Consider the following 56874-nt stretch of genomic DNA (forward strand, 5'->3'; position numbering starts at 1 on the left):
TGGTGGCGACGGTGGTGCCCATCTTCACCACCTCGACCGTGTCGGGCGGGATCGGCTGGCCGGGCTTCAGGCCGAGCAGCTCGCGGATGCCCTGGACGGCGGCGTCGGCATAACGCTCCGGATTGTCCGACAGCAGCTTGTGGGTCGCGACCGACCCGTCGGGTCGGCGGCCGACGATGTCGGTGAAGGTGCCGCCGCGATCCACCCAGAACTGCCACCGGGCCGGCTTGGCTTCCGCCCCTACGGTCACCGCTCCTTTGGTCACCGCCGAGTTTCCCGTCTCACCCATCGTCGCACCCGCCGAATTCCATGCGCGGCAACCGCACCGCGCGTGGGCCGGAGTTTCGCGATCCGGCAGCGAATTTCAACAGCTTGAGTGGCAAGCCACCATCAGAAGAGACGGACGCGGCGGAAAGAACACAGGATCACCGACGACCGGCCCGGCGAATGCCGCCGGAAGCGATCTTCAGGCGGCCAGCCGCTGCTGCTGGGTGGACAGGCGGGTCAGGATGGCGTTGCCCGACAGGATGCTGTTGAAGGCGCCGGTGCCGTCCTCCAGCGCTTCCAGCGCGAGCGAGAACTGGTTGGGTGGCGGCAGCTCGAACATCGAGGTGATCTCGCCGCCGTCCAGCGCCAGCAGGCCGCCGAACCGGCGGGCCAGCGCGCGCATGCGGATATTCTCGGGCAGGCACATCATGTGGACGTGGCGGATGCCGCGGTTGCGGGCGACGGTCAGGACGCGGCGGACCAGCGTGCTGCCGACGCCCTTGCCCTGCAATGTCGATTCGATGCTGATGCCGAATTCCGCCTGCTCCGGCCAGAGCATGCGGTCGCCGCACAGTTCGATGGCGCCACGCAGCACCCCATCCTCGAAAGCGCCGAGAATGACGGTCCGGCCCCAGTCGATGGCCGCACAATGACGCTCCACCGCCTCGTCCGACAGGGTGCCAGTGAAACGGGCATAGCGGTCCGCATGGTCGAGGCGGAGAAGATGCGCCCGGTACTGGGGCAACTCGGTCGGCATGATCTTGCGGATGACAGGCATGGCTCTGCTCACGGTTCTCGAAATCCGAAAACGCATTCATGCAGAACGTTTTCCCCAGACCCAGGCGGCGCCGTCGGCAGCCACCGTCTTTATCAAGGTCGGCGCTCTCTCCGGCGCCCTTTGTTGCATTGCAACATGGCGTGCCCCGCGGGATTCGCAAGCGCTTATTAGAACTTCGCGATACGAACAATGCTGGCCTGTTGCCGCCCCGCCACAGTTGGCCCGCTCCCTCCCGGTCGCTATGCTGCACTCGCGGGTGGGGGCCTCGCGGATGAAAAGGGCGTGACATGAGCATTTGGGGCAAGATCCTGGGCGGCGCGGCCGGCCTGTTCACCGGCGGGCCGCTCGGCGCCCTGCTGGGCGGTCTGGCCGGGCATGCGGTCGACCTGTGGTCGCCCTGCGGCGCGGGCGATCAGCCGCGCCGCGGCATGAGCGACGCCGACGCCGACGCCGCCAAGCAGTCCGTCGCCTTCACCATCGGCGTCATCGCGCTGGCCGCCAAGATGGCGCGGGCCGACGGCGTGGTGAAGCGGGTGGAGGTCGATACCTTCAAGCGGCTGTTCCGCGTCCCGCCGGAGGAGTTGGACAATGTCGGCCGCGTCTTCGACCTCGCCCGCCGCGACACCCGTGGATTCGAGGAGTATGCCCGCCAGATCGCCAAGCTGTTCGAGGACAGACATGCGGTGCTGGAGGAACTGCTCGACAGCCTGCTGATGATCGCCGAGGCCGATGACGAGCTGCACGAAACCGAGGTGGAGTATCTGCGCGCCGTCGCCGTGATCTTCGGCTTCGACGAGGCCGATTTCCGTCGCATCGTCGCCGGGCACCATCTGGCCGGCACCCCGACGGAGACCGATCCCTATGCCGTGCTGGGCGTTCCGCGTCAGGCCGGTGACGACACGGTTAAGGCGGCACACCGGGCGCTGGTGCGTGAACACCACCCCGACCGGTTGATCGCCCAGGGAATGCCGCAGGAATTCATCGATCTGGCAACCCACAAACTCTCACTGATCAACGCCGCCTACGACCGCATCCGCCGCGAACGGCAGGGAACCGCCGCCCTGTCCTGACCTGTTGCGATTCGTCACCGCTTTTGCTGATTTGAAATTGTTTTGGCGTATTGTTTATCCCGTTTCCTGACGTATCGTCCCTGATGGGGCGGGCGGCCGGTTGCCCGCGTGCTTTGGGGGGGGGGCGACAGGACGATGCGACGCACGATCATCCGGACGATCTTCGCTGCGGTATTGGGAACAACGCTTGCCGCAGGTTGCGGCGCACAGGCGCAAGTCGGGGCGCAGATGATGACCGGCGACACCGCAGTGATGCTGGGCCAACCGCTGACGCTGAACCTGGGGACGCCACCGGCCGGCACCGACTGCACCACCCAGGCGACGGCCCTGAATGCGCAAGGGCTGGTGCTGGTCGCCAACGGCCAGACGATTCCGGGGGCGAACGCCAGCTTCGGCTGCTCCGCCAAGGGCGAACTGGTCGGCACCGCCTCCACCTCCATCGCCGGCAACGGCGACGATGCGGCAAGACGGCGCGCCGCCTGGCAGACCGCCTTCAGCGGCTTCTTCAGCCTTGCCGGGACCAAGACCCTGCCGGTCGCCTTCGGCCCGCCGACCGGCGGCATGACCACCGCGCCAAAGATGGTCTCCATCCAGGGCGCCAGCGAGCGCGACCTGGGGCTGGCCGCGCTGTGGTTCACCCTGGTGGCGGTCGTGTTCCTGTTCGCCTTTTTCCGCCATTTCGGGCGCACCGACGCCATTACCCCGATCGCCGGCGTGCCGATGCCGGCCAACTACCGGGCGCCCTACAGCCTCGCCCGCTTCCAGCTTCTGTGGTGGAGCGGGATCGTCACCGCCTCCTACGTCGCCATCCTGACCATCACCGGCTCGATGGACACCATCACCAGCGGCACCATGGCGCTGATGGGGATCGTCGGCGGCACCTCAGTCCTGGCCGCCTTCCAGGACCGCCGGCCGAGCGACGACCAGACCCGCCGCCAGCAGCACGCCGCTCTCTACATCGCCGCCGCGGCGGCCAACCCGCCCGACCAGATGGCGATGGCCGCCAGCCTGGCCGAGGTCTACCCGCCCACCCAGGGGCTGTTGCCCGACCTGCTGAGCGATGCCGCCGGCTACAACATCCACCGCCTGCAACTGCTGGCCTGGACCGGCGTGTTGGGCATCACCTTCCTCTACGAGGTCACACGCACCCTGGGCATGCCGGAGCTGTCGGCCAACCTGCTGGCCCTGACCGGCATCAGCAACGGCACCTATTTCGGCTTCAAGATGCAGGAACAGCAGGTGCCGGCGCCGACCGGCGTCCCGCAAGCGGCCGGTTGAACGCAAGGGGCCTTCCGGCGGGCGCAACCCGCCCAACCGTTTTTCCCGGTCGCGGTGGAGGGGGGCGGCGCGCTATAACCCTCCCCTTCCCTCGATTTTCCGGCGCACGAACGGTCCATGGCTCCTCCCGCACCCATCACGGCGCTCCAGGGCGTCTCCGTCACCTTCGGCGGCCGTCCGCTGTTCGACGGCATCGACCTGTCCATAGGCCGCGGCGACCGCGCCTGTCTGGTCGGGCGCAACGGGTCGGGCAAGTCGACGCTGATGAAGGTGCTGGCCGGGATGATCCTCCCCGACGCCGGCACCGTCTTCGTCCAGCCGGGTGCCCGCCTCGCCTATCTGCCGCAGGAGCCGGACTTCACCGGCTGCGCCACCGTCCATGACTATGTCGTGCAGGGCCTGCCCGCCGACGAGCAGGACGAGGCGCACCGGGTCGACGCCGTGCTCGACCGGCTGCAAGTGGACGGCAACCTCGATCCGCGCACCCTGTCGGGCGGCGAATCGCGCCGCACGGCGCTGGCCCGCACACTGGTCGGCAACCCCGACGTCATGCTGCTGGACGAGCCGACCAACCATCTCGACCTGCCCACCATCGAGTGGCTGGAAGAGGAACTGCTTGCCTTCCGTGGCGGTCTGCTGCTGATCAGCCACGACCGCGCCTTCCTGAACCGGCTGGCCAAGCGCACACTGTGGCTCGACCGCGGCACGGTGCGCGCCACCGACCGCGGCTTCGCCGAGTTCGAGACCTGGCAGGCCGAAGTGTTCGAGGCGGAGGAGGCCGCGGCCCACAAGCTGGACCGCAAGATCGAAAGCGAGATGAAGTGGCTGCGCGAGGGCATCTCCGCCCGGCGCACCCGCAACATGGGGCGCGTCCGCAACCTGCTGGACCTGCGCGCCGGCCGGGCCGAGCAGATCAAGGGCGGCCAGCAGGCCAAGCTCGCCATTGCCGAGGCCGAGCGTGGCGGCCGGCTGGTGATCGAGGCGACCGGCATCTCCAAGGGCTTCGACACGCCCGAGGGCCGCAAGACGATCGTCAGGAACTTCTCCACCCGCATCCTGCGCGGCGACCGCGTGGGCCTGATCGGGCCGAATGGCGCCGGCAAATCCACCCTGCTGAAGATGCTGACCGGCCAGCTCGATCCGGACGAGGGCACGGTGAAACTGGGCACCAGCCTCGACACCGCCTATTTCGACCAGCGGCGCGAAGGGCTGGATCCGGAGGACACCATCCGCAAGGTGCTGTGCCCCTTCGGCGGCGACGCGGTGGTGGTGAACGGCGTGTCGCGCCATGTCGCCGGCTATATGAAGGACTTCCTGTTCGACACAAGGCAGCTGGACAGCCCGGTGAAGGCGCTGTCGGGCGGCGAGCGCAACCGGCTGCTGCTGGCCCGGCTATTCGCCAAGCCCAGCAACCTGATGATCCTCGACGAGCCGACCAACGACCTCGACATGGACACGCTGGATTTGCTGGAAGACGTGCTGGGCGACTATCAGGGCACGCTGCTGCTGGTCAGCCACGACCGCGATTTCCTCGATCGGCTGGTGACCGGCACCATCGCGCTGGAGGGCGACGGCACCGCCACCGAATATGCCGGCGGCTATTCCGACTATCTGGTGCAGCGCCCGGCCAAGGCGGCTCCCGCCGCTGCCGCCGCCAAGCCGAAGCCGGCCGCACAGGCGCCGGCCGCAGCGGCCAAGCCGCGCGGCAAGCTGAGCTACAAGGACCAGCGCGAACTGGACGAGCTGCCGGCTCGCATGGACACGCTGGGCACAGAGATCGCCAAGCTGGAAAAGGCGCTGGCCGACCCCGACCTGTTCAGCCGCGATCCTGCCAAGTTCCAGAAGACCAGCGAGCAGCTGCACGCCAAGCAGGCCGCGCTCGCCGCGGCGGAGGAGCGCTGGCTGGAGCTTGAGGCGATGCGCGAGGAGTTGGAAGGCGGGCGGGCATGAGCTTTGCCCACACGCTCCAGGCTCTGGTGGTGATGGCGCTGTGGGGGCTGAATTTCGTGGTGGCGAAATGGGCGCTGGCTGAATTTCCCCCCCTGTTCGTCATGTTCCTGCGCTTCGCCCTGGTGGCGGTGCTGATCGTCCCCTTCTTCCGCGTGCCGCGCGACAAGCTGTGGAAGATCGCGCTGCTGTCGGTGACGCTGGGCAGCATCCATTTCCCGATGATGTTCAGCGGGCTGAAGGGAATCGATGCCGCCACCGCCTCGCTTGCGGCACAGGTGCAGGTGCCCTTCTCCTCCCTGCTGGCGGCGCTGGTGTTCAAGGACAAGCTGGGCTGGCGCCGCGCCATCGGCATGGCCGCCGCCTTCGCCGGCGTCGCGGTGATCGCCGGAGAGCCACGGCTGGGCGAATCGCTCCATTCGCTGCTGCTGATCCTGGCGGCCAGCTTCGCGTTCGCGGTGGCGAGCGTGCAGATGAAGCTGATCGGCGCGGTGAACGGCTTCGCCGTCAACGGCTGGATGGCGCTGTTCGCGATGCCCCAGCTGCTGGGCCTGTCGCTGCTGACGGAGCATGGGCAGTTGGCGGCGCTGGCCAATTCCACATGGGTCGGCTGGGCGTCCATCGTCTATATGGCGGTCGCGGTCACCATCATCGCGTATGGTCTGTGGTATCCGCTGCTGGGGCGCTATTCCGTCAACCAGACCATGCCCTATCTGCTGACGGTGCCGGTCTTCGGTGTCGCCTCCGGTGTGCTGCTGATGGGTGATCCGGTGACGGTGAACCTCGGCATCGGTGGGCTGCTCACCATCGGTGGCGTCGCGGTGATCGTCCGGCGCGGGCCGAAGGCGGTCAACCAGACGGTCACGAATCCGACCTGACCGCCTGACCTGATAAGATGCCGACATGAGCAGTTTCCGCCGGATCGACCTTCCCTCTCCCAACCACGGCCCGCGGGCAGAGGGCACGCGGGTGGACCTGCTGATCCTGCACTACACCGGCATGCCCACCGCAGCCCACGCCCTGGAGCGGCTGTGCGACCCGGCGGCCCAGGTCAGCGCCCATTACACGGTGGACGAGGACGGCACTATCTACACCCATGTGCCGGAGGAGCGCCGCGCCTGGCATGCCGGCCGGTCGAGCTGGCGCGGGGCGGAGGACATCAACAGCCGCTCCATCGGCGTCGAGATCGTCAACCCCGGCCACGAGTTCGGCTACCGCCCCTTTCCGCCCGCGCAGATGGCGGCGGTGGCCGAACTTTGCCTGGGCATCATGGGCCGCCATGGCATCGCCCCCGCCGACGTGCTGGGTCACAGCGACGTGGCGCCCGCCCGCAAGGAGGATCCGGGCGAACTGTTCGACTGGCCCGGCCTCGCCGCCCAGGGGATCGGGCTGTGGCCCACGCCGTCCCAGACCGACGACGCTCCCTTCACCGACGCGGAGGTCGCCGTCCTGCTGGGACGCCATGGGTACGACCCGGCCGAACCGCGGGCGCTGCTGTCCTTCCAGCGCCATTTCCATCCTGAACGCCTGACCGGCGCCGCCGACCCCGAGACGGTGCGCCGCCTGCGCGCGCTGCTGCGGATGACCGGGCGGTAGGAACCAGAACCCGCGATTTGGGATTTGCCCCCACGCCCACTTCTCTATATGAACGACCGCGCCAGATGGCCGGATGGCCGCCTTCGGTTTCGGCCGGGGGAGGAAAGTCCGGGCTCCACGGAAACACGGTGCCGGCTAACGGCCGGCGGGGGCGACCCTAGGGACAGTGCCACAGAAAGCAAACCGCCGGCGTTTCGACGCAGGTAAGGGTGAAAGGGTGCGGTAAGAGCGCACCGCGGACCCGGCAACGGGGACGGCACGGTAAACCCCACCGGGAGCAAGACCGAATAGGAGCGGCCCGACCACCGTCCCCGCAACGGGACGGGCGTGGGTCAAGCGCGTTTCCGCGCCGCCGCTCGGGTTGGTCGCGCGAGGCGTCCGGGCAACCGGCGTCCCAGACGAATGGCCATCGCCTGCCCTTCGGGGCGGGATACAGAACCCGGCTTACAGGCCATCTGGCGCTTTCCCAGTTCCTTTGCCCATTTCGTCCCAAAACGGATCTCCCCTCGGGGCCCCCGATCCCATGGCGCCCCATGACGGCACCCGTTTGCCCCTGCCCTGCCTCTTTTGACGGGACGGCATGGGACGGCGTGGGCAGCTGACGGACCATACCGGCGTCATCCACAGGGTGGATGCGAACACCGCTCCCCCCGTACCCCGCGGTCTGCCGGGCTTTCTCACGGCCATCCCCAGAATGTGCACGCTCCCTTCCACATTTTCCCCAGACTAATCCACAGCCGGTGGATAACTGTGGGGCGATTTCCCATGCCATCCCATGCCGGACCGGAGTTTCCCACCCAAGGTTCTATGCCGTCCGAGGGGGTCGATTCGACCGTCGGACAAACCATGCATACATAGAATTTTCTTAAAACTTTGGAACGTTCATGGAACGTATGTGGATAACTTTATCCACACGGCGCGAGTCCAGCATAATACTGCGATGATTCAGAAATTTCGTACACCAACTTGCGCCGATGCCACAGCCTGACTCGAAAGTCTTGACACCCCCGTCTGAATACTCGGGGGGCCGTTGACGCCCATGCCGTCCCATGCTATCCCAAGAATGCCCATTTAAGGGGGGCTCTTACCCATTCTGGTTAACACCGGGGGGCACGGGCTGAATGGGCCAAGCGGGGCTAGCGCGGAGCACCCGACCGCGCATGGGGGATAGCAGGGGGGATCGCCGGGCCTATGGCCGTTTTCCTGTCCACATACGTCAACAAAGTTGACAGGAAAGGGCGTGTGTCGATCCCGGCACAGTTCAGGCAGTCGCTTGCCAAAACGTCGGCTCCCAGCACCGTCTATCTCTGGCCCTCGCTGAACCACCAGGCGCTGGAAGGCGCCGACCAGGACTATCTCGACGTCCTCTCCGAAAGCCTCGAATCCCCCGACCTCGATGCAGACGAGCGTGACATGATCGAGACCTTCATCTTCGGCAAGCTGATCCCCGTCTCCTCCGACGCCGAAGGCCGCATCGTCCTGCCCAAGGAACTGGCGGAGTTCGCCGGCATCACCGAGGAGGCCGCCTTCATCGGCCGCCGCAAGACCTTCCAGATTTGGGAACCAGACGCCCTGAAGGCCCACGAGGCCGCACTGCGCGAGCAGGTCGTGCGCAAGGACATCTCGCTGAGCCAGATCGTCGCCAAGGCCTCGCGCGGCGCCGCAAGCCGGAGCGGGGAGGGCGCCTGATGACGGACACCCGCATCCATATTCCCGTCCTGCTGGACGAGGTGATCGCAGCACTTTCCCCGCGCGCGGGCGGTCTCTACGTCGACGGCACCTTCGGCGCTGGCGGCTACAGCCGCGCCCTGCTGGAATCGGCCTCCTGCCGGGTCATCGGCATCGACCGCGATCCCGCCGCGATCGAGCGCGGCCGTGTGCTGGTCCAGGAGTTCCCCGGACGGCTGGAAGTGATCGAGGGCTGTTTCGGCGACATGGACAAGCTGCTGGCCGCCCATGGTGTCGACAAGGTCGACGGCGTGGCGCTCGACGTCGGCGTCTCCTCCCCCCAGATCGACGAGCCGGAGCGCGGCTTCTCCTTCCGCTTCGACGGCCCGCTCGACATGCGGATGGGACGGGATGGGCCGACGGCCGCCGACGTGGTCAACACCGCCGAAGAGGCGGAACTGGCGGACATAATCTATCAGCTTGGCGAGGAACGGATGGCGCGCCGCGTCGCCCGCGCCATCGTCGCCGCCCGCCGCGAGGCGCCGATCGAGCGCACGGCGCGGCTTGCCGACGTCATCCGCTCGGTGGTGCCGAAGGGGAAGGGCGACGGGATAGACCCGGCCACCCGCACCTTCCAGGCCCTGCGCATCCATGTGAACGACGAACTGGGCGAATTGCGGCGCGGCCTGTCCGCCGCCGAGTCGCTGCTGGCGCCCGGCGGGCGTCTCGCCGTCGTCTCCTTCCATTCGCTGGAGGACCGCGAGGTCAAGGCGTTCCTGCGGGAACGCTCCTCGCCGCCGCCCTCCCCGTCCCGCCATACGCCCGTGACCGCGGTCGCGGCGCATCACCCATCCTTCCGCCTGCTCTCCCGGAAACCCGTGGACCCGAGCGAGGCCGAAGCCCGCAACAACCCTCGCGCCCGGTCCGCCCGGCTGCGCGGGGCTGAACGCACCGAGGCGCCCGCGTTTCCGGCGTCCGGCAAGGAGGCAGCATGAAAGGCAAGACCTGGCTGTTCTGGGGCGGCCTGATCGCGGCCGCCGGTGGCGTGCTGTTCCAGACCAGCTACGACGTCCAGGATCTGGAGGAGAAGCTCGCCGGGCTGAACCGCAAGATCGTTCAGGAGCAGGAGTCCATCCAGGTCCTGAAGGCCGAGTGGAGCTATCTGAACGATCCCACCAAGCTGGAACAGATGGCGCAGGCCTATCTGACGCTGAAGCCCACCGAGCCGCGCCAGTATCTCGCGATGGACGTGATCCCGATGCGCCCGGCCGATGCGGTTCCGCCGCCGGCTCCCGCCCTGCCCGGCGTCGCCCCGCTGCCGCCGATGGTGCGTGCGCCCGGAACCGGCAATCCGCAGCTGGCCGCTGCCCGCGCGCCCGCCACCCCCAACAGCACCGCCGCCGGAATCGTTCCGGTCAGCGCGCCGGTGCTGGCGAAGCCGCTGCCGATGGACAAGGCGCTGGAACGCGCGCCGGTCGTCGTGCCCGCGTCCCTGCCCTCCTCCGGTGGCCTGGCCGACCCGTCACGCAGCCGGATCAAGCCGGCTGCCCTGGTTCCCGGCTCCGCCCGCGCGCCGGCCGAGAAGTCCACCGATCGCATCGCCCCGGCTGCGCCGGCCGCCGGCAAACTGGCGCCGAATGCATCGACCGCACGTCCGACCGAACTGGCCGCCCGACCGACCCCGGCTCCGGCATCTGCCAAGGTCGTCGCCGCGGCTCCCGCCGCCCAGCAACCCTCCTATCAGCCCAAGCCGACCGACAGCCTCGGGCTGCTCGTTGCGCGCCTGGGGGCCAATCGATGAACGGTCACGACCACGGCGGGCCGGCCGGCTACGGCCAGCCCGGCGCCAGCATCGGCAGCACCTATGTGCCGCCGCCGGCGCCCTCGCCCTTTCCCCAGCCGGCCCCGCAGCCGTCCGCCAACCCGCGGACCTCGCTGGCGGTTGCGCTGGAACAGAGCCGTTACCGCCTGATGGTGACGGCTGCCGTGGTCACGACCGTCTTCACCGCCATCAGCGTCAAGCTGGCGATGGCCACGTTGCTTGCCGGCGGCGGCGACCCGCGCCAGCATGTGGCGCTGGAAATCGGTGAGACCACCACCAACCGTGCCGACATCACCGACCGCAACGGCAACCTGCTGGCGACATCGCTGGTCACCCAGTCGCTCTACGCCGACCCCAAGCTGGTCTCGCGCCCGGAAGAGGCCGCGCAGAAGCTGGTCAGCGCCCTGCCCGACCTGGATTACAAGGACGTCCTCAACAAGCTGAGCGGCGACCGCCGCTTCGTCTGGCTGAAGCGGAACCTGACGCCCAAACAGCAGGCCGCCGTCCATCGCCTGGGCATCCCCGGAGTCGCGTTCGAGCGGGAGGAGCGCCGCTTCTACCCGGCCGGTCCGCTGACCTCGCACATCGTCGGCTTCACCGGCATCGACAACAACGGCCTCGCCGGCATGGAGCAGGGCTTCAACAAGCGGCTGACCGAGGAACCGGGAACGCCGCTTCAGCTCTCCATCGATCTGCGGCTGCAGCATGTCCTGAAGAAGGAACTGGCCGCCACGGTGCAGGAGTTCAGCGCCATCGGCGCCGCCGGCATCGTCTTCGACGTGCGCAACGGCGAAGTGCTGGCGATGGTCTCGTTGCCCGATTTCGACCCGCAGGACCCGACCGGCCTGAACCCCGACACGCTGTTCAACCGGGCGACGCTCGGCGTGTACGAGATGGGTTCCACCTTCAAGATCTTCAACTCTGCATTGGCCTTCGACACCGGCAAGATCCGGGTATCGGACATGTTCGATGCCGCGCACCCGGTCAAGATCGGCCGCTTCACCATCAACGACTACCACAACCTGCACCGTGCCCTGACCGTGGCGGAAGTGTTCCAGCACTCCTCCAACCTCGGTTCCGTGCGCATGGTGCAGCAGGTCGGCGTGGCGGCACAGAAGGCCTTCATGACCAGGATGGGCTTCACCAAGCCCACCGGGCTGGAGCTGCCGGAAAGCGGCTGGCCGCTGGTGCCCAACCCGTGGCGCGAGGTCAACAGCTACACCATCTCCTTCGGCCACGGCATCTCGGTCAGCCCGATGCACACGGTGGCGGCGGCCGCCTCCGTCATCAACGGCGGCTTCTTCCACAAGCCGACGCTGCTGAAGCGCCAGCCCGACGGCGAGGTTCCGACCGAACAGGTGGTGTCACGCCAGACCTCCGACATGATGCGGCGCATGTTCCGCTTCGTGGTCACCGAAGGCACCGGCAAGTCGGCCGAAGTGAAGGGTTATGTCGTCGGCGGAAAAACCGGAACCGCCGACAAGCAGAAGGGCAAGCATTACCAGAAGAACTCGCGCATGTCGTCGTTCCTCGGCGCCTTCCCGATGAACGATCCGCGCTACATCGTCTATGTTCTGGTCGACGAGCCGCAGGCCACGGCCAAGACATACGGCTACGCCACCGGCGGCTGGGTCGCCGCCCCGGCCGTGGGCCGCATCGTCAAGCAGATCGGCCCATTGCTGAACGTGCCGATCGTCGACGAGAACGCACCCGAGATTCTGAACTCCACCTACCTCAACGCCGCCGGTTCCACCAACTGGCAGCAGTCCATGCCGCCGGTCACCGCCCCACCCCCGCCGAAGGGAAGCACCGTTGCGTCTTTCCCAACTCAGACCAAGCCCCGCTGACGCCACGCTCCGTGTGGCCGACCCCGACATCGCCGGGCTGACCGCCGACAGCCGGGCGGTCAGGCCCGGCTTCGTCTTTGCCGCTCTTCCCGGCGTGAAGGCCGACGGCCGCGCCTTCATTGCCGATGCGCTCGCCAAGGGCGCCGTCGCCGTGCTCGCGGCCGAGGGCACCGAACTGCCTGCCGGCTCGACCGCCGTCCTCCTGACCGATCCGCAGCCCCGCCTCGCCTTCGCGCACATGGCCGCCGCCTTCCATGGCGGGCGCCAGCCGGAAACGGTCGTGGCGGTCACCGGCACCAACGGCAAGACATCCACGGTCCAGTTCGCCGCACAGATCTGGGCCCGCATGGGCCTCTCCGCCGGCAGCCTGGGCACCTTGGGCCTGCTCTGCCCCGGCCTGCACGGCTATGGCGGGATGACGACCCCGGACCCGGTCTCGCTCCACCGCGACCTCGCGGCCGCCGCGGATGCCGGCATCGACCATCTGGCGATGGAAGCGTCCAGCCACGGCCTGGAGCAGTTCAGGCTCGACGGTGTGGCGATCAAAGCCGCCGGCTTCACCAACCTCACGCTCGATCACCTGGACTATCATGGCACAATGGAGGCGTATCGCGACGCCAAGGCGATGCTCTTCCAACGTGTTCTACCGTCAGGATGCACCGCCGTTCTGAACGCGGACAGTGATGACTTTCGTTTTCTTGCCACAATTTGTAACGAACGTGGCCATCGCGTCCTGTCCTATGGTCTGGCCGGCGCCGAGCTTCGGGTGACCGGGGTGGAGCCGCTGGCCCATGGTCAGCGCCTCGCCCTGTCCGTGCTCGGCAGCGATGTGACGGTGGACCTGCCGCTGGCGGGTCGCTTCCAGGCCTGGAACGTGCTCTGCGCACTGGGTCTGGTCATCGGTTCAGGCGGCGACGCCGCACAGGCGCTCGCCACCCTTCCCTCGCTGGAAGGCGTGCCGGGCCGGCTGCAGCATGTCGCGACCCACCCCAACGGGGCGACGGTCTATGTTGATTTCGCCCACACGCCGGACGCGCTGGAAACGGTGCTTCTGGCGCTGCGGTCGCATGCCGCGCGCCATCTGGTGACGGTTTTCGGCTGCGGCGGCGACCGCGACCGCAGCAAGCGGCCGGTGATGGGAGCATTGGCGGCCAGACTGGCCGACCGCGCCATCGTCACCGACGACAACCCGCGCACCGAGGATCCCGCCTTCGTGCGGAGCGAGGTGTTGGCCGGGGCCACCGGGGAACTGGCTGGCCGGCTGGAGGAGATCGGCGACCGGGCCGAGGCGATCCGCACCGCGGTGCGGCAGCTTCAGCCCGGCGACGTGCTGGTCATCGCCGGCAAGGGCCACGAACAGGGACAAACGATCGGCACCGAGGTGCGTCCGTTCGACGACGCGGACGAGGCCCGGAAAGCCGTAGCGGAGGTTGGAGCATGAGCGGGGACAAGACGGAGAAGGCGGTTCTCTGGACCGCGACGGATGCGGCAGCCGCCACCGGCGGGCGTCTGGCCGGCCCATCCGCCTGGACCGCCACCGGCGTCACCATCGACAGCCGCAAGGTTGCGCCGGGCGATCTGTTCGTCGCCATCCGCGGCCCGAATTTCGACGGCCACGCCTTCGTCGGCGCGGCATTCGCCGCCGGAGCCGTCGCCGCGCTGGTCGATCATCTCCCGGACGGGATTCCTGCGGACGCGCCGCTTCTGATCGCCCCGGCCGACACGCTGCAGTCGATGGCGGCGCTGGGTGCGGCGGCCCGGGCGCGCTGCGGTGCCCGCATGGTCGCCGTCACCGGTTCGGTCGGCAAGACCGGCAGCAAGGAGACCCTGCGCCACGTCCTGTCGGCGCAGGGGCCGACCTATGCCACCGAAGGCAGCCTGAACAACCACTGGGGCGTGCCGTTGTCGCTCGCCCGCCTGCCGGCCGACAGCGCCTATGGCGTTTTTGAGCTGGGGATGAACCACGCCGGTGAAATCGGGCCGCTGTCGCGGCAGGTCAAGCCGCATGTCGCCATCATCACGACCATCGAGGCGGTGCATCTGGAATTCTTCTCCGGCGTGGAAGCCATCGCCGACGCCAAGGCGGAGATCTTCGAGGGGATGGAAGCCGATGGCGTCGCCGTGCTGAACCGCGACAATGGGCAGTATGCCCGGCTGGCCGCCGCCGCACGCCGCCATGGCCTGACCAATATCTGGAGCTTCGGCGCCCATGAGGAAGCCGATGCCCGGCTGGTCGACTGCTCACTGCACGCGACGTGCAGTTCGGTGACCGCGGTCATCCGCGGCGAGCGTCTGCACTACAGCCTGTCGCAACCCGGCAAGCATTGGGTGATGAACAGCCTCGCGGTGCTGCTGGCAGTGAAGGCGATGGGTGCCGACGCGGCCGCCGCCGCCAGGTCCCTGTCCAGCCTCCAGCCGGTCAAGGGCCGCGGCACCCGCAAGCGCATACAGCTGCCGCAAGGTGCCTTCACCCTGATCGACGAAAGCTACAACGCCAGCCCGGCGGCGGTGGCGGCGACGCTGGAGGTGCTGGGCAAGATCGACCCCGGCGCCGGCGGCCGGCGCATCGCCGTGCTGGGCGACATGCGGGAACTGGGGGAGCGGGCAGACGCCCTGCATATCGGTTTGGCCGAACCGCTGCGCGCCGCGCAGGTCGATGCCGTCTATGCCTGCGGGCCGCACATGAAGGCGCTGTTCGACCGCCTGCCGGCAGCGATGCGCGGCGCCTGGGCCGAAACCAGCGTGGAGCTGGCCCCCATCGTGACCGGGGCCGTAAAAGGCGGCGACGTTATCATGGTCAAGGGGTCGCTGGGCAGTCGTACAGGTCTGATCGTCGATGCGCTCGCGGCACTCGACAGCGGGCGCGAAAGCGAGGACAAAGCGGCCTCCCGAACCACCAACCAGCCGCAGGCGGCCGCTCAAGGCCAGCAAGGCCCGCGAGGCTGACGGACCCAAATGCTCTATAACCTCCTCTTCGGTCTGGCCGACGTCTTCTCGCCGTTCAACCTGTTCCGGTACCTGACCTTCCGGACCGGCGGCGCCGTGATCACGTCGCTCGTCATCAGCTTCGTCTTCTTCCCCCGCCTGATCGCGTGGCTGAAGCGCAAGCAGGGCGAAGGCCAGCCCATCCGCGCCGACGGCCCCGAAAGCCATTTCAAGAAGAAGGGCACGCCCACCATGGGCGGCCTTATGATCCTGATCGCCATGACGGTCAGCACCGTGCTGTGGGCCGACATCACCAACGCCTATATCTGGATCGTCCTGCTGGTCACGATCGGCTACGGCCTGATCGGCTTCGGCGACGATTACCTGAAGCTGACCAAGCGCAACACCAAGGGGCTGTCCGGCCGCTTCCGCCTGGGCTGGGAGATCACCATCGGACTGGTCGCCTCGGCACTGATCATGTGGGTGTCGGCCCCTCCCCTGTCGGGCGGCGTGGCGGTCCCCTTCGTCAAGGATTTCCTGATCCAGCTGTCCTGGTTCTTCGTGCCGTTCGGCGCCTTCATCATGGTCGGCGCCTCGAACTCGGTGAACCTGACCGATGGGCTGGACGGGCTTGCCATCGTGCCGACGATGATCGCCGCCGGCTGCTTCGGCCTGATCTCCTACCTGTCGGGCAACGCGATCTTCGCCAACTACCTTCAGATCCACCACGTACCGGGCTCCGGCGAACTGGCGGTGTTCTGCGGCGCGCTGGTCGGCGCCGGGTTGGGCTTCCTTTGGTACAACGCCCCGCCCGCCATGGTCTTCATGGGCGACACCGGGTCGCTGTCGCTGGGCGGCGCCCTTGGCGCCGTCAGCGTGGTGACCAAGCACGAGATCGTGCTGGCCATCATCGGCGGCCTGTTCGTGCTGGAGACCGTGTCGGTGATCGTGCAGGTCGCCTCCTTCAAGCTGACCGGCAAGCGGGTGTTCCGCATGGCGCCGCTGCACCATCACTTCGAGAAAAAGGGCTGGGCCGAACCGACGGTGGTGATCCGCTTCTGGATCATCGCCTCGATCCTGGCGCTGGTCGGCCTGTCCACGCTGAAGCTGCGCTGAGGGGGGACCGGCGATGATCGATCTGTTCTACATGCAGGAGCTGCCCGTCGCGGTGATGGGGCTGGGCAAATCCGGCCTCGCCACCGCCCGCGCGCTGCGCGACAGCGGGGCCGAGGTGCGGGTGTGGGACGACAACCCCGCCTCCCGTGCCGCGGCGGAGGCCGAGGGCTTCGCCGTGGTCGATCTCGCCACCGCCGACCTGTCGGACCTGATGACCATCGTCTGGTCGCCCGGCATTCCCCACACCTTCCCCAAGCCGCATCCGGTGGCCGAACGTGCCAAGGCGCTGGGGATCGAACTGATCTGCGACATCGAGCTGCTTGGCCGGGCGGAGCGTGACTGCGCCTTCATCGGCATCACCGGCACCAACGGCAAGTCGACCACCACCACGCTGATCGGCCACATCCTGGCCGCCGCCGGTCGCAAGGCGGCGGTGGGCGGCAACCTCGGCACGCCGGTGCTCACCTTCGACCCCATCGGGTCCGGCGGCACCTGCGTCCTGGAGATGTCGAGCTATCAGCTGGAGCTGACCCACTCCATCACCTTCGACATCGCGGTCCTGCTGAACATCACGCCCGACCATCTCGCCCGCCATGGCGGGATGCAAGGCTACATCGCCGCCAAGAAACTGATCTTCCACCGCCAGACCCGGCCGCGCACCGCGGTGATCGGGGTGGACGACGAGCATTGCCGGAAGATCCACGCCGATCTGGTCGCTGCCGGCGACCAGCGCATCTGGCCGATCTCCGCCCAGGGACCGGTGCCCGGCGGCGTCTATGCCGCCGGGGGCTGGCTGATCGACGACACCGAAGGCGAGGCGGTCCGCGTCGCGGAACTGTCGGCGCTGCCCAGCCTGCTGGGCACCCACAACTGGCAGAACGCCGCCGCCGCCTTTGCCACCTGCAAGGCCGCCGGCCTGCCGGTGCCGGCGATCGTCGCGGCGATGGCGACCTTCCCCGGTCTCGCCCACCGGCAGCAGCTGGTCGGCACGCTGGAGGGGGTGCGCTTCGTCAACGACAGCAAGGCGACCAACGCCGACGCGACGGAAAAGGCGCTGGCGACCTTCGACCCGATCTATTGGATCCTCGGCGGGCAGGCCAAGGACACCGGGCTGAAGGGGCTGGAGGGCTATATGGGGCGCGTCCGGCACGCCTTCCTGATCGGCGAGGCGCAGGAACAATTCGCCGCATGGCTTGACGCACAAGGCGTTGCTTATACACGCTGCGGAACGCTGGATGTTGCGACCGCGAAGGCGGCCGGACTGGCCTTGGCGGAGCGGTTGGACGGCGCTTGCGTGCTGTTGTCCCCAGCTTGCGCATCGTGGGACCAGTTCGCCAATTTCGAGAAGCGTGGCGAGGCCTTCGCCGCCTATGTCGCGGGCGTTATCAGCGCGCATGAGCACACCGGGGACGGCACCAGCGGGGGCGTTGCATGATCACCTTCGACCGCACCGACCAATCGATCTTCGGCCGCTGGTGGTGGACCGTCGACCGCTGGCAGCTGGGCGCCGTCGCCCTGCTGATGTTCCTGGGCACCGTCCTGATCACGGCGGCCAGCCCGCCGGTGGCCGAGCGCATCGGCATCCAGGATACCTTCTATTTCGTCGAACGCCACGTGATGATGCTGATCCCCGCGGTCGTCATCATGATCGGCGTCTCGCTGCTCAGCCCGCGCGGCGTGCGCCGGGTGGCGCTGGGCGTGTTCCTGATCTCGGTGGCGCTGGTCTACGCCACCCTGGTGGTGGGCGTGGAGATCAAGGGTGCGCGCCGCTGGATCCATGTCCCCGGCCTGTCGATCCAGCCGTCGGAGTTTGTGAAGCCGGCCTTCGCCGTGGTGGCGGCGTGGCTGTTCTCGCTGTCGCGCACCAACCCGGGCTTCCCCGGCGCCCTGGTGTCGATGGCGCTCTACGGCATCACCATGGCCGGCCTGATCCTTCAGCCCGATCTGGGCATGACCTTCGTCGTCTCCGCAGTCTGGTTCACCCAGTTCTTCCTGGCCGGGCTGAACCTGGTGCTGGTGATGGGGCTCGGCGGGTTGGGCGTGGTCGGTCTGGTCGGCGCCTATTACACGCTGCCGCACGTCACCAGCCGCATCAACCGCTTCCTCGACCCGCATGCCGGCGACAATTATCAGGTCAACCGCTCGCTGGAGGCCTTCGCCAACGGCGGACTGATGGGCACCGGCCCCGGTCAGGGCACGGTGAAGTTCTATCTGCCCGACAGCCATGCCGACTTCATCTTCGCGGTGGCGGGCGAGGAACTGGGCCTGATCTTCTGCCTTGGGCTGGTGGTGCTGTTCGCCTTCGTCGTGTTGCGCGGATTCGCCCGTGTCTTCAATGACAACAACTACTTCGTCCTGCTTGCCGCCGCCGGTCTTCTGATTCAGTTCGGGCTTCAGGCAGCGATCAACATGGGTTCGTCCTTGCATCTTATGCCGACCAAGGGCATGACCCTGCCGTTCATCTCCTACGGCGGCTCCTCGCTGCTTGCTCTCGGGTTCGGCATGGGTATGGTTCTGGCACTGACACGCAAACGCTTCGGCCCCGCGGAATGAGGAGGCCGACCGACTTGAGCGCAACGGGATTCGATGCGGGCTTCGACGCCGACGCCAACAAGGTGATCGTGCTGGCGGCCGGCGGCACCGGCGGACACATGTTCCCGGCCGAGGCGCTGGCACGCGAGCTGCTGGCCCGCGGCCGTGCGGTGACGCTGGTGACCGACAAGCGCGGCCACGCCTTCGGCGAAAGCCTGCCGGAGGTTGCGGTCCACCGCATTCGCGCCGCATCCCCCGGTGCCGGCATCGTCGGCAAGCTGAAGGCCGCCCTGCAGATGGGTCTCGGCCTGCTGGAGGCGCGGGCGCTGATGCGCCGGCTCGATCCCGCAGCGGTCATCGGCTTCGGCGGCTACCCGTCGGTCCCCACCGTCTATGCCGCCATCCAGTCGAAGCTGCCGACCCTGCTGCACGAACAGAACGCCGTGTTGGGCCGCGCCAACCGGATGCTGATCGCCGGAGCGCGCCGCATCGCCGTCGCCTTCCCCGACATCGAGAAGCTGGGCGAGACGCAGCGCGCCAAGATCGTCCGCACCGGCAATCCGGTCCGCCCGGCGATCGCCGCCCGCCGCCTGTCTCCCTACGAGGCGCCGCAGGCCGGCGGCCCGGTCCGCCTGCTGGTGATGGGCGGCAGCCAGGGCGCCCGCGTCTTCTCCGAGGTGATCCCCGCGGCGCTGGCCCTGCTGCCCGAGGCGATGCGCGCCCGCATCCATCTGGCGCAGCAGTGCCGCCCGGAGGATCTGGAGGCTGCCCGCGACGCCCTGGAACCGCTCGGCCTTGCCCGGCTGGAGCTTCAGACCTTCTTCCGCGATGTGCCGGAACGGCTGGCCGCCTGCCACCTCGCCATCACGCGCGCCGGCGCCTCCACCATCGCCGAGCTGACCTGCGTCGGCCGTCCGGCGATCCTGGTGCCCTACCCGCATGCCACCGACGACCATCAGACCGCCAACGCCCGCCATCTGGCGGGGGCCGGGGCCGCCTGGCTGGTGCCGCAACCCTCCTTCACCGCAAGCGCGCTGGCGGAGCGGCTGTCCACCCTGCTGGCCGATCCGCAGGCGCTCGCCGACGCCGCTCGCGCCGCCCATGACTGGGGCACCGCCGACGCCGCCACCGCGCTGGCCGACGCCGTGCTGGCGATGCTGGGCGGCGGCCCGGCCACTCTTACCCACCACACCCACTCCGACCACGACCAATCCCACCACGCCCGGCGCTCGTCCGCCGGCGCCAGCGCCAAGGGGGCCGCGGAATGATGAAACCCATGCGGAATCTGACCCGGCCGACGCCGCGTCCGCTGCAGGACTGGCCGGCGGACATGACGCGGACCGAGGGTGGCTGGTACAACCGTCCGGGCTGTCCGCTGGTGCCGCGCTTCCTCGCCGAAGGCGGCTTCCTGCGCGACCGCCTGTCGATGATCCACGGATCGCAACCCCTCCCCAACGACCTGTCCGACGGGGCGGTCGACGCCACCCTTCGCCTGATGCTTCGCCGCGGAAAGTAAGCCTGACATGCGCGCCCTCCCCCTCTCGATCGGCACCATCCACTTCGTCGGCATCGGCGGCATCGGCATGAGCGGCATCGCCGAGGTGCTGCGGAACCTGGGCTATACCGTCCAGGGCTCCGACCTTGCCGAGAACGCCAACGTCAAGCGCCTGCGCGAGCTGGGCATCAAGGTGTTCGTCGGCCATCGGGCCGAGAACATCGCCGGCGCGGCCGTCGTCGTCGTCTCCTCCGCCGTCAAGCGCGACAATCCGGAGGTGGTGGCAGCCCGTGCCGCCCTGGTGCCGGTGGTCCGCCGCGCCGAGATGCTGGGCGAGCTGATGCGCCTGAAATGGGCGATCGCCATCGGCGGCACCCATGGCAAGACCACGACCACCTCGATGGTCGGCCATATGCTGGAGCACGCCAACCTCGACCCGACCGTCATCAACGGCGGCATCATCAACGCCTACGGCTCCAACACCCGGCTCGGCACCGGCGACTGGATGGTGGTGGAGGCGGACGAGAGCGACGGCACCTTCGTCAAGCTGCCGGCTTGCATCGCCGTCGTCACCAACATGGATCCGGAGCATCTGGACTTCTACGGCACCTTCGACAACGCGCGGGCGGCCTTCGACAGCTTCGTGCAGAACATCCCCTTCTACGGCTTTGCGGCGCTCTGCATCGACCATCCCGAGGTGCAGGCGATGATCCCGCGCGTGTCGGACCGCCGCATCGTCACCTACGGCTTCTCGCCGCAGGCCGACATCCGCGCGGTCAACGTGGAACTGGGTCCGGACGGCGCCAAGTACGACGTGCTGATCTATGACCGCCACACCGGCGAGAGCCGCGCCATCGCCGGCGTGCGCCTGCCGATGTACGGGCCGCACAACGTCCAGAACTCGCTGGCCTGCTTCGCCGTGGGCAACGAGATGGGCCTGCCCGACGTGGTGATGCGCGACAGCATGGCCAAGTTCCAGGGCGTGAAGCGCCGCTTCACCAAGACCGGCGAGGCCAACGGCATCACCGTCATCGACGATTACGGCCACCATCCGGTGGAGATCGCCGCCGTGCTGAAGGCCGCGCGCACCGCTGGCACAGGCCGCACCATCGCCGTGGTCCAACCCCACCGCTACTCCCGCCTCGCCGCCCTGTTCGAGGAGTTCTGCACCTGCTTCAACGACGCCGACGCCGTGATCGTCGCCGACGTCTATGCCGCCGGCGAGGCTCCGATCGAGGGTGTCAGCCGCGACAGCCTGGTGGAGGGCCTGCGCATGCATGGTCACCGCCATGTCGTGGCCCTGCACACCCAGCAGGAACTGGCCCAGGTGGTGCGCGAGATGGCCAAGCCCGGCGACTTCGTCGTCTGCCTCGGCGCCGGCAACATCACCCAGTGGGCGAACGCCCTGCCGGGCGAGCTGGCCGCCCTCTATGGCGCGACGCGATGACGGCGGCGCCGCGCATGAGCGCCCCTGACGGTCAATTGATCGAGCGGATGCCCGCTGTGCGCGGCCGGCTGACCGCCGATGCCCCGCTGGCGCCGGTGACATGGTTCCGCGTCGGCGGGCCGGCGGAGGTGATGTTCCGCCCGGCCGATGCCGACGATCTCGCCGACTTCCTGGCCGCGCTGCCGGCCGAGGTGCCGGTGACGGTGATCGGCGTCGCCTCGAACCTGCTGGTGCGGGACGGCGGCGTGCCGGGCGTCACCATCCGGCTCGGCCGCGGCTTCACCGACATCGCGGCGAATGGAATGACACTGACCGCCGGTGCCGCGGCGCTCGACCTCAACGTCGCCATGGTCGCCCGCGACGCCGGCATCGCCGGGCTGGAGTTCCTGTCCGGCATTCCCGGCACCATCGGCGGCGCCCTGCGCATGAACGGCGGCGCCTATGGCCGCGAGCTGGCCGACGTGCTGGTGTCGGCCACCGCTGTGGCGCGCGACGGCCGGCGGCTGGCGTTCAGCCATACCGGCATGGGCTTCACCTACCGCCACAGCGCCGCCCCGGAGGATTGCATCTTCACCGGCGCCGTGCTGCGCGGCGAGCCCGGCAATCCGCTGGAGATCGCCCGGCGCATGGCCGAGATCTCCGACAAGCGCGCCGACAGCCAGCCGGTCCGCTCGCGCACAGGCGGCTCGACCTTCAAGAATCCTGAGGGGTTCAAGGCCTGGGAGCTGATCGACAGGGCCGGCTGCCGCGGCCTGTCCATCGGCGATGCCCAGGTGTCGGAAAAGCACTGCAACTTCCTGATCAACAACGGCACGGCCACCGCCGCCCAGCTGGAAGCGCTGGGCGAGGAGGTCCGCCGCCGCGTGTTCGAGACCAGCGGCGTCATGCTGGACTGGGAAATCAAGCGTATCGGCATCCCTGCCGCCGAAGGAAGCACAGCACAATGACCGAAGCCCTGCTCCACGCCCACAAGAAGCATGTCGCCGTCCTGATGGGCGGCTGGTCGGCCGAGCGCGAGGTGTCGCTGGTCAGCGGGGCCGGCGTCGCCAAGGCGCTGGAGGAGGAAGGTTACCGCGTCACCGCCATCGACGTGCAGCGCGACCTGGGCGGACTGATGCACGCCCTGACCAGCCCGCGCCCCGACGTGGTGTTCAACGCCCTGCACGGCCGCGGCGGCGAGGACGGGACGATCCAGGGCGTTCTGGAGTTCCTGGGCCTGCCCTATACCCATTCGGGCGTCCAGGCCGCCGCCGTCGCGATGGACAAGGCGATGACCAAGCGCGTGTTGGACACCGTCGGCATCCGCTCGCCCAAGGGTCTTGTGCTGTCCCGTGGGGAGATCACCGGCGGCGCCCACCCCATGCCGGCGCCCTATATCGTCAAGCCTGTGGACGAAGGCTCGACCGTTGGCGTAACCCTGGTCCGCGAGGGGCAGAACAGCCCGGTCGGCGATGCGTGGACTTTCGGGGAGCGCGCGCTGGTCGAGGAGTTCATCCCCGGTCGCGAACTGACCGTGGGCGTCATGGGTGACCGCGCTTTGGCGGTGACCGAGATCGTCTTCCAGGCTCAGGTCTACGACTACACCGCGAAATACAGTGCCGGCCACGCCGTTCACACCATCCCCGCCGCGATCCCCGAGGCCGTGGCGGAGGAGGCGAAGCGGCTGGCGGTGCTGGCGCACCACACCCTGGGCTGCCGGGGCGTGTCGCGCAGCGACTTCCGCTGGGATGACAGCCGGCCGGGAACGGACGGCCTGTATTTCCTGGAGATCAACAACCAGCCGGGCATGACGCCCCTGTCGCTGGTGCCCGAACAGGCCGCGCATGTGGGGATCACCTACGGCGCGCTGGTCGGCTGGCTGGTGGAGAATGCCGCATGTCAGCTCGCCTGATGGCCAACCCGGACTTCCGCGCCGCCGCCGGTGCGCGCGCCCGGGACGAGATGCCGACCCCGCCGCGCGCCATGGCCGCATCGGCGGAAAAGGGCAAGCGACGCCGTGCCTGGCCGCGCTGGACCCGCTCCGCTGTCAAGGCGGCGCTGCTGCTGGTGCCGGTGCTGGGGTTGACTGCCGCCGCAGGCTCCGCCTGGAAGCGCGGCAATCTGGCAGACACGATCGAGGCGGCGCAGGAAAGCGTCATCCGGCTGACCGGCGACATGGGCTTCCGCCTGTCGGAGATCCTGGTGGTCGGCCGCAGCGAGACCGAACGCGACGTGGTTCTCGACGCGCTGGGCGTGCGCCGGGGCGAGCCGATCCTGTCCATCGACCTCGCCGACGCCAAGCAGCGGCTGGAGGAACTGCCCTGGGTGTCGTCGGCCTCGATCGAGCGGCGGCTGCCCGGCTTCCTCTACATCCGCCTGTCCGAACGCCAACCGATGGCGATCTGGCAACATGACCGCCAGTTCACCGTCATCGACCGCGCCGGCCGGCCGCTGGCCGACGCGGCGGAACTGGCGCGCCGCGGCAACCAGCGGATCGAGACCCTGCCGCAGGTGATCGGCGCCAATGCGCCGCAGCAGGTCCACACCCTGCTGTCGGCGCTGGACGGCGCGCCGACCATCGCGCCGATGCTGTCCTCGGCCAGCTGGATCAGCGACCGCCGCTGGAACCTTCAGCTCAGCAACGGCGTGACGGTGAAGCTGCCGGAAGGCACCGCCGAGATGCGCCGCGCGCTGCGTCAGCTGGAGCAGATGCATACGGCCAGCCATGTGCTGGACCGCGACATCGTCGCCATCGACCTGCGCCTGCCCGACAAGGCGGCGATCCAGACCTCCGCCACCGCCCAGCTTCCGGGCTGGGAGGACGACACGAAGAAGAAGAACGGCAAGAAATCGTAAGGGTGGCCGGCGACAGACTCTTGTGGGGAAGAGCGTATCGACGGACAACAGGAGTAGAGGGAAAGTCTTGGGGGGTATGTTCGGGATGGGATTCAACGGTGCCAAGAAGCCGAAGCGGCCGGCCCGTGGCGGGATCGTCACGGCGCTGGACGTCGGCTCGACGAAGGTGTGCTGCGTCATCGCGCGGATGGAGGAGCCCGGCTCCCTCCGCGTGATCGGCGTCGGCCATCAGATCGCCACGGGCATCCGCGCCGGGACCATCATCGACATGGAGGCGGCGGAGACCTCGATCGGCGCCGCCGTGCATGCCGCCGAACAGATGGCCGGCGAGACGGTGCATGACGTCGTCGTCAACCTGTCGATGGGCCATCCGCGCTCCCACGCCTTCACCGCCACCGTTCCGGTCTCCGGCCAGGAGGTGACGGAGGGCGACATCCGCCGCGCCATGGCCCATGCCCGCACCCTGCAGGCCGGCCCAGATCAGGCGCTGATCCACACCATTCCGCTGGGCTTCAGCCTGGACGGCAGCCGCGGCATCCGCGATCCCAAGGGGATGAGCGGCCATACGCTGGGCGCCCAGCTGCATGTCGTCACCGCCGCGGCCGGCGCCATCCGCACGCTGCACGCCTGCATCGCCCGCTGCCACCTGAACATCGAGTCCATTGTCGTCAGCCCCTTCGCCTCCGGCCTCGCCTGTCTGGTCGAGGACGAGATGGAGATGGGCGCGGCCTGCGTCGATATCGGCGGCGGCGGCACCACCATCTCGATCTTCGCCGAGGGCAATCTGGTGTGGACCGGCTTCGTGCCCCTGGGCGGCCGTCATGTCACCAACGACATCGCGCACGGACTGGCCACGCCGCTGGTCCATGCCGAGCGGCTGAAGGTGCTTTACGGCAGCGCCCGGGTGAACCCGGCCGACGAGCGCGAGATGATCGAGGTTCCGCAGATCGGCGAGGACGAGCGCAGCGGCAGCGGCACCGCCAGCCACCCGCGCTCCTTCCTGGTCAGCATCATCCAGGCGCGGATGGAAGAGATTTTCGAAGAGGTGCGCAGCGCCATCGAGCAGTCGGGCCATTCCCAGCTGGTCGGCCGGCGCGTCGTGCTGACCGGCGGCGCCAGCCAGCTGCCCAACACACGCGAGATGGCCGCCCCCATCCTGGACAAGCAGGTCCGCATCGCCCGCCCGACCCGGATCGCCGGCCTCAACGAAGCGCATGGCGGTCCGGCCTTCTCGACGGTGGCGGGCCTTCTTCTACACGCCGTCCGCAACCCGACGGAGCTGATGGTGACCGGCCAAGAGGCGGTCGCGTCATCCGGACTCCTCGGCCGCGTCGGCCTGTGGCTGCGGGAGAATCTCTAGATGATTCCGCCCGCAGCCATTCACCGATTCCCGAACGGACAGACACCGGACACAACCGGGCGCCGGTCGCGGCATATCAAACATCAAACCCAACGAAAACAGGTTGTGGAGGCCTGCACAGAATGATCAACGTGACCATCCCCCAGATCGAGCCCGAACTGAAGCCGCGCATCACCGTGTTCGGCGTCGGCGGGGCCGGCGGCAACGCCGTCAACAACATGATCAAGTCGAACCTGGAAGGCGTGGACTTCGTCGTCGGCAACACCGACGCGCAGGCGCTGAAGGGTTCCTTGTGCGAGAAGCGCATCCAGCTGGGCACCGGCACCACCCGCGGCCTTGGCGCCGGCTCCAAGCCGGACGTCGGCCGGGCCTCGGCCGAGGAGCAGATCGACGAGATCGTCCAGTATCTCGAAGGCTCCAACATGGTGTTCATCACCGCCGGCATGGGCGGCGGCACCGGCACCGGTGCTGCCCCGGTCATCGCGCGCGCGGCCCGCGAGCGCGGCATCCTGACCGTCGGCGTCGTCACCAAGCCCTTCCATTTCGAGGGCGGTCACCGCATGCGGCTGGCGGAAGGCGGCATCGCCGAGCTTCAGCAGTATGTCGACACCCTCATCATCATCCCGAACCAGAACCTGTTCCGCATCGCCAACGAGAAGACGACCTTCGCGGACGCCTTCAAGATGGCCGACGACGTTCTGCATTCGGGCGTGCGCGGCGTCACCGACCTGATGGTGATGCCCGGCCTGATCAACCTGGATTTCGCCGACATCCGGTCCGTGATGACCGAGATGGGCAAGGCGATGATGGGCACTGGCGAGGCCGGTGGCGAACGCCGTGCCATCGAGGCCGCCGAGGCCGCCATCTCGAACCCGCTGCTGGACGACGTGTCGATGAAGGGTGCCCGCGGCGTCCTCATCAACATCACCGGCGGCTACGACATGACCTTGTTCGAGGTCGACGAGGCGGCCAACCGCGTCCGTGACGAGGTCGATCCCGATGCCAACATCATCTTCGGCTCGACCTTCGACAGCTCGCTGGACGGCGTGATGCGCGTGTCGGTCGTCGCCACCGGCATCGACGCAGCGGCGATGAGCAACCCGCGCACCCTGCACCCGGTCAACCTGTCGCTCGTCCCCGGCGATCGCGCCAAGAAGCCGGCGGCCCCCGGCAACCTGACCGGTGCCCCGGCTCCGGCCGCCGCCCAGGCTTCGGCGATCCCCAGCGCCGCCGCCGGCCTGCGCACGCCGCAGCCGGTCACCGCCGGTGCTGCCGCCATCCAGCACGATCCGGCGCAGCCGGTCCAGCAGCATCAGCCGCATGTCGAAGCGCCGAAGCCCGCCACCGGCCCGCTGCATGGTGAGAATCAGGGGGGCCACTTCTTCGCGCCGAAGCCCGCCGATGCCCCGCGCCAGCCGGTGACCGTCGGCACCGCGCCGCTGTCGACCCCGCAGCAGCCGGCCCACCAGCAGCACGCCCCGCAGGCGCCGCTGATGCAGGGCCACCAGCATCCGCAGCATCAGCCCCAGCACCAGCCGCAGCAGCCGGCTCCGATGGCGCCTCCGCAGCATCACCACCACGCCGCTCCCCAGGCGCATCAGCAGCATCCGGGCGGCCTGTCCGTCGGTCCGGCCCCGGCCCCCGCGCCGGAACCGGCGCCGGCCCGCAAGGGCAATTTCCTGTTCGGTCTGGTGACCGGCCTCGGCCGCAAGTCCGAGCCGGCGCACCCGCCGGCGCCGCAGCCCGTTCCCCAGCCGGCCCCGCAGGCCTACCAGCCGCAGCCGGCCCCGCAGCAGTATCAGCCGGCTCCCCAGGGCTATCCGCAGCAGCCGGCCTACCCGCAGCAGCAGCCGCAGGCTCCGCACCAGGGCTATCCGGCGGGCCATCAGTATCCGGCAGCCCCGCAACAGCCGGTCTATCAGCCGCAGCAGTCCGCCCCGCAGCAGCCGGCGCCGGGCTACCCCACCGCTCCGCAGCCGCAGGCGCCGGCCCCGCGGGCCGATGCCAAGCCGGGTGAGCAGGAGGAACTGGACATCCCGGCCTTCCTGCGCCGTCAGGCCAACTGAGCGGCTGGAACGTCCGGACGTGAACCGATCTCGGCCGCCATACCCGACGCCGCCATACCCGACTTGGTGTCGAGCGACTTCGGGTCAGGCGTGGCGGCCAGCCGATCCCGGCGAAAGCCGGAGATAACCGCCGTCGCCGCAGCCTCCTAATCGCGGCGCCGGCGGCTCCACAACCTGACCGAACCTCTCGGACCCCGGTGATGCCCTCATGCATCGCCGGGGATTTTTTATTGCCGGTTTTTTAGCGGGAGACACTGATTGCTTGCGTCACGAGCCAGTTTTGCCCTGCAACAAACGGTAACAATGAGTGATTTGCCGATTTCCAAGCCCGGGTGTTACCTATCAGCATGGTCGAAAGCGAAAGCCGCCGACGTGATGGTCTTCAAAGACCAAGCGGCGCGGCATCGTTGGAAACCTCTCCTTCACGACCAAGATGGAAAAGACATCGTGGCCAACAATCGCAGCAATGTGGACGGCATGTTCCAGCAGACCCTGAAGAAGTCGGTGACCATCGCCGGCGTCGGGCTGCATTCGGGCGTCATCGTCACGCTGACGATTTCGCCGGCCGATGCGAATTCCGGGATCACCTTCCTGCGCACCGATTGCCATGGCGCTGCCGCCGTCATTCCGGCGCGCTGGGACACGGTGGTGGACACCCGCCTGTGCACCGTGATCGGCAATGAACACGGCACCACCGTCGGCACGATCGAACATCTGATGTCGGCGCTGGCCGGCTGCGGCATCGACAACGCCATCGTGTCGCTGGACGGCATCGAGGTGCCGATCATGGACGGCAGCGCCGCCCCCTTCGTCGCCGCCATCGAGCAGGCCGGCATCGCCGTGCAGAAGTCGCCCCGCCGCTTCATCCGCATCCTGAAGCCGGTCGTCATCGGCGACGGCGTCAAGAGCGCGTCCTTCACCCCCGACGACGCCACCAGCTACAGCTTCGAGATCGACTTCGACAGCGCCGCCATCTCCCGTCAGGCCCGCGCCCTGGAGATCGATCCGGAGAGCTTCAAGGACGAGATCAGCAGCGCGCGCACCTTCGGCTTCCTGCATGAAGTCGAGGGGCTGCGCAAGATGGGCCTCGCCCGTGGCGGTTCGCTGGACAACGCGGTGGTCATCTCCGGCGATACGGTGATGAACGCCGAGGGCCTGCGGTTCAAGGACGAGTTCGTGCGTCACAAGATCCTGGATGCCGTCGGCGACCTGTATCTGGCCGGTGCGCCGATCGTCGGCCATTTCCACGGCGTGCGCTCCGGCCACGCCTTGAACAACCAGTTGCTGCGCGCCCTGTTCGCCGACCGCGGCGCCTGGCGCTACGAGACGGCGGTGTCGCTGCCGGTCACGCGCCGCGGCCTGGAGCATCTGGCGGTCGCCTGATCGTCGTCATTGTCCGGGATGGTCTTTTTTGCGATGTCTGCCCCTGCCCTCCCCCACCGGGGAGGGCTTTTTCTTTGCGCGCGCTCCCCTCCCCCGCCGGCCCGGAGAGTCGCGCAAAGGAAAAAGCGCCCTCCCCTCTCGGAGCGGGCGCCACGCACAAATTCAGACAATTTGCAGTTCTGTGAGTTATTTCAGTATTTTAGATAATTTTCTCCATGCGGAACTTCAAGTGAGCGCGAGAGGGACCATCCCCCCTACTCCGTCACCGCCATCTCCGCCCCGGTGCCGGCATATTCGCCGAAGCGGGTGTCTTCCTTCAGGATATGCTTGCCCAGCCAATCGGAGCAGAACAGGAACACCTCCTCACCGCTGATGCGGCCGCCATTGGCGCGGAACTCGTCGCGGTAGCTTTCGACCTGCTGGGTCAGCCGGTCGTGCAGGGCCTTGTGGGCGGCGAAGGTCGGATAGTTCAGCCGTTCCATCTGCGCCTCCTCTTCCGCGAAATGATGGCGGGTATAGGCGATCAGTTCGCCCAGGATGGCTTCGATCAGCGCGGGGTCCTGGCGGCCGGCCTCATCATACAGCTTGTTGACGATGGCGATCAGAACGCGGTGATCCTCGTCCAGCGCGTCGTTGCCCACGCTCATCCAGCGCGACCACTGAATTGGCTCCATGGCGTTTCCTTCGTTCCCCTTCGTTGGCTGCCGAGCAGGCGGATGCGGGCGTTGACCGCTCGTCGGCACCGTCGCCTTTTCAGGGTCAGGCCGCCTGCCTTGGCATCGTTTCGCTTCTGACTATAAGCCTTGTCTGATCTCACTCCCCCGATCCGCGTCCGTCAATCCGGGCGAACGTGGATGCGACATTTTGGCGAATGTGGCTGTCCGTCCCTGGTCATCCGCCGATCTTGGCCAGCCACTCGTCCTCGGTCAGGATCTCGACGCCCAGCTCCTTGGCCTTTGCCGCCTTGCTGCCGGCATCCGCACCGGCGACCAGATAGTCGGTCTTGCCGGACACCGAACCCGCGACCTTGGCGCCCAGCGATTCGGCACGCGCCTTGGCCTCCGACCGGGTCATCCGCTCCAGCGTGCCGGTGAAGACCACCGTCTTGCCGGCAATTGGGGAGTTGCTGGCCTTCGGCACCTCCGCCTCCAACACGGTCAGCCGCTCCATCAGGCCGCGGACGATGACCAGATTGCGCTCCTCGGCGAAGAAGCCGGCCAGTTCCTCGGCCGCCACCTCGCCGACGTCGGGGGTGGCGACCAAATCGAGCCACGCCCGCCCCGGCGCCTGCCCGACCGCCCGCTCCATCGCCGCCCGCCAACCGGCAAGACTGCCGTAGCGGGTGGCCAGCGCCTGGGCGGCCCGTGTGTTCAGCCGCTTGATGCCGAGCGAACCGATGATGGTCTCCAGCCGCAGCGCGTCGTTCCCGGCATAGAAGTCCAGCTTGGACCCGCTCTCCGGATCGGCGAACCAGGCGAGGATGGTATCGGCGGTGACCGGTCCAACACCGCTCAGCGCGTGCAGGTCGCGCCATTCCTGACCCGGCATCGCCTGTTCGGCCGTCAGCATGCCGTCGACCCAAGCCTCCATCGTCCTGTACTGGCGGGCCAGCGACTTCGCCGTCACCTCGCCGACATGGCGGATGCCCAGCGCGTAGATCACCCGGTGCAGATCGATGCCGGCGCGGCGCTGCTGGATGGCCTTGAACAGATTCTGGACCGACCGCTCCTTCCAGCCCGGCCGGCCGATCAGCTCGACGCGGCCTTCCAGAGTGAAGATGTCGACGGGCGACTTGATGAAGCCCTCGTCCCAGAATTCCTCGATGATCTTCTCGCCCAGCCCTTCGATGTCGAAGGCGTCGCGGGAGACGAAATGGCGCAGCCGTTCCTTGGCCTGGGCGGCGCAGATCAGGCCGCCGGTGCAGCGGCGCACCACCTCGCCCGCCTCGCGGATGGCGAGACTGCCGCAGACCGGGCAACTCTCCACCGGCACATAGGGCACGGAGTCGGCCGGGCGCTGCGACAGCACCACCTCGACCACCTGCGGGATGACGTCGCCGGCGCGCTGGACCACCACGAGATCGCCGACGCGGATGTCCTTGCGGGCGATCTCGTCCTCATTATGCAGGGTGGCGCGGCTGACGACGACGCCGCCGACGGTGATGTCCTCCAGTTCCGCCACCGGGGTCAGTGCACCGGTGCGCCCGACCTGGATGGTGATGGCCTTCAGCCGCGTCTGCGCCTGTTCGGCCGGGAACTTATGGGCGATGGCCCAGCGCGGCGCCCGACTGACGAAGCCCAGACGTTGCTGAAGCTCCAGGCTGTCGACCTTGTAGACGACGCCGTCGATGTCGAAGGGCAGGCCGGCGCGCCGCCGGCCGATGCCCTCGTAATAAGCCAGCAGCTTGTCCTTGCCGTCGCACAGCTCCGCCGGGCGGTTCAGCTGGAAGCCCCAGCCCTTCAGCCGCTCGCGGATGCCCCATTGGGTCTCTGCGATCGGCTCCGACAGCTCACCCAACGCATAGCCGAAGAAGCAGAGCGGCCGGGATGCGGTGATCGAGGAATCGAGCTGCCGCAGGCTGCCGGCCGCCGCGTTGCGCGGGTTGGCGAACAGCGGCTCGCCCTTCTCGGCACGGGCGGCGTTCATCGCCAGGAAGTCGTCGCGGCTCATATAGACTTCGCCGCGGACCTCCAGCACAGCGGGGAAAGGCGCCGGCAGGCGGTGAGGCACATCGCGGATGGTGCGGACGTTGGCGGTGACGTTCTCGCCCTCCGCCCCGTCGCCCCGGGTGGCGGCCAGAACCAGTTCGCCCTTCTCATAGCGCAGCGAGCAGGACAGCCCGTCGATCTTCGGCTCGGCCACGAAGGTCAGCGGCGCATCGTCGGACAGGCCGAGGAAGCGGCGGACGCGGGCGTCGAATTCCGCCACATCGTCGGGCGCGAAGGCATTGCCGAGCGACAGCATCGGGATGGCGTGGCGCACCTTGCCGAAGCCGGCGGCCGGAGCGGCGCCGACGCGCAGGCTCGGCGAATCGGCGCGGCGCAGATCGGGGAAGCGTGTTTCGATGGCGAGGTTGCGGCGGACCAGCGCGTCATAGTCGGCGTCGGAGATCTCCGGCTGGTCCTGCTGGTGATAGAGCCGGTCATGATGGGCGATCTCGGCGGCCAGCGCCGCCAGTTCCGCCGCCGCCAGGTCCGGCGTCAGGGCATCGACGGCGATGCTGCGGGGATTGGGCGGCGTGTCGAACAGATCCTGCATGGCGCGTCTCGTGACGAATCGGGGGCTTCCGCGGAAGCGGCCGCGCAGGATAGCGCCTGGAAACAGGTTTCGGGAGTCTATCGGGATACGGAGCGCATCAGAGCGACGACAGGATCGAGTGCCTATATACTGACGGACACACCCTCCGGAGTCCGCTGGCCTGATGAGCAAAGCCTACCCGCCGGACCTGCGCATCGATGACCGCATGGTCATCGCCGCCGCGCTGGACCGCATCCTCTACGACGACCCCGACCATTTCACGGCGGACGACGCGCGCACGGTGCGCCGCCTGATCCCGCACAGCCGCTCGGCTTGGCTGCGGCTGGGCTTCCGCGCCGAACGGCAGGGACCGTCGATGAAGGGCGAGGCCGCCGGGGTCGGCGACGTGCGGATGGAAGGCGACAGGAAGGTGGTGGAAGGCAGCGTCGGCGAAGCGGCGACCTGGCGCTGCGGCCAGTACAAGATCACCAACCACGGCACCGACCTGGAAATCTGGCAGGTGATGAGCGACGAATACGCGCCCGAACCGAAAGGCGCCCGGCTGGAATTCGACGAACGCGGCGAACCGGAGCGGTTGACCTTTTTTCAGCCGCGGGACATCGAACTGCGCATTCCCTTCACCAGCCTCGCCGTCGGCGTACGGCTGGGCGGCTGGCAGCCTTGGAAACTGGTGACCGAAGGAGTGTGACGTCGGGGGCGGCCGTCGACCGGCGACCGCCCCCGACACACCGTCAGCCCTGCCGGTAGTTCGGCGACTCGTTGGTGATGGTGATGTCGTGGACGTGGCTTTCGCGCAGGCCGGCGTTGGTGATGCGGACGAACTGGCACTTCTCGCGCATCTCGGCGATCGAGGCGCTGCCGGTGTAGCCCATGGCCGCGCGCAGGCCGCCGACCAGCTGGTGGATGACCGCCGACACCGGGCCCTTGTAGGGGACGCGGCCTTCGACGCCTTCCGGCACCAGCTTCATGGTCGAAACCTCCTGCTGGAAGTAACGGTCCGCCGAGCCGCGCGCCATGGCGCCGACCGAACCCATGCCACGGTAGCTCTTGTAGGAACGGCCCTGGAACAGGATGACCTCGCCCGGGCTCTCGTCGGTGCCGGCGAACAGGCTGCCCAGCATGGCGACGCTGGCGCCGCCGGCGATCGCCTTGGCCAGATCGCCCGAATACTTGATGCCGCCGTCGGCGATCACCGGAATGCCGTGCTTCTCGCACTCCTCCACCACATCCATCACCGCGGTCAGTTGCGGCACGCCGACACCGGCGATGATGCGGGTGGTGCAGATGGAGCCGGGGCCGATACCGACCTTGACGGCGTCCGCACCGGCGTCGATCAGCGCCTTGGCCGCTTCGGCGGTGGCGACGTTGCCGGCGATCACCTGGGTGTAGCTGGACATGGCGCGCGCGGCACGGACCTGCTCCAGCACCTTGGCGGAATGGCCGTGCGCGGTGTCGACCACCAGCACGTCGACGCCGGCGTCGAACAGGGCCTCCGCACGGGCGAGACCGTCATTGCCGGTGCCGGTGGCGGCGGCGACGCGCAGGCGGCCCTTGCTGTCCTTGCAGGCGTTCGGATAGGCCTGCGCCTTCTCGATGTCCTTGACGGTGACGAGGCCGATGCAGCGGTAATCCTCGTCGACGACCAGCAGCTTCTCGATACGGTGCTGGTGGAGCAGGCGCTTGCCTTCCTCCTGGCTGACGCCCTCGCGGACGGTCACCAGCTCCTTGGTCATCAGTTCGCTGACCGGCTGTTTGGGATCGGTGGCGAAGCGGACGTCACGGTTGGTCAGCATGCCGACCAGCTTGCCGCTGCCGAGCTGGTCGCGGCTCTCCACCACCGGGATGCCGGAGATGCGGTAGTCGGCCATCAGTTGGAGCGCGTCGGCCAGCGTCGCGTTCGGCGTGATGGTGATCGGGTTGACGACCATGCCCGATTCGAACCGCTTGACCTTGCGGACCTCTTCGGCCTGCTGCTCGATGGTCAGGTTGCGGTGGACGACGCCGATGCCGCCGGCCTGGGCCATGGCGATGGCGAGGCGGCTCTCGGTCACCGTGTCCATCGCCGAGGACATCAGGGGGATGCCCAGCTCGATGGTCTTCGTCAGTCTTGTCCGGGTGTCCACGTCGTTCGGCAGGACCGAGCTTTCGGCCGGAACCAGCAGGACGTCGTCGAAGGTCAGGGCCTCGCGGATTTTGGTGTCGCGCGCCATGTCTCTAATCTCCCGGAAGATAAACGTGGCGCACTTATACACAAGACCATGGGCTTGTGAACCCGTGCGCACACAGCATCTGTTATGCAAGCGCGAAAGGAAACGCCGTCAGCCGTTCACGTTGCCGCCGCGGAAGCCGGTGGCGACGACATAGGTCTCCGACGACTCCGCGCGGCTGGCCGGCGGCTTGGCGTGCTTGACCACGGCGAAGTCGCGCCGCAGACGGTCGAGCAGCGAGCGTTCCGCCCCGCCCTGGAACAGCTTGGCGACGAAGGCGCCGCCAGGGGCCAGCACCTCCTCGGCAAAATCATAGGCGGCCTCGGCCAGGCCCATGATGCGCAGATGGTCGGTCTGCTGGTGGCCGGTGGTGGGGGCGGCCATGTCGCTCAGCACCAGATCGGCCGGGCCGCCCAGCGCGTCCTTCAGCTTATCGGCGGCCCCCTCCTCCAGGAAGTCGGCCTGCATGGTGGTGGCGCCGGGAACCGGGTCCATCGGCAGGATGTCGAGCCCGACGACCTTCCAGCCCTCCTTGGCGGTCTGCACCCGTTCCACCGCGATCTGGGTCCAACCCCCGGGGGCGGCGCCCAGATCGACCACGCGCTTGCCGGGGCCGAGCAGTCGGAACTTCTCGTCCAGCTGCAACAGCTTGAACGCCGCGCGCGAGCGGTAGCCGCGCTTGGTCGCCTCGGCCACATAGGGGTCGTTCAGGTGGCGTTCCAGCCAGCGCTTGGAGGATTCCGTACGCTTGCCGGCGGTCTTCACACGGACCGTGGCACGGCGCCCGCCCGGACGCGTCGACGGAGTCTTTTCGGTCATGATCGCTTACAGTTCCTCGGTCATCCGGCGCAGGCGGGAAACCATCCCCCTGTCCGATCATACTATATCAGTTCGATGGCCATTTCGGGTCGCCGGGCGCGTTCATTCGCCGGCGGCCCCGATCAGGTCCACCAGAATTCCTTCGCGCAAGCCGCGGTCGGCGATGCGCAGCCGTTCAACCGGCCAGACGTCGCACAGCGCATCCAGAACGGCGCAGCCGGCGACCACCAGATCGGCGCGGTCCTGGCCGATGCAGGGATGGCGGGCACGGCCGTCGAAATCCTGGGCGACCAAGTGGTCGATCACCGCGCGGGCATGGTCGACGCGCAGATAGCTGCCGTCCACAGCCCGGCGGTCGTAGCGGCAAAGCCCAAGATGCACGCCGGCCAGCGTCGTTACCGTGCCCGACGTGCCGAGCATCTGCACCTTTCCGGCGGCGACGCGGCTCTGGATGCGGTTGCGCGCCTCGAACGGCGCGATGGCGTCGGCGACAGCCTCCACCATCTGGGTGTAGTTGGCGCGGGTGACGTTGGGGCCGCCATATTCCTCGGTCAGGCCGATGACACCGCAGCGGATGGAGGTCTGGTCGAGCAGGCGCGGCGCCCTGCCCTTCTCCACCTGCAGCCACATCAGCTCGGTCGATCCGCCGCCGATGTCGAAGACGATGGCATAGGGATGGGTCGGCTCCAGCAGGGCGGCACAGCCGGCAAGCGCCAGCCGCCCCTCCTCCTGGCTGGAGATGATTTCAAGCGGGATGCCGGTCTCGCGCTCCACCGTCTCGACGAAGGCGGCGCTGTTGGCGGCGCGGCGGCAGGCTTCGGTCCCGACGGCGCGCACGGCGGTACAGCCGCGGCGTTCGATCTTGGAGCCGCAAACGCGCAGAGCCGCGATGGTGCGCTCCATCGCTGGCTCCGACAGATGATCGTTGCGGCTCAGCCCTTCGCCCAAGCGGACGATGCGGGAGAATGCATCGATGACGCGGAAACCGCCCGGCGCCGACTTGGCGATCAGCAGGCGGCAATTGTTGGTGCCGAGGTCCAGCGCGGCGAAGACCGGGCGCGTCAGCGCCGACGAACGCAACCGTCCGGTGTCGTTCTGCCGCTCGCTTTGCACCTGTAGATCCACGTACCGTCCCCGCAGCACCTAAAGAGCGGAGTGTAACCCGGATCGCGGTCCGGCGGGAACCCCTCTCGACCCGGATTCCGCCGGCGGCGACCCGCAGGTCACGTCTGCGCCAATCACTGGGCTTTGACGAACGGGCACATGCTGGTCTCGATCGGCAGGAAGGCTTCCGATGCAGGAATGCTGCGGACCTGTTTGTAATAGTCCCAGGGCGCCTTGCTCTCCGCCGGGCTTTTCACCTGGTACAGGTCGAGGTCGTACAACACGCGGCCGTCCTTGCGGATGCTGCCGGGGGTGCCGAAATAATCGGTCGGCATCGCCTTCATCGCCGCGGTGACCACCTCGGCATCGGTGGTGCCGGCCGCCTTGACGCCCTTCAGCCAATGCAGGGTGGCGAGATAGGTGTTGGCCTGCTCCTTGGTCGGCATCTTGCCGTGGCGGTCAAAGAAGCGCCTGGCCCAGGCACGCGTCCGGTCGTTCTTGTCCCAATAGAAGCCGCTGGTGACGTACAGCCCCTTGGCGAGGTCGAGACCCAGCGAGTGGATGTCGGTGATGAAGACGATGTAGCCGACCAGCCGCTGGCCGGACTGGGTCAGGCCGAACTCACCCGCCTGCTTGATGGTGCCGATGGTCTCGGCGCCGACATTGGCAAGCGCCACCACCTTGGCGCCGCTGCCCTGGGCGCTGAGCAGGTAGGAGCCGAAATCGCTGGTGCCCATCGGATGGCGCACGCCGCCGACCACGGTACCGCCGGCCTGTTTGATCGCCTCGGTCGCCGCCTTTTCCATCGCGGTGCCGAAGGCGAAGTCGGCGGTGATGAAATACCAGCTGGCGCCGCCCGACTGCACCACTGCCTTGGTCGTGCCGACCGCCAGCGACGCGGTGTCGTCGGCCCAATGGATGCTGTAGGGCGAGCATTGGGCATTGGTCAGCTCGGTCGTCGTCGCGGCGCTGATCATCAGCACCTTCTTCTTCTCGCGTGCCACCGCCTGCACCGCCAGCGCCACGGAGGAGACCGGGATGTCGGTCACCATGTCGACGCCGTCGATGTCGAACCAGCTGCGGACGATGTTGGACGCCACGTCAGGCTTGTTCTGCATGTCGGCCGACAGTACCTCCACCGGCCGACCGAGCACGCTGCCGCCGAAATCCTCCACCGCCATCCGGGTGGCAAGCACCGCCCCCTTGCCACCGATGTCCGAGGCGAATCCGGCCTCGTCCGCCAGCACGCCGATCCGCACCGGCTTGCCGGTCTGTCCCTGAGCGGAAAGCGCCGTCGTGGCGAGCAGAGCCGCCAGCGCCAAAGGCTTGAGCAACCGACCCATGCGATCCTCCCCATCCTCGTTTTTGTGTGGCGGACGCGCGCGCCGAGTGCGGCGTCCTGACGCACCGTTCGGCTCCGTGGATAACGGGATTTTGTTTCATATGCAAACAGTATCGTTTGCAACGTATTCCCGGCAGATTTGACCTCTCCCAGGACGGAAGAAGGAGAGATCCCCGGCAAAACAAAAGCCCTCGCTCCGAGACCGGGCGAGGGCTTTCGCAGTGGGCATCTATGGCCCAGATGAAATCGCCAATCAGGCGAAAGAATTGGAAACTGAAACCTCAGTCATATCGGCCGAAGAGATCGGCATAATCAGGTAAGCGCCGGTGGAGTCATGATCTTACTCACCCTCCCTGGTATCGGTCTCTACTGTTCCGTCCAAGCTATCCGCTTGAACGGTAAGGCGTTTCCGATGCTCGCTCACTTCACCTCGATGTCGATTACTGTAAGACGAAGCCTGCTCCCCTTTCACAGAGCTGTCAAGAAAATCGCATGCTGCACCGCACCGCCTTTTGCGCCCTTCCAAAGGCGGTCTCCGAACGGGCGGGGGCTGGCCTTTTGCCCTGGTCGAACCCACCTTGTGGGCATGCCGGAACACGATGAGAACACATGGGGCGGGCGGGTCGCGCGGTATGCGCGGGTCGGCACCGCCGTTGGCGGGCTGGCCGCGCGGCTGGCGGGCGAGCGCGTGCTGGGAATCCGCGTGGAGCGGGAACGCCACGCGGCGGAACTGCGGGCCGCACTCGGCGGGCTGAAAGGGCCGCTGATGAAGGTGGCGCAGATCCTCTCCACCATCCCCGACGCCCTGCCGAAGGAATACACCCAGGAGTTGGCGCAGCTTCAGGCCGACGCGCCGTCGATGGGCTGGCCCTTCGTCAAGCGGCGGATGGCGAGCGAGCTTGGACCCAACTGGCAATCGCGCTTCCAGAGCTTCGAGCACACCGCCGCCGCCGCCGCGTCGCTGGGGCAGGTCCACAAGGCGATCGGGCCGGACGGGCGGGAGCTCGCCTGCAAGCTGCAATATCCCGACATGGCCTCGGCGGTGGAGGCCGACCTGCGGCAGCTTGGTCTGATCTTCGCGATCTTCGAGCGCACCGACAGCGCCATCTCCACCCGCCAGATCCAGAAGGAGATCGGCGCCCGCCTGCGCGAGGAGCTGGATTACGAGCGCGAGGCGAAACACGCCCGCCTCTACCAGTCGATGCTGGACGGCACGCCCGGTGTCCATGTGCCGGACGTGGTGCCGGAGCTGTCGAGCAAGCGCCTGCTGACCATGGGCTGGGTGCATGGGCGCAAGATCCTGGACTTCGTCGCCGAGCACCCCGAGGCGCGCGACGAGCTGGCGATGAACATGTTCCGGGCCTGGTACGTGCCCTTCTACAATTACGGCGTCATCCACGGCGACCCGCATCTTGGCAACTACACGGTCCGTCCGGACCGCTCGATCAACCTGCTGGATTTCGGCTGCATCCGCGTCTTCAAGCCCAGCTTCGTCAAGGGCGTGATCGACCTCTACAACGCGCTGCGCACCGACAACCGCGAGCAGGCGGTCGAGGCCTACCGCACCTGGGGCTTCGTCAACCCCTCGAACGAGCTGGTCGACGTGCTGAACATCTGGGCGCGTTTCGTCTATGCCCCGATCATGGAGGACCGCCAGCGCAGGATCGAGGAGACCAACGGCGGTCATTACGGCCGCGAGACGGCGGGCAAGGTCCATGCTGAGCTGCGCCGCGTCGGCGGCGTCGAAATCCCGCGCGAGTTCGTCTTCATGGACCGCGCCGCCGTCGGGCTGGGTTCGGTCTTCCTGCATCTGAAAGCCGAACTGAACTGGTACCAGATGTTCCAGGGGCTGATCCGCGACTTCGACGTCGATGCCCTGGCGGCGCGGCAGAGCGCGGCGCTGGCGGCGCAGGGGCTGCCGCAGGCGGAATGAGGAATTGGGGCAAAAGCCGATGCTCCGGCGGGCGACCTGCCCCCAGACCCTTCCCATTCGCCCACACTTCAGTCTATAGCTTGCGCCTCCCATGAAGACCGCCGATTTCGACTTCGACCTGCCGCCCGACCGGATCGCCGAGCATCCCGTCCGGCCGCGTGACGCCGCCCGCCTGCTGGAGGTGGGCTCCTCCTTGCACGACTTCATCGTGCGGGACCTGCCGACACTGTTGCAGCCGGGCGACCTGATGGTCGTCAACGACACCCGCGTCATTCCCGCCCGGCTCGACGGCCGGCGCGGCGAGGTGGCGGTGGAGATCACGCTGCACAAGCGGCTGGGTGAGCGGGAATGGGCGACCTTCTCCAAGCCCGGCAAGCGGCTGAAGCCCGGCGACACCATCGTCATCGCGGATGACTTCAGCGCCGAGGTGATCGGCAAGGACGGCATGGAGGTGCGGCTGCGCTTCTCCGCCGGCGGGGCGGCGCTGATGGAGTCGCTGCACCGCCATGGCCGGATGCCGCTGCCGCCCTACATCCGACGCAAGGCCGACGAGGGCGACAATGCCGACTACCAGACCGTCTTCGCCGCCCGCGAGGGCGCCGTCGCCGCCCCCACCGCCGGACTGCACTTCACGCCGGAGCTGCTGACGGCGCTGGACGAGCGCGGGGTGCGGCGGGTGCCGGTGACGCTGCATGTCGGCGCCGGCACCTTCCTGCCGGTGAAGGTGGACGACATCGCCGACCACAAGATGCACAGCGAATGGGGCGAAATTTCTCCCGAGACCGCCGCCGCAGTGAACGAGACGCGCAAGGCCGGCGGCCGGATCGTCTCGGTCGGCACCACGGCGCTGCGCATCTTGGAGACGGCGGGGCGCGAGGATGGGACGCTGGTCCCGTTCAGCGGCGACACCGACATCTTCATCACCCCCGGCTACCGCTTCCGCATCGTCGATCTGCTGTGGACCAATTTCCACCTGCCGAAATCGACCCTGTTCATGCTGGTCTGCGCCTTCGCCGGCTATGACCGCATGCGGGCGGCCTATCAGCACGCCATCGACAGCAACTATCGCTTCTTCAGCTACGGCGACGCTTCGCTGCTGCACAGGACGGACCCATCATGACCGGCATCGGCTTTGACCTTCTGGCGACCGACGGGCGGGCGCGGCGCGGCCGCGTGATCACCGCCCACGGCACCATCGAGACGCCGGCCTTCATGCCGGTCGGCACCGCGGCGACGGTCAAGGCGATGACCACCGACGCGGTGGCCTCGACCGGTGCTGAAATCCTGCTGGGCAACACCTACCACCTGATGCTGCGCCCGACGGCGGAACGGGTGGCGCAGCTGGGCGGCCTGCACCGCTTCATGAACTGGAACAAGCCGATCCTGACCGACAGCGGCGGCTTCCAGGTGATGAGCCTGTCCGACCTGCGCACCATGTCGGAGGAAGGCGTCACCTTCAAATCGCATCTGGACGGCAGCCGGCACCATCTGACGCCGGAGCGTTCCATCCAGATCCAGCACATGCTGGACAGCAACATCACCATGTGCCTGGACGAGTGCACCCCCTTCCCCGCCACCGAGGCGCAGGCGGAATCCTCCATGCGCCTGTCGATGCGCTGGGCGCGGCGCAGCAAGGACGCCTTCGTCGAGCGCCCCGGCTACGGCCTGTTCGGCATCGTCCAGGGCAGCGTCTATCCGGAGCAGCGGGCGGAGAGCGTCGCCGCCCTGACCGACATCGGCTTCGACGGCTACGCCATCGGCGGGCTGGCGGTCGGCGAGGGCCAGGAGACGATGTTCCGCGTGCTCGACTTCACCGAGCCATTGATGGTCAAGGACCGCCCGCGCTACCTGATGGGCGTCGGCCGTCCGAGCGACCTGATCGGCGCGGTCCGGCGCGGCGTCGACATGTTCGACTGCGTGATGCCGACACGGTCGGGCCGCACCGGTCAGGCCTTCATCCGCAGCGGCACCATCAACATCCGCAATGCCCGCCATGCCCATGACGAGCGTCCGCTCGACGCGGAGTGCGGCTGCCCGGCTTGCCGCAGCTACAGCCGGGGCTATCTGCATCATCTGTTCAAGGCGGACGAGATGCTGGGGCCGATGCTGCTGACCTGGCACAACCTGCATTACTATCAGGACGTGATGCGGACGATGCGGCAGGCCATCCAGGACGGCACCTTCGAGGAGGTCGCCGGCGCTATGGAAGCCCGCCTGAACGACGGCGACATCGAGGCGACCATCGACCCCATCGCCAAGCCCGGCAAGCCGCCGAAGCAAGGCCGCCCACCGAAGAAGGACCGGGTGGCGGAGGAAAAGACCGATGAGTGAGACCATCTATGCCGGCCTGACCCAGCTCGGCGGCTCGACCGTCCAGCCCAAGACCCCGGAAGAGGCGGTGCTGGAGCGGGTGCCGAACCCGAACCCCGGCACCCCCTATTGCGTGCGCTTCACCGCGCCCGAGTTCACCTCGCTTTGCCCGATCACCGGCCAGCCGGACTTCGCCCATCTGGTGATCGACTATGTGCCGGGCGACTGGCTGGTCGAATCGAAGTCGCTGAAGCTGTTCCTGACCAGCTTCCGCAACCATGGCGCCTTCCATGAGGCCTGCACGGTCGGCATCGGCAAGCGGCTGGTTGACGAGTTGTCGCCGGTTTGGCTGCGCATCGGCGGCTACTGGTATCCACGCGGCGGCATCCCCATCGACGTCTTCTTCCAGACCGGCGAGTCGCCGAAGGGCGTCTGGATTCCGTCGCAGGACGTCCCGACCTACCGTGGCCGCGGCTAAGTCCGGCACCCTGCCCTCCGACCCGGCGCGGCTGCGGGACACCATCCGCGACCGTGCCCTGTCGGCGGGATTCGACGCGGTGGGCTTCGCCCCCGCCGCGCTGGGGCCGGAGGTGCGCGAACGTCTGGCGCAGTTCGTTGCCGAAGGCCGGCACGGCGACATGGGCTGGATGGCCGAGCGCAGCGAGCTGCGCAGCCACCCGCAATCCCTGTGGGACGAGGCGCGCACCGTCATCGCGCTCGGCACCAGCTACGCCCCCCACGACGACCCGCGCCGGCTGGCGGAGCATCCCGACCGCGGCATCGTCTCCGTCTATGCCCGCAACCGCGATTACCACGACCTCGTGAAGGGGCGGCTGAAGACCCTGGCTCAATGGCTGGCCCACCAGACCAAGGCCGGGGTGAAGGTGTTCGTCGACACCGCCCCGGTGATGGAAAAGCCACTGGCGGCGCAGGCCGGGCTGGGCTGGCAGGGCAAGCACACCAATCTGGTGTCGCGCGACCATGGCTCGTGGCTGTTCCTGGGCGAGATCTACACGACGCTGGAACTGCCGCCCGACCCGCCGGCGCGCGACCGCTGCGGCTCCTGCGACCGCTGTCAGGTCGCCTGCCCGACCGCGGCCTTCCCGGCGCCCTACCAGATCGATGCCCGGCGCTGCATCAGCTACCTGACCATCGAGCACAAGGGGCCGATCCCCGACGACCTCAAGCCGCTGATGGGCAACCGCATCTATGGCTGCGACGATTGCCTCGCCGCCTGCCCCTGGAACAAGTTTGCCCGCGCGACGAGCGAACCCGCTTTCCTGCCGCGCGCCGAACTGACCGCGCCGCGGCTGGCGGACCTGGCCCAGTTGGACGATGCCGGCTTCAGGCAGGTCTTCAGCGGCTCCCCCATCAAGCGCATCGGCCGGGATCGCTTCGTCCGCAACGTGCTGGTCGCCATCGGCAACAGCGGCGACCCCACCCTGCGCCCGGTGGCGGACGCCCTGCGCGAGGACGCCAGCGAGATGGTGCGCGAAGCCGCCGGATGGGCGGCAAAGCGGTTGAGCGGTACGACGAGTGCCGTCACCTGAGTGACATTTTCTCCACGCAAGCGCATGCTCCGCCAATGCAGTTGCGTTACATTGAACGAGCGGAGGCCAGCCGTCGCCTTTCCCTTGTCACATCCTGACTACGGACCAGCCGATACGGACGAGCTGAGCGCCGTCGCCCGGCTGGCGCGGCTCGGCTTCGGGCTGTCGCGCGATCTGTTCGACCGCTATGCTGATCTGTTCGGCATCGGCAGCATCCGTGTTCTGCGCGTTCCACGGACCACCGGCACGACGCTGGCAGCCTGTGCCGCCTGTTGGATGATGAACCAGTGGTTCGGCGGGCGGCCGGTCCCGGTGCAGGCCATCGCCATGGTGGCCGTCGATCCCGCACTGCGCGGTGCCGGCCATGGCAGTGTGCTGATGCGGGCCCTTTTGCAGGAGGGACGCGACGCGGGAGCGGCGCTGGCGCTTCTCTGCCCGGCAACCCTTCCCTTCTACCGGCGCCTCGGCTTCGGCCGCGGCGGCATCACCTGCCGCTGGAGCGCGCCACCGGCGGCCTTCACGCAATCCGGGACCGGTGCCGGCGGCCTTTGGCCCGCGGACCCGCTCGACGCCGCACCGCTGGCGATGCTCCGCCGCCCTCTGCTGACGGAACAGAACGGCCTGCCGGAACGGACGGAAGCGCTATGGACTCTCGCCCTCTGCCCGGACGGCGAGCCCACCGACCTCTACCGCAACGAAGACGGCTACATCGCGGTGACGCCGCCCCAGGACCGGCGCCTCGGCGTTGCCGATTTCTGCCTGCCCACGGCCCGGGCACTCAAACCGGCCATGGCCCTGCTGGCCGGCTTCCAGGCCCAGGTCGACCGGGTGACATGGCGCGGCGGCCCCGACGATCCGCTGGCCCTGCTGGGCGGTGACGGCGTGACGCTGGAGTGCCGCGAGGAGTGGCTGATCCGTCCGCTCCATGTCGGCAAGGCGCTGGAAGCACGGGGCTATCCTTCCGACCTGGAGGAGCTTGCCACTCTTGAGATACAGGACGAGCTGATCTTCGACAACTGCTCGCCGCACCACCTTCAGGTTGCCAGCTCAGGCGGGATCATCTCCAAAACAGCGCAAGTTCCTGATCCACCCGCCAAGTTGGGTGCCGTCGCCTTCGCCAGTCTGTTCACAGGACATGCAAGCGCTCGCGCATTGTGGCGTGCCGGTATGCTTCATGGTGAAGAAAAGATGATCGAGCGCTTGCAGCGCGTATTTCGCGGCGCACCGAGCTGGATGCCAGACCGCTTCTGAAATAAACGGCTTTCGTGACCTGAATCAAACCGGACATTAACCGACCTGTGCTTCAATCTGCCCAACGATAGGGAGAAGAGCGTCGCCCACAGGCGATGCCATCGGGGAGTTCTTCATCCATGACGATCGGAACGCGGATTGCGCTTGGCTTCGCCGCCGTGCTGCTTCTGACGGTTGGCGTGGCGTTCGTCGGCTGGAACAGCCTGAGCACCTACGCCGAACGTGTCGATCTGGAAGCCCACACCGCCGACCTCGACACCAGGCTGAAGTCGGTGCGGCTGGAGGAGGCGCGTTTCGTCACCGAACGCGACGCGAAGGCGGCGACCAATGTTCCGGGCATGCTGGACGCTCTGCAGGCGGAAGCGCAGCAGACTCGCGCCGCCCTGACCGACGGCGAGGGACGCCGCCTGCTGGACGAGGTGCTGTCGGGCATCGACGGCTATCGTGCCGCCTTCAACAACTTCGTCGCCCAGGACGGCGAGGCGCACGCCCGCACCGCAAGCATGGAAATGCGCGCCCGCGCCCTGCGCGAGATCGCCGAGAAGATCGGCAAGCAGCAGTCGGAGCGCTATGACCTGAACATGGCCAGCAAGCGCGATGCCGATACGGAGTTGCGCCACAGCATGGACACGGCGGAACGTGCCAACCGCGTCATCGAACGGGTGCTGGAGGTGCGGCGCCAGCAGAGCGAACTGCGCCGCAGCCCCGATCAGGCGTTGGCCGACCAGATCGTGGCGGCGCTGGATGAGCTGGTGCAGGTCACCGATACGGTCGCCAAGGATCTCGTCGGCACCAATGACGAGGAGGCCGCCGCGCAGATCGCCGGCGATTCCCGCGCCTACCACGACACCATGCGCGCCCTGCACGGCAAGGGGATCGCCGCGCTGACCGAGGTCGGTGTCGCGGCCGGGCTGGACGAGGCGGCTCGTGGCGTGCAGGAGCGCGCCATGGAGCTGCAGAAAAACCAGGCGATGGTGACCGAGGCGCTGACCGAAGCCTCCAAATACGCCCAGAGCGAGGTGAACGAGGCGGTCATGCTGCGCGGCATGGCGATGCGGCTGGTGCAGGATGCCCAGTCGGCGATGCTCGCCCAGCGCGACTTCCTGCTGACCGGCTCGGCCGACGCCAAGGCCGCAGCCGCAGCCGCGGTGAAGGAAATTCTGGAGATCGCCGGACAGGCCGGCGCCGTCCTGGTCGACCAGGACGGGCGCGCACTGATCGCCGCCATCACCGAGGCCGCTCGCGCCTTCGACTCGGAATTCACCGCGCTGTCCTCCGCCGTCGCCAAGCAGCATGACGCGTCGGCCGCGATGGCCAAGGCATCCGCCGCGGTCAGCGGTCAGGTCGGCCGGCTGGTGACCCTGCAGCGTGAGGACCGCGAGACCGGCCGCGCCAGCGCCGGACTGGTGATTGCTGTCGGTGCGGCGGTGGCGTTGCTGCTCGGCGCGCTGATGGCCTGGATCATCGATCGCGCCATCACCCACCCTCTGCACGCCATGACCGGCGCCATGGGCCGGCTGGCCGAAGGTGATCTCACCGTCGACATCCCCGGCGGCGACCGCAAGGATGAGCTGCGCAACATGGCCGCCGCCATGACCATCTTCAAGGACAACGCCCTGGAGATGCGGCGGATGGAGCGCGAGCGGGAGGAGATGCGCGTCCAGATCGACGCCGACCGCCGCCGCACGATGAATGAGTTCGCCAACGGCTTCGAGCAGGCGGTGTCGGGCGTGGTGACGTCGCTGACCGAATCGGCCAGTTCGCTGGGCCGCGATGCGCAGGAGATGTCGTCGGACGCGGCCCTGACCACGGCGAAATCGACCGCCGTCGCCACCGCCTCGCAGCAGGCGACCGCCAACGTCCAGACCGTCGCCGCGGCGGCGGAGCAGTTGTCGGCGTCCATCGCCGAGATCTCCCGTCAGCTCAACGCCAGTTCCGCCACCGCGTCGGGCGCGGCCGACAAGGCGGTGCAGACCAACAGCATCGTCGAAGGGCTGTCGATGGCCGCCGAGCGGATCGGTCAGGTCGTCGGCCTGATCGGCGAGATCGCCGAGCAGACCAACCTGCTGGCGCTGAACGCCACCATCGAGGCGGCGCGCGCCGGTGAAGCGGGCAAGGGCTTCGCCGTGGTGGCGACGGAGGTGAAGAACCTCGCCGGCCAGACCGCCAAGGCGACCGAGGAGATCTCCGCCCAGGTCGCGGAGATGCAGACCGCGACCACCAGCGCGGTGGAAGCGATCCGCACCATCTCCGAGGCGGTGACCGCCATCAGCGGCACCGTCACCGACATCGCCCACGAGATGGAGCAGCAGGGCAGCGCGACCCGCGAGATCGCCCAGAATGTCCAGCAGGCGGCCGAGGGCACCCAGCAGGTGATGCGCAACATCGCCGAGGTCACCACCGCCGCCACCAAGACCGGCGGCGCCGCCGATGCGGTGCTGAACGCAAGCCGGACGCTCGCCACCCAGGCCGACCGTCTGCGCGGCGAAGTTCAAGGCTTCCTGAACAAGGTGCGGACAGCCTGACTTCCTAGGGGGGCCTGAAGCCCCCCTCAGGCTGCGGCGGCCGACCAGCGCCGGATCGGCGCGCGCGACAGGGCGGAGTTGCCATAGGCACGCAAGGTGGTGACCTCCGCGCCGATCCAGTCCGGCAGCGGAACCTCCTGGTCGGGAGCGTCCAACTCCACCTCGGCGATGACGAGGCCGGCATTTTCGCCGTGGAAGACATCGATTTCCCAGCACAGTCCGTCCTGGCAATGACGGTAGCGGGTCTTTTCGATCATCCGGCCTTCGCAGCCGTGCAGCAGGAGCTGGCGGGCGAAATCCAGCGCCAGCGGTTGTTCCACCTCATCCCGGCAGGCCCCGCGCTTCAGCGATTTGATGGTGAGTGTGGCACGGTCTTCCGCAATGCGGACGCGGACCGTGCTGATGCCGTCGGACGGCAGATATCCCTGGATGATTCGGACGCCATCCCGGCAGAGATGCCGGACATCCTTCCGAACGAGAAAGCGTCGCTCGATTTCCAGTGCCATGGCCGGTCCCTTCGGACGAACTCGCCGACGACCCTAGACCAAAGCTCCCGCCGGCTTCAACCTCGTTGCCCTGTGTACGACGCAACCGAGACCGCATGCACCAGCACTATGACGTGACGATGCGTCGCAAGCGGTGCGGGATTGGTGCTATCGTCGGCCGATGAACGCCGATTCGATGAACGCCGATTTTTCCGCAGCCATCCCCTGGCTGGTCCTGTTCGCCTTTTACGGCCTGCCGCTGCTTCACGTGGTTCTGTCACGCAAGGGCGGCGGCTGGCGCCCGCCGGTCGGGTCGCGATGCCCCTTCGGACCGCGTACCGGATGGCTGGTGATGGTGCTGATGCTGGGGCCGGTCGGATGGCTGATGTTCGTGCTCCGCCGGCCCCGCCGCGCATCAGGTCGATAGACCCGTTGATGGCCCGCGGATCAGATCCGGCCCATCAGCAGCAGAACGATCAGGACGATCAGCAGCACGCCGAGGATGCCACTGGGACCATAGCCCCAGCCGCGGCTGTGTGGCCAGGCCGGGACGGCACCGAGAAGCAACAGAATCAGGATGATGAGCAGAATCGTGCCGAGCATGGCCTTCTCCCTTCTGGTGGAGCGTTTGTGACGGACAAGCGGAACCTCAACGGGACCTCCTGGACTTTGTTCCTGTCCGGTCCGAACGTGACGATTCTCCACCACCAAGGAGGGATGCCGCTCCACCGGCGCCCCCCGAACGCGACGCCGCCGATCTTTCGGCGAGTTGACCCCTGTTGACGGCCCTGTTGACGGCCCTGTTGACGGATGGTGCTCGGCCGCTTAGGCTCCCATCCCATGAACGTGCATCACCTCAACGGCATTCTGCGAATTAGCGGCCCGGTTCTCCTTTGAGAGCCGGGGATTTCGCTCGTCCATTCCGCAGAACCGTCTGAAGGCCAGATCACGCCATGTCCAGCACCGTGAACACCCACACTGTGAACACCGCCCCTGCCTCCACGTCGGATGCGCGGGCCACCGCGCCTGGCCGCCGTGTCGTCTTTTCCCTCATCGCCGATGCCGATCCCGGCACCCTGCCCCGCGTTCTGGAATATGTCGCGAAGCGTGGTCTGGTCCCGCTGGCGCTGCACAGCCGCTTGGTCGATGACATGCTCGACATCGCCATGGAAGTCGGCGACCTGCCCCAGGCGGAAACCGACCATATCGGCCGATGCCTGGGTCAGATCCCGATGGTGGCGCGCGTCGGCGTGTGCGAACTGACCAGCAAGGCTGATCCGGTCGCGGAGTTGGTGGCGGCTGAATAGGGAAAGGGAAGCCGGTCAGACCGGCTTCCGCGTCCCGTCTTCGGAAGTCGCCGTTTCCGGAGATTGCGACTCCGGCTCCCGCGCGTCGGGCGCCTCATCCCCGATCTCCGTGCGCATCAGTTCCGCGGCGCTTTGCAGCTTGCGGAATTGGGCGATGGAGAATGGCAAACTGGCCATATAGGTGATGCCGACGATCGACAGCGTCCACCAGGGCTGGCTGACCATCATCGCCGCCAGCAGGCCGACACCGGCCAGTGCCGGCACCACCCAATGGGCCGGCACCCGGGCGCCCTTGAAGGAGAAGGTCGGCAAGGTGCTGACCATCAGGCCGCCGATCAGCAGCGTCCACGGCACGATCACCGCGGGATGGCCGGGGAATTGCGGCCCGATCTCGAACCCCAGGATCATCGGCAGCAGAACCAGGCCGGCCCCGGCCGGCGCCGGCACCCCGGTGAAATAGTTGTAGGCCCAGGGCGGCAGGTCAACGACACCGAGGCGCGAGTTGAAGCGGGCCAAGCGCAGGGCGCAGCACACGGCATAGGCCATCGCAGCGATCCAGCCCAGACTGCCGGCACCGTTCAGCCCCCACAGATACATCATGAAGGCCGGGGCGACGCCGAAGCTGATGGCGTCCGACAGGCTGTCCAATTCCGCCCCGAACTTGCTCTGCCCGTTCAGCAGGCGGGCGATCCGGCCGTCCAGCGCGTCGAGGATGGCGGCGATGACGATGGCGATGACCGCCGGCTCCCACCGCTCCTGCATGGCGAATCGGATTGCCGTCAGGCCGGAGCAGAGCGCCAGCACCGTCAGCACGTTCGGCAGCAGGTGGTTGATCGACAGCCCTTTCAGCCGAGGGTGCGGCCGGCCGGGACGGCGCGCCCGATGCGGGCGGAAGATCTGCTGGCGGAAGACGGGCGGTCGCTTCATCACCGCACGTCCCCTTGCCGCTGCGGCTCGGCCCCGTTCAGATCGGCCAGGATCGTCTCGCCGCCGATGGCGGTCTGGCCGACACAGACCAGTGGGGCAACACCGTCGGGCAGATAGATGTCGGTGCGGCTGCCGAATCGGATCAGGCCGAACCGCTCGCCAGCCTTCACCTGCTGGCCGGCCTCGACCCACCACAGAATACGGCGCGCCACCAGACCGGCGATCTGGACATAGGCGATCTCGCGCCCATCCGGCAGGCGGTGGCGGAAGGCCATCCGCTCATTCTCGTCGCTCGCCTTGTCCAGCGCGGCGTTGACGAAGGTGCCCTTGTGGTATTCGGCGGCCACGATGGTGCCGTCGGCCGGCACGCGGTTGACGTGGACGTTGAAGACGTTGAGGAAGACGCTGATCCGGGTCAGCGCCTTGTCGCCCATGCCCAGTTCCTTGGGCGGAACAGCCTGGACGATCATGGTCACCCGCCCGTCAGCCGGGCTGACCAGCAGGCCGGGCCGCGTCGGCGTCACCCGGTCGGGATCGCGGAAGAAGTAGGCGCACCATAGGGTGAGCACCAGACCGATCCAGCCGAGCGGCGCCCAGACGGCAAGACCCAGGATCAGGGAGACCACCGCGAATCCGGCGATGAAGGGCCAGCCGGCACGGTGGATGGGGACGACGACGGTATCGATGGCGGACATCGCCTGCTTTCTTCGTATTTTCAGACCACAGCGAACAGCCATTCTAGCCGTGCGTTGCAAGCCTTTACAGAATTTTAGCGGCCGGAGCCCATGCTGTCCTCTCCGTCGCCCCAGAAGCCGAGCGTACCGCCTTGTCCGTTCCCGATCTGAAGACCATTCAATCGCTGGCCGAAGTGCCGGACGGTGCCCTGCCGATCAATCCCGGCTCGATCGAAGTGACGCCGGAAGGCGTACTCGGCATCGCCAAGCCGCCGCGCCCCTGCAAGCTGACCTTCATGGCCGACGGCCTGCCCTTCAACGTTGCCGTCCGGCACGACGGGCCGGAGAATGGCGGCGGCTCGATCTGCCAGATCTGGGCCGATGTCGGCCACGTGCCCTACACGGCACAGGCTCCCGAGCGCCGCCGCGCCCTTCTGGCGGTCCTGCGCGGGATCGAAGGGCTGCCGCATGTCCGCTTCATCGTGCAGGGCGGACAGAAGATCATCCTGTTCTCGGAAATCCGGCTGGAACACCACGCCTCGCCCGAGGATCTGTTCCACCAGACCATTCTGGTCCTGCAGGAAGCGCGTCCGTTCCTGCGGCTGCTGGGCGAATATCTGTAAGGCGGGACGGCGCTTCCGACCGGAGATTATCACCCCGGCCGAAAGCGCCGTACGCTGCTTACTTCGGAACCTTGCCCTGCACGCCTTCGACGTACCAGTCCATCTTCAGGATCTGCTCGTCGGTGGCGGTCTTGCCTTCAGGGATCACGACCTTGCCGGACTGGTCCTTGACCGGGCCCTGGAAGGAATGGCGCTTGCCCGACACGATGTCCGCCTTGATCTGGTCGGCCATCTTCACCACGTCGGCCGGGATGGCCGGGTTGTAGGGAGCCAGCTCGACCATGCCGGTGCTGATGCCGCCCCAGGTGTCGATCGGCTTCCAGCTGCCGTCCAGAACCGCCTTGACGCGGTCGACATAGTAGCCGTTCCAATCCTCGACGATCGCGGTCAGGTGCGACTTCGGACCGAAGCGGGTCATGTCGGACGACTGGCCGACCGACCACAGGCCACGCTCCTGCGCGGTCTGGATCGGGGCCGGGCTGTCGGTGTGCTGGACGATGACGTCGGCACCCTGGTCGATCAGCGCCTTGGCCGCCTCGGCTTCCTTGCCGGGGTCGTACCAGCTGTTGACCCAGACCACGCGGACCTCGGCCTTCGGATTCTGCTCGCGCAGCGCGATGGTGAAGGCGTTGATGCCGCCGACCACCTCGGGAATCGGGTAGGAGCCGATGTAGCCGATGATGTTCGACTTGGTCATCTTGCCGGCGATGGCGCCCACCACCGTGCGGCCCTCATAGAAGCGGCCGGAATAGGTCGCGACGTTCTCGGCGCGCTTGTAGCCGGTGGCATGCTCGAACTTCACGTCGGGATGGCGCTTGGCCACCTTCAGCGTCGGGTTCATGAAGCCGAAGGAGGTGGTGAAGATCAGCTTGTGGCCGCTGGCGGCCAGCTGCTCGATCACGCGCTCGGCGTCGGCGCCTTCCGGCACATTCTCGACGAAGGTGGTGGTGACCTTGTCGCCCAGCGCCTTCTCGACGGCCAGACGGCCCTGGTCGTGCTGATAGCTGTAGCCGTGGTCGCTGACCGGGCCGACATAGACGAAGCCGACCTTCAGCTTCTCCTGCGCGAAGGCGGAGACCATGCCCGCGCCCATGCCAACGCTCAGCGCGATCGCGGCACCGGCCAGACCCAGCACCGTCTTGCCCATCGTCCTTCTGTTCACGTCGACGCTCCTTGTTCTTGATGTCGTGAGATATGGGCTTTGTTTCGTTTTCAAAACGACGCGTCAAGCATCGGGATGAAACAGTTTTCCCAGACAGGCCGGCGCGTTCAGGCGGATGCGGGCGACGTCCCGCGAAATCAGCACCAGGACGAGAACGGTAGCCAGATACGGCAGCATCGACAAGAGCTGCGACGGCACGTCGATGCCCAGCCCCTGGACATGCAGCTGAAGGATGGTGACGCCACCGAACAACCACGCGCCCAGCATGGCGCGGACCGGCTTCCAGGTGGCGAACACCACCAGCGCCAGCGCGATCCAGCCGCGGCCCGACGTCATGTTCTCCGCCCACATCGGCGTGTAGTCCATCGACAGGAAGGCTCCGCCCAGCCCGGCCATGGCGCCGCCGAACAGTACGGCGAGGAAGCGGATGCGCAGGACCTTGTAGCCCAGCGCATGGGCGGCCGTGTGGTTCTCCCCCACCGCGCGCAGGACGAGGCCGGCGCGGGTGCGGTAGAGGAACAGATGGACCAGCGGCACCGCCGCCACCGCCAGATAGACCATGATGTCCTGGCCGAACAGCGCCTGCCCCACCACCGGCAGGTCGGTCAGGCCGGGGATGTTCAGCTTCGGCAGGCCTTCCAGCGGGATGCCGACGAAGCCCTGGCCGATCAGCGCCGACAGCCCGACCCCGAACAGGGTCAGCGCAAGGCCGGTCGCCACCTGGTTGGCCAGCAGGAACAGGGTCAGCACGGCGAACAGCGACGCGGTGGCGGCGCCGGCCACTGCCGCGACGATGAAGCCGGTAACCGCACTGCCGGTCTGGATCGTCACGGCGAAGCCACAGACGGCACCGACCAGCATCATGCCCTCGACACCCAGGTTGAGGACGCCCGACTTCTCCACCACCAATTCGCCCAGCGCTGCGAACAGCAGCGGAGTCGCCGCGGCGAACATGGCGGCCAGGATCGGGCCGATCAGGGCAAGGTCGCTCATGCCGCCGCCCTCCGCGCACCGAAGCGGACCCGGTAGCGGATCAACACGTCGCTCGCCAGCAGGAAGAACAGAAGCATGCCCTGGAACACTCCGGTGATGGCCTTGGGCAGCCCCATGGCGATCTGCGCCGCCTCGCCGCCGATGAAGGACAGCGCCATCAGCAAGGCCGCCAGCAGGATGCCGACCGGGTGCAACCGGCCCAGGAAGGCGACGATGATGGCGGTATAGCCGTAGCCGGGCGAAATGCTGGCGGTGATCTGGCCGATGGGGCCGGCGACCTCGCCCATGCCGGCGATGCCGGCCAGGGCACCCGACAGCAGCAGGGTCAGCCAGACGATACGCTTCTGGTCGAAGCCGGCATAACCGGCGGCGGCCGGGGTCAGGCCGATCACCTTGATCTGGAAGCCGATGAAGGTCCGCGCGATCAGCAGCCAGCCGCCCGCCACCGCCAGCAAAGCGAACAGCGCGCCGAGATGGACGCGGGTGCCTGCCCACAGGATCGGCAGCGTTGCATCGGCCTCGAACAGCCGCGATTCGGGGAAGGCGAAGCCGTCGGGATCGCGGTAGGGGCCATGGACCAGATAGTTCAGCAGTAGAAGCGCCACATAGTTCAGCATCAGGCTGGTCAGGATCTCGCTGGCATTGAAGCGCAGCCGCAGATAGGCCGGCACCGCCGCCCACACCGCCCCGCCGATCGCTCCGCCGATCACCATCAGCGGCAGCAGCCACCAGCCGCCCTCGCCATAGAAGGCCAGCGCCAGCCCGCCGCCGGTGATGGCGCCCAAGGTCAGCTGCCCTTCGGCACCGATGTTCCAGACATTGGCGCGGAAGCCGATGGCGAGACCCACGGCGCACAGCACCAGCGGAGTCGCCTTCACCACCAGTTCGCCCAGCCCACGCACCGAGGTCAACGGCGCGACGAAGAAGGAATAGAGCGCCTTCAGCGGATCGAAACCCATCGCCATGAACAGGACGAAGCCGCTGAGCAGGGTCAGCGCCACCGCCAGCAGCGGCGTGGCATAGACCATGGCCTTCGACGCCTGCCCGCGCGGTTCCAGACGGATGAAGCTCATGCGGCGTCTCCGGCGTTCACGTACCCATCAGACCGCACGCGTGATCTCCCCGTCTTCGTCCGGCGGCGTGCCGAACAGGCCGCCCATCAGCAGGCCGATGCGTTCCACACTCGTCTCGTGCGTCGGCCGGCTGTCGGACAGGCGACCGTGGAACAGCACGGAGATCCGGTCGCTCAGCACGAACAGCTCGTCCAGATCCTGGCTGATGACCAGCACCGCGGCGCCCGAGCGGGCCAGTTCGATCAGCGCCTTGTGGATCGCCGCGGCGGCGCCGGCATCGACGCCCCAGGTCGGCTGGCCGACCACCAGAAGCTTGGGCCTTTGCAGGATTTCGCGGCCGATGATGAATTTCTGAAGGTTGCCGCCCGACAGCGACCGCGCTTCCGCCCGGTGGCCGTGGGCGACGACGTTGAAGCCGCGGATGATCGTCTCGGCATAGGCGCGGGCGCGGGCGAAATGGACCATGCCGCCGCGCACCAGCGGCTCGCGGGCATAGCCCGACAGCAGCGCATTCTCCGACAGGCTGAGTTCCGGCACCGCGCCGCGACCCAGCCGCTCCTCCGGCACGAAGGCGAGGCCGAGCGCACGGCGGGCCCGTGGCCCCAGATGCCCGGCCGACGTGCCCTCGATCACCACGGCGTCGGCGTCGGCAAGCAGCACCTCGCCGCTGAGCGCCGCCATCAGTTCCGCCTGTCCGTTGCCGGCGACACCGGCGATGCCGAGGATTTCCCCGGCCCGCACCTCGAAGTTGACGTCCTTCAGGTTGGTGGCGAAGGGGTTGTCGGAGGTGGTGGACAAATGCCGCACCGTCAGGCGCGCCGCACCGGCGGCACGCTGCGGCGGCCGTTCGGGGGTGGAGAGCTCCGCCCCCATCATCATCTCGGCAAGGCTGCGCGCCGTCTCCTGCCGTGGGTCGGTGGCGCCCACCACCTTGCCGGCGCGCAGCACGGTGGCGCGGCTGCACAGCGCGCGGATTTCCTCCAGCTTGTGCGAGATGTAGAGGATCGTGCAACCCTCCGCCGCCAAAACGCGCAGCGTCTCGAACAGCTTGCTCGCCTCCTGCGGCGTCAGGACGGAGGTCGGCTCGTCCATGATGAGCAGCTTGGGGTCCTGCAACAGGCAGCGCACGATCTCCACCCGCTGCCGCTCGCCCACCGACAGATGGAAGACGTGGCGGCCGGGGTCAAGCGCCAGCCCATAACGCTCGGACACCTCGCGGATGCGGCCGGCGAGCTGGTCCATCGGCCCGGCATTGTCGAGACCGAGCGCGATGTTCTCCGTCACCGTCAGCGTGTCGAACAGCGAGAAATGCTGGAACACCATGCCGATGCCGAGGCGGCGCGCGCCGGCCGGGTCGGGCACGGTCGTCTCCGCACCCTGCCACAGCATGCTGCCGGAATCGGGGTGCAGCACCCCATAGATCATCTTGACCAGGGTGGACTTGCCGGCTCCGTTCTCCCCCAGCAGCGCATGGATCTCGCCCGGTTGCAGGACGAGATCGACATGGTCGTTGGCGAGACAGCCGGGGAATCGCTTGGTGATGCCGCGCAGCTCCAAACGGGGCGGCGGAGCGTCCGGGGGAAAGGTCTCGGCGTGCGAAGGCAAGGAGGAGGAATCCGGGAAAAGGTCAAACCTGTATGGCATTGCCAAAGCCGTGCCACCGCTACCAACAGAGTAATCCGGCGGCACCACCGGCCGTCAACAGCCGATCCTCTGCCCAACGGTGATGCATCTGCCGCTTTGGTCATCATGCCACAGTCGCTGTCGACAACCCAGCCTTCCGCCATGCGGCAAACCCTTGCCAGCCGGACCGTTCGGTCCAACACTTTAGGCAATAGCGTGAAAGGGAGGTTCGAGATGTCGGCGGGTTATGCAGTGCTTGGCCAGCGGAGCGTGGTG

At 67.8% G+C, this 56874-nt stretch carries 51 protein-coding genes and 1 other RNA gene (2 of these 52 running past the window's edge); 36 read left to right on the forward strand and 16 right to left on the reverse strand.

The genetic code is table 11. The features are described 5' to 3' along the window. Positions 1-289, reverse strand: partial view of a hydantoinase B/oxoprolinase family protein gene (locus E6C72_RS00275; protein ID WP_109086205.1) — the 5' portion only. 3395 nt of this gene lie to the left of the window's left edge; 289 of the gene's 3684 nt are visible here — the first part of the coding sequence; the start codon lies at positions 287-289; its stop codon lies beyond the left edge, outside the window. A gap of 177 nt (positions 290-466) precedes the next feature. Continuing rightward, complete coding sequence (locus tag E6C72_RS00280) at positions 467-1045, reverse strand: GNAT family N-acetyltransferase (protein WP_109086206.1); 579 nt, start codon at positions 1043-1045, stop codon at positions 467-469. A 287-nt stretch (positions 1046-1332) separates the two neighbouring features. On the opposite strand from E6C72_RS00280, the gene E6C72_RS00285 reads away from it, so the two are divergent. The 24 genes from E6C72_RS00285 to lpxC all read left to right on the forward strand — a co-directional run bounded on the left by E6C72_RS00285 (position 1333) and on the right by lpxC (position 29432). Then, the gene (locus E6C72_RS00285) at positions 1333-2115 is read left to right on the forward strand and encodes a TerB family tellurite resistance protein (protein ID WP_109086207.1); all 783 of its coding nucleotides are present in this window, start codon (positions 1333-1335) and stop codon (positions 2113-2115) included. A gap of 135 nt (positions 2116-2250) precedes the next feature. Next, the gene (locus tag E6C72_RS00290; RefSeq protein WP_109086208.1) at positions 2251-3393 is read left to right on the forward strand and encodes a hypothetical protein; all 1143 of its coding nucleotides are present in this window, start codon (positions 2251-2253) and stop codon (positions 3391-3393) included. A 117-nt stretch (positions 3394-3510) separates the two neighbouring features. Beyond that, a complete protein-coding gene (locus tag E6C72_RS00295) occupies positions 3511-5343 on the forward strand; it encodes an ATP-binding cassette domain-containing protein (protein WP_109086209.1) in 1833 nt (610 codons plus the stop codon). After that, complete coding sequence (locus E6C72_RS00300; RefSeq protein WP_109086210.1) at positions 5340-6218, forward strand: DMT family transporter; 879 nt, start codon at positions 5340-5342, stop codon at positions 6216-6218. The genes E6C72_RS00295 and E6C72_RS00300 overlap by 4 nt, the downstream gene beginning before the upstream one ends. A gap of 25 nt (positions 6219-6243) precedes the next feature. Then, positions 6244-6936 carry an N-acetylmuramoyl-L-alanine amidase gene (locus E6C72_RS00305; protein ID WP_109086211.1) on the forward strand — a complete coding sequence of 231 codons (693 nt, stop codon included), beginning with the start codon at positions 6244-6246 and terminating at the stop codon, positions 6934-6936. A 61-nt stretch (positions 6937-6997) separates the two neighbouring features. Next, an RNA gene (gene rnpB / locus E6C72_RS00310) (RNase P RNA component class A) lies at positions 6998-7399 on the forward strand. A 779-nt stretch (positions 7400-8178) separates the two neighbouring features. After that, the gene (locus E6C72_RS00315; protein ID WP_014248340.1) at positions 8179-8625 is read left to right on the forward strand and encodes a division/cell wall cluster transcriptional repressor MraZ; all 447 of its coding nucleotides are present in this window, start codon (positions 8179-8181) and stop codon (positions 8623-8625) included. Continuing rightward, the gene (gene rsmH, locus E6C72_RS00320; protein ID WP_109086212.1) at positions 8625-9599 is read left to right on the forward strand and encodes a 16S rRNA (cytosine(1402)-N(4))-methyltransferase RsmH; all 975 of its coding nucleotides are present in this window, start codon (positions 8625-8627) and stop codon (positions 9597-9599) included. Before E6C72_RS00315 ends, rsmH begins: the two co-directional genes overlap by 1 nt. Beyond that, positions 9596-10405 carry a hypothetical protein gene (locus tag E6C72_RS00325; protein WP_109086213.1) on the forward strand — a complete coding sequence of 270 codons (810 nt, stop codon included), beginning with the start codon at positions 9596-9598 and terminating at the stop codon, positions 10403-10405. The genes rsmH and E6C72_RS00325 overlap by 4 nt, the downstream gene beginning before the upstream one ends. Next, on the forward strand, positions 10402-12273 hold the full coding sequence (locus E6C72_RS00330; protein ID WP_109086214.1) for a penicillin-binding protein 2: 1872 nt from the start codon (positions 10402-10404) through the stop codon (positions 12271-12273). The genes E6C72_RS00325 and E6C72_RS00330 overlap by 4 nt, the downstream gene beginning before the upstream one ends. 13 nt (positions 12274-12286) lie before the next feature. Beyond that, positions 12287-13714 (forward strand): UDP-N-acetylmuramoyl-L-alanyl-D-glutamate--2,6-diaminopimelate ligase, encoded by a 1428-nt coding sequence (locus tag E6C72_RS00335; RefSeq protein WP_169055113.1) that lies wholly within the window; start codon positions 12287-12289, stop codon positions 13712-13714. Next, positions 13711-15219, forward strand: coding sequence for a UDP-N-acetylmuramoylalanyl-D-glutamyl-2,6-diaminopimelate--D-alanyl-D-alanine ligase (locus E6C72_RS00340; protein ID WP_109086216.1), 1509 nt, complete (start codon positions 13711-13713; stop codon positions 15217-15219). Before E6C72_RS00335 ends, E6C72_RS00340 begins: the two co-directional genes overlap by 4 nt. Before the next feature lie 9 nt (positions 15220-15228). Beyond that, a complete protein-coding gene (gene mraY, locus E6C72_RS00345; RefSeq protein ID WP_109086217.1) occupies positions 15229-16314 on the forward strand; it encodes a phospho-N-acetylmuramoyl-pentapeptide-transferase in 1086 nt (361 codons plus the stop codon). 13 nt (positions 16315-16327) lie between these two features. After that, positions 16328-17749, forward strand: coding sequence for a UDP-N-acetylmuramoyl-L-alanine--D-glutamate ligase (gene murD / locus E6C72_RS00350; protein WP_109086218.1), 1422 nt, complete (start codon positions 16328-16330; stop codon positions 17747-17749). Next, entirely contained in the window at positions 17746-18867 is a 1122-nt protein-coding gene (locus tag E6C72_RS00355; RefSeq protein WP_109086219.1) for an FtsW/RodA/SpoVE family cell cycle protein, read from the forward strand. The genes murD and E6C72_RS00355 overlap by 4 nt, the downstream gene beginning before the upstream one ends. Before the next feature lie 98 nt (positions 18868-18965). Continuing rightward, the gene (locus tag E6C72_RS00360) at positions 18966-20114 is read left to right on the forward strand and encodes a UDP-N-acetylglucosamine--N-acetylmuramyl-(pentapeptide) pyrophosphoryl-undecaprenol N-acetylglucosamine transferase (protein ID WP_247875757.1); all 1149 of its coding nucleotides are present in this window, start codon (positions 18966-18968) and stop codon (positions 20112-20114) included. Positions 20115-20122: 8 nt separating this feature from the next. Next, positions 20123-20362 carry a hypothetical protein gene (locus E6C72_RS00365; protein WP_244592762.1) on the forward strand — a complete coding sequence of 80 codons (240 nt, stop codon included), beginning with the start codon at positions 20123-20125 and terminating at the stop codon, positions 20360-20362. A 7-nt stretch (positions 20363-20369) separates the two neighbouring features. Then, complete coding sequence (gene murC, locus E6C72_RS00370; RefSeq protein WP_109086221.1) at positions 20370-21788, forward strand: UDP-N-acetylmuramate--L-alanine ligase; 1419 nt, start codon at positions 20370-20372, stop codon at positions 21786-21788. A gap of 14 nt (positions 21789-21802) precedes the next feature. Further along, a complete protein-coding gene (gene murB, locus E6C72_RS00375) occupies positions 21803-22735 on the forward strand; it encodes a UDP-N-acetylmuramate dehydrogenase (RefSeq protein ID WP_247875749.1) in 933 nt (310 codons plus the stop codon). After that, positions 22732-23679 (forward strand): D-alanine--D-alanine ligase, encoded by a 948-nt coding sequence (locus E6C72_RS00380; RefSeq protein WP_109086223.1) that lies wholly within the window; start codon positions 22732-22734, stop codon positions 23677-23679. Before murB ends, E6C72_RS00380 begins: the two co-directional genes overlap by 4 nt. Then, on the forward strand, positions 23664-24623 hold the full coding sequence (locus E6C72_RS00385; protein ID WP_109086224.1) for a cell division protein FtsQ/DivIB: 960 nt from the start codon (positions 23664-23666) through the stop codon (positions 24621-24623). The genes E6C72_RS00380 and E6C72_RS00385 overlap by 16 nt, the downstream gene beginning before the upstream one ends. An 85-nt stretch (positions 24624-24708) precedes the next feature. Continuing rightward, positions 24709-25983, forward strand: a complete 1275-nt coding sequence (gene ftsA, locus E6C72_RS00390; protein WP_109086291.1) for a cell division protein FtsA — start codon at positions 24709-24711, stop codon at positions 25981-25983. A gap of 122 nt (positions 25984-26105) precedes the next feature. Next, the gene (gene ftsZ, locus E6C72_RS00395; RefSeq protein ID WP_109086225.1) at positions 26106-28049 is read left to right on the forward strand and encodes a cell division protein FtsZ; all 1944 of its coding nucleotides are present in this window, start codon (positions 26106-26108) and stop codon (positions 28047-28049) included. 447 nt (positions 28050-28496) lie between these two features. Continuing rightward, positions 28497-29432 (forward strand): UDP-3-O-acyl-N-acetylglucosamine deacetylase, encoded by a 936-nt coding sequence (lpxC, locus tag E6C72_RS00400; protein ID WP_247875750.1) that lies wholly within the window; start codon positions 28497-28499, stop codon positions 29430-29432. 254 nt (positions 29433-29686) lie between these two features. Here the strand turns inward: lpxC and E6C72_RS00405 are convergent, their stop codons facing one another. Beyond that, positions 29687-30106: a bacteriohemerythrin gene (locus E6C72_RS00405; RefSeq protein ID WP_109086226.1), complete on the reverse strand. Its 420-nt coding sequence runs from the start codon at positions 30104-30106 to the stop codon at positions 29687-29689. 217 nt (positions 30107-30323) lie between these two features. Then, positions 30324-32690, reverse strand: coding sequence for an NAD-dependent DNA ligase LigA (ligA, locus tag E6C72_RS00410; RefSeq protein WP_109086227.1), 2367 nt, complete (start codon positions 32688-32690; stop codon positions 30324-30326). Between the two features lie 163 nt (positions 32691-32853). Here ligA and E6C72_RS00415 point away from each other — a divergent pair, with 163 nt between their 5' ends. Then, the gene (locus tag E6C72_RS00415) at positions 32854-33378 is read left to right on the forward strand and encodes a hypothetical protein (RefSeq protein WP_109086228.1); all 525 of its coding nucleotides are present in this window, start codon (positions 32854-32856) and stop codon (positions 33376-33378) included. Positions 33379-33421: 43 nt separating this feature from the next. Here E6C72_RS00415 and guaB read toward each other — a convergent pair whose 3' ends face one another. The 4 genes from guaB to E6C72_RS00435 all read right to left on the reverse strand — a co-directional run bounded on the left by guaB (position 33422) and on the right by E6C72_RS00435 (position 38163). Beyond that, the gene (gene guaB, locus E6C72_RS00420; RefSeq protein WP_109086229.1) at positions 33422-34900 is read right to left on the reverse strand and encodes an IMP dehydrogenase; all 1479 of its coding nucleotides are present in this window, start codon (positions 34898-34900) and stop codon (positions 33422-33424) included. Between the two features lie 108 nt (positions 34901-35008). Further along, the gene (locus tag E6C72_RS00425; RefSeq protein ID WP_109086230.1) at positions 35009-35716 is read right to left on the reverse strand and encodes an RlmE family RNA methyltransferase; all 708 of its coding nucleotides are present in this window, start codon (positions 35714-35716) and stop codon (positions 35009-35011) included. A gap of 102 nt (positions 35717-35818) precedes the next feature. Continuing rightward, on the reverse strand, positions 35819-36841 hold the full coding sequence (locus E6C72_RS00430; RefSeq protein WP_109086231.1) for a Ppx/GppA phosphatase family protein: 1023 nt from the start codon (positions 36839-36841) through the stop codon (positions 35819-35821). 113 nt (positions 36842-36954) lie between these two features. Further along, positions 36955-38163, reverse strand: coding sequence for an ABC transporter substrate-binding protein (locus E6C72_RS00435; RefSeq protein WP_109086232.1), 1209 nt, complete (start codon positions 38161-38163; stop codon positions 36955-36957). Positions 38164-38748: 585 nt separating this feature from the next. On the opposite strand from E6C72_RS00435, the gene E6C72_RS00440 reads away from it, so the two are divergent. From E6C72_RS00440 to E6C72_RS00470, 7 genes are all read left to right on the forward strand, one after another. Further along, positions 38749-40095 (forward strand): AarF/ABC1/UbiB kinase family protein, encoded by a 1347-nt coding sequence (locus E6C72_RS00440; protein WP_109086233.1) that lies wholly within the window; start codon positions 38749-38751, stop codon positions 40093-40095. A 91-nt stretch (positions 40096-40186) separates the two neighbouring features. Then, positions 40187-41215 (forward strand): tRNA preQ1(34) S-adenosylmethionine ribosyltransferase-isomerase QueA, encoded by a 1029-nt coding sequence (gene queA, locus E6C72_RS00445; protein WP_109086234.1) that lies wholly within the window; start codon positions 40187-40189, stop codon positions 41213-41215. After that, positions 41212-42426, forward strand: a complete 1215-nt coding sequence (gene tgt, locus E6C72_RS00450; protein WP_109086235.1) for a tRNA guanosine(34) transglycosylase Tgt — start codon at positions 41212-41214, stop codon at positions 42424-42426. Before queA ends, tgt begins: the two co-directional genes overlap by 4 nt. Then, a complete protein-coding gene (gene queF, locus E6C72_RS00455; protein WP_109086236.1) occupies positions 42419-42883 on the forward strand; it encodes a preQ(1) synthase in 465 nt (154 codons plus the stop codon). Before tgt ends, queF begins: the two co-directional genes overlap by 8 nt. After that, positions 42870-43955 (forward strand): tRNA epoxyqueuosine(34) reductase QueG, encoded by a 1086-nt coding sequence (queG, locus tag E6C72_RS00460; RefSeq protein WP_247875751.1) that lies wholly within the window; start codon positions 42870-42872, stop codon positions 43953-43955. Before queF ends, queG begins: the two co-directional genes overlap by 14 nt. 84 nt (positions 43956-44039) lie before the next feature. After that, entirely contained in the window at positions 44040-45206 is a 1167-nt protein-coding gene (gene eis / locus E6C72_RS00465) for an enhanced intracellular survival protein Eis (RefSeq protein WP_247875752.1), read from the forward strand. A gap of 119 nt (positions 45207-45325) precedes the next feature. Then, positions 45326-47731: a HAMP domain-containing methyl-accepting chemotaxis protein gene (locus E6C72_RS00470; protein WP_109086238.1), complete on the forward strand. Its 2406-nt coding sequence runs from the start codon at positions 45326-45328 to the stop codon at positions 47729-47731. Between the two features lie 26 nt (positions 47732-47757). Here E6C72_RS00470 and E6C72_RS00475 read toward each other — a convergent pair whose 3' ends face one another. Beyond that, positions 47758-48237 carry a CYTH domain-containing protein gene (locus E6C72_RS00475; protein ID WP_109086239.1) on the reverse strand — a complete coding sequence of 160 codons (480 nt, stop codon included), beginning with the start codon at positions 48235-48237 and terminating at the stop codon, positions 47758-47760. A 175-nt stretch (positions 48238-48412) separates the two neighbouring features. Between E6C72_RS00475 and E6C72_RS00480 the strand changes: the two genes are divergently transcribed. Further along, positions 48413-48643 carry a hypothetical protein gene (locus E6C72_RS00480; RefSeq protein ID WP_247875753.1) on the forward strand — a complete coding sequence of 77 codons (231 nt, stop codon included), beginning with the start codon at positions 48413-48415 and terminating at the stop codon, positions 48641-48643. Positions 48644-48663: 20 nt separating this feature from the next. Here E6C72_RS00480 and E6C72_RS00485 read toward each other — a convergent pair whose 3' ends face one another. After that, complete coding sequence (locus E6C72_RS00485; RefSeq protein WP_082860756.1) at positions 48664-48819, reverse strand: DUF3309 family protein; 156 nt, start codon at positions 48817-48819, stop codon at positions 48664-48666. Positions 48820-49169: 350 nt separating this feature from the next. On the opposite strand from E6C72_RS00485, the gene E6C72_RS00490 reads away from it, so the two are divergent. Further along, positions 49170-49523, forward strand: coding sequence for a hypothetical protein (locus tag E6C72_RS00490; RefSeq protein WP_109086241.1), 354 nt, complete (start codon positions 49170-49172; stop codon positions 49521-49523). 15 nt (positions 49524-49538) lie between these two features. On the opposite strand, the gene E6C72_RS00495 is transcribed toward E6C72_RS00490, so the two are convergent. Together E6C72_RS00495 and E6C72_RS00500 are read right to left on the reverse strand one after the other, a co-directional pair. Further along, entirely contained in the window at positions 49539-50450 is a 912-nt protein-coding gene (locus E6C72_RS00495) for a phosphatidylcholine/phosphatidylserine synthase (protein ID WP_247875754.1), read from the reverse strand. After that, on the reverse strand, positions 50450-51187 hold the full coding sequence (locus E6C72_RS00500; protein ID WP_109086242.1) for a phosphatidylserine decarboxylase: 738 nt from the start codon (positions 51185-51187) through the stop codon (positions 50450-50452). Before E6C72_RS00500 ends, E6C72_RS00495 begins: the two co-directional genes overlap by 1 nt. An 89-nt stretch (positions 51188-51276) precedes the next feature. Here E6C72_RS00500 and E6C72_RS00505 point away from each other — a divergent pair, with 89 nt between their 5' ends. After that, complete coding sequence (locus E6C72_RS00505; protein ID WP_109086243.1) at positions 51277-51747, forward strand: hypothetical protein; 471 nt, start codon at positions 51277-51279, stop codon at positions 51745-51747. 58 nt (positions 51748-51805) lie between these two features. Here E6C72_RS00505 and E6C72_RS00510 read toward each other — a convergent pair whose 3' ends face one another. The 4 genes from E6C72_RS00510 to E6C72_RS00525 form a co-directional block, all read right to left on the reverse strand. Continuing rightward, entirely contained in the window at positions 51806-52894 is a 1089-nt protein-coding gene (locus E6C72_RS00510; RefSeq protein WP_109086244.1) for a BMP family ABC transporter substrate-binding protein, read from the reverse strand. A gap of 78 nt (positions 52895-52972) precedes the next feature. Then, a complete protein-coding gene (locus E6C72_RS00515) occupies positions 52973-53902 on the reverse strand; it encodes an ABC transporter permease (RefSeq protein WP_109086245.1) in 930 nt (309 codons plus the stop codon). Next, entirely contained in the window at positions 53899-54975 is a 1077-nt protein-coding gene (locus E6C72_RS00520; RefSeq protein WP_109086246.1) for an ABC transporter permease, read from the reverse strand. Before E6C72_RS00520 ends, E6C72_RS00515 begins: the two co-directional genes overlap by 4 nt. A 27-nt stretch (positions 54976-55002) precedes the next feature. Next, complete coding sequence (locus E6C72_RS00525; RefSeq protein ID WP_109086247.1) at positions 55003-56580, reverse strand: ABC transporter ATP-binding protein; 1578 nt, start codon at positions 56578-56580, stop codon at positions 55003-55005. A 252-nt stretch (positions 56581-56832) separates the two neighbouring features. Here E6C72_RS00525 and E6C72_RS00530 point away from each other — a divergent pair, with 252 nt between their 5' ends. Beyond that, a protein-coding gene (locus E6C72_RS00530; protein ID WP_109086248.1) for a folate-binding protein YgfZ crosses the window boundary here: on the forward strand, positions 56833-56874 show its start. 873 nt of this gene lie beyond the right edge of the window; the window shows 42 of its 915 coding nt (coding positions 1-42); the start codon lies at positions 56833-56835; its stop codon lies off the right edge, out of view.

It is taken from the genome of Azospirillum sp. TSH100 (assembly GCF_004923295.1).
Taxonomy (GTDB): Bacteria; Pseudomonadota; Alphaproteobacteria; order Azospirillales; family Azospirillaceae; genus Azospirillum.

Excerpts from the sequence above, each read along its gene's own strand:
- ftsZ (WP_109086225.1), top strand. The coding sequence starts at position 26,106 with ATGATCAACGTGACCATCCCCCAGATCGAGCCCGAACTGAAGCCGCGC.
- E6C72_RS00480 (WP_247875753.1), top strand. The coding sequence starts at position 48,413 with ATGAACGCCGATTTTTCCGCAGCCATCCCCTGGCTGGTCCTGTTCGCC.
- E6C72_RS00300 (WP_109086210.1), top strand. The coding sequence starts at position 5,340 with ATGAGCTTTGCCCACACGCTCCAGGCTCTGGTGGTGATGGCGCTGTGG.
- mraY (WP_109086217.1), top strand. The coding sequence starts at position 15,229 with ATGCTCTATAACCTCCTCTTCGGTCTGGCCGACGTCTTCTCGCCGTTC.
- E6C72_RS00360 (WP_247875757.1), top strand. The coding sequence starts at position 18,966 with ATGTTCCCGGCCGAGGCGCTGGCACGCGAGCTGCTGGCCCGCGGCCGT.
- tgt (WP_109086235.1), top strand. The coding sequence starts at position 41,212 with ATGACCGGCATCGGCTTTGACCTTCTGGCGACCGACGGGCGGGCGCGG.
- ftsA (WP_109086291.1), top strand. The coding sequence starts at position 24,709 with ATGGGATTCAACGGTGCCAAGAAGCCGAAGCGGCCGGCCCGTGGCGGG.
- E6C72_RS00520 (WP_109086246.1), bottom strand. The coding sequence starts at position 54,975 with ATGAGCTTCATCCGTCTGGAACCGCGCGGGCAGGCGTCGAAGGCCATG.
- E6C72_RS00405 (WP_109086226.1), bottom strand. The coding sequence starts at position 30,106 with ATGGAGCCAATTCAGTGGTCGCGCTGGATGAGCGTGGGCAACGACGCG.
- E6C72_RS00295 (WP_109086209.1), top strand. The coding sequence starts at position 3,511 with ATGGCTCCTCCCGCACCCATCACGGCGCTCCAGGGCGTCTCCGTCACC.
- E6C72_RS00330 (WP_109086214.1), top strand. The coding sequence starts at position 10,402 with ATGAACGGTCACGACCACGGCGGGCCGGCCGGCTACGGCCAGCCCGGC.
- ligA (WP_109086227.1), bottom strand. The coding sequence starts at position 32,690 with ATGCAGGATCTGTTCGACACGCCGCCCAATCCCCGCAGCATCGCCGTC.
- E6C72_RS00355 (WP_109086219.1), top strand. The coding sequence starts at position 17,746 with ATGATCACCTTCGACCGCACCGACCAATCGATCTTCGGCCGCTGGTGG.
- murC (WP_109086221.1), top strand. The coding sequence starts at position 20,370 with ATGCGCGCCCTCCCCCTCTCGATCGGCACCATCCACTTCGTCGGCATC.
- E6C72_RS00490 (WP_109086241.1), top strand. The coding sequence starts at position 49,170 with ATGTCCAGCACCGTGAACACCCACACTGTGAACACCGCCCCTGCCTCC.
- guaB (WP_109086229.1), bottom strand. The coding sequence starts at position 34,900 with ATGGCGCGCGACACCAAAATCCGCGAGGCCCTGACCTTCGACGACGTC.
- E6C72_RS00470 (WP_109086238.1), top strand. The coding sequence starts at position 45,326 with ATGACGATCGGAACGCGGATTGCGCTTGGCTTCGCCGCCGTGCTGCTT.
- E6C72_RS00435 (WP_109086232.1), bottom strand. The coding sequence starts at position 38,163 with ATGGGTCGGTTGCTCAAGCCTTTGGCGCTGGCGGCTCTGCTCGCCACG.
- E6C72_RS00305 (WP_109086211.1), top strand. The coding sequence starts at position 6,244 with ATGAGCAGTTTCCGCCGGATCGACCTTCCCTCTCCCAACCACGGCCCG.
- E6C72_RS00495 (WP_247875754.1), bottom strand. The coding sequence starts at position 50,450 with ATGAAGCGACCGCCCGTCTTCCGCCAGCAGATCTTCCGCCCGCATCGG.
- murD (WP_109086218.1), top strand. The coding sequence starts at position 16,328 with ATGATCGATCTGTTCTACATGCAGGAGCTGCCCGTCGCGGTGATGGGG.
- E6C72_RS00425 (WP_109086230.1), bottom strand. The coding sequence starts at position 35,716 with ATGACCGAAAAGACTCCGTCGACGCGTCCGGGCGGGCGCCGTGCCACG.
- E6C72_RS00475 (WP_109086239.1), bottom strand. The coding sequence starts at position 48,237 with ATGGCACTGGAAATCGAGCGACGCTTTCTCGTTCGGAAGGATGTCCGG.
- E6C72_RS00440 (WP_109086233.1), top strand. The coding sequence starts at position 38,749 with ATGCCGGAACACGATGAGAACACATGGGGCGGGCGGGTCGCGCGGTAT.
- queF (WP_109086236.1), top strand. The coding sequence starts at position 42,419 with ATGAGTGAGACCATCTATGCCGGCCTGACCCAGCTCGGCGGCTCGACC.
- queA (WP_109086234.1), top strand. The coding sequence starts at position 40,187 with ATGAAGACCGCCGATTTCGACTTCGACCTGCCGCCCGACCGGATCGCC.
- E6C72_RS00510 (WP_109086244.1), bottom strand. The coding sequence starts at position 52,894 with ATGGGCAAGACGGTGCTGGGTCTGGCCGGTGCCGCGATCGCGCTGAGC.
- E6C72_RS00280 (WP_109086206.1), bottom strand. The coding sequence starts at position 1,045 with ATGCCTGTCATCCGCAAGATCATGCCGACCGAGTTGCCCCAGTACCGG.
- rsmH (WP_109086212.1), top strand. The coding sequence starts at position 8,625 with ATGACGGACACCCGCATCCATATTCCCGTCCTGCTGGACGAGGTGATC.
- E6C72_RS00325 (WP_109086213.1), top strand. The coding sequence starts at position 9,596 with ATGAAAGGCAAGACCTGGCTGTTCTGGGGCGGCCTGATCGCGGCCGCC.
- E6C72_RS00290 (WP_109086208.1), top strand. The coding sequence starts at position 2,251 with ATGCGACGCACGATCATCCGGACGATCTTCGCTGCGGTATTGGGAACA.
- E6C72_RS00415 (WP_109086228.1), top strand. The coding sequence starts at position 32,854 with ATGAGCAAAGCCTACCCGCCGGACCTGCGCATCGATGACCGCATGGTC.
- E6C72_RS00485 (WP_082860756.1), bottom strand. The coding sequence starts at position 48,819 with ATGCTCGGCACGATTCTGCTCATCATCCTGATTCTGTTGCTTCTCGGT.
- E6C72_RS00500 (WP_109086242.1), bottom strand. The coding sequence starts at position 51,187 with ATGGCTGTTCGCTGTGGTCTGAAAATACGAAGAAAGCAGGCGATGTCC.
- E6C72_RS00515 (WP_109086245.1), bottom strand. The coding sequence starts at position 53,902 with ATGAGCGACCTTGCCCTGATCGGCCCGATCCTGGCCGCCATGTTCGCC.
- E6C72_RS00340 (WP_109086216.1), top strand. The coding sequence starts at position 13,711 with ATGAGCGGGGACAAGACGGAGAAGGCGGTTCTCTGGACCGCGACGGAT.
- E6C72_RS00380 (WP_109086223.1), top strand. The coding sequence starts at position 22,732 with ATGACCGAAGCCCTGCTCCACGCCCACAAGAAGCATGTCGCCGTCCTG.
- E6C72_RS00385 (WP_109086224.1), top strand. The coding sequence starts at position 23,664 with ATGTCAGCTCGCCTGATGGCCAACCCGGACTTCCGCGCCGCCGCCGGT.
- E6C72_RS00365 (WP_244592762.1), top strand. The coding sequence starts at position 20,123 with ATGCGGAATCTGACCCGGCCGACGCCGCGTCCGCTGCAGGACTGGCCG.
- E6C72_RS00285 (WP_109086207.1), top strand. The coding sequence starts at position 1,333 with ATGAGCATTTGGGGCAAGATCCTGGGCGGCGCGGCCGGCCTGTTCACC.
- murB (WP_247875749.1), top strand. The coding sequence starts at position 21,803 with ATGAGCGCCCCTGACGGTCAATTGATCGAGCGGATGCCCGCTGTGCGC.